Annotated in this window: 56 protein-coding genes, 2 tRNA genes and 1 pseudogene (2 of these 59 only partly in view); 22 read left to right on the top strand and 37 right to left on the bottom strand. The window is 68.6% G+C overall.

Features of this window, described 5'->3' with window-relative positions; genetic code table 11:
• Window positions 1–56, bottom strand: partial view of a TetR/AcrR family transcriptional regulator gene (locus GC106_RS21055; protein ID WP_173133311.1) — the 5' portion only. It extends 526 nt beyond the left edge of the window; only the first 56 of its 582 coding nucleotides appear in the window; it begins with the start codon at window positions 54–56; its stop codon lies off the left edge, out of view.
• Window positions 57–150: 94 nt separating this feature from the next.
• Here GC106_RS21055 and GC106_RS21050 point away from each other — a divergent pair, with 94 nt between their 5' ends.
• A complete protein-coding gene (locus GC106_RS21050; protein ID WP_173133309.1) occupies window positions 151–2253 on the top strand; it encodes a RecQ family ATP-dependent DNA helicase in 2103 nt (700 codons plus the stop codon).
• Between the two features lie 2 nt (window positions 2254–2255).
• Here GC106_RS21050 and GC106_RS21045 read toward each other — a convergent pair whose 3' ends face one another.
• Window positions 2256–2732, bottom strand: a complete 477-nt coding sequence (locus GC106_RS21045) for a hypothetical protein (RefSeq protein ID WP_173133307.1) — start codon at window positions 2730–2732, stop codon at window positions 2256–2258.
• A gap of 129 nt (window positions 2733–2861) precedes the next feature.
• Here GC106_RS21045 and GC106_RS21040 point away from each other — a divergent pair, with 129 nt between their 5' ends.
• Window positions 2862–4142 carry an MFS transporter gene (locus tag GC106_RS21040; protein WP_173133305.1) on the top strand — a complete coding sequence of 427 codons (1281 nt, stop codon included), beginning with the start codon at window positions 2862–2864 and terminating at the stop codon, window positions 4140–4142.
• A gap of 17 nt (window positions 4143–4159) precedes the next feature.
• On the opposite strand, the gene proB is transcribed toward GC106_RS21040, so the two are convergent.
• The 6 genes from proB to GC106_RS21010 form a co-directional block, all read right to left on the bottom strand.
• A complete protein-coding gene (proB, locus tag GC106_RS21035; RefSeq protein ID WP_173133303.1) occupies window positions 4160–5290 on the bottom strand; it encodes a glutamate 5-kinase in 1131 nt (376 codons plus the stop codon).
• On the bottom strand, window positions 5287–6726 hold the full coding sequence (gene obgE, locus GC106_RS21030) for a GTPase ObgE (protein WP_173133301.1): 1440 nt from the start codon (window positions 6724–6726) through the stop codon (window positions 5287–5289). Before obgE ends, proB begins: the two co-directional genes overlap by 4 nt.
• Window positions 6727–6798: 72 nt before the next feature.
• Window positions 6799–7062 (bottom strand): 50S ribosomal protein L27, encoded by a 264-nt coding sequence (gene rpmA, locus GC106_RS21025; RefSeq protein ID WP_033382647.1) that lies wholly within the window; start codon window positions 7060–7062, stop codon window positions 6799–6801.
• A gap of 14 nt (window positions 7063–7076) precedes the next feature.
• Entirely contained in the window at window positions 7077–7391 is a 315-nt protein-coding gene (gene rplU / locus GC106_RS21020; RefSeq protein ID WP_033382646.1) for a 50S ribosomal protein L21, read from the bottom strand.
• Between the two features lie 148 nt (window positions 7392–7539).
• Window positions 7540–10326, bottom strand: a complete 2787-nt coding sequence (locus GC106_RS21015; RefSeq protein WP_173133299.1) for a translation initiation factor IF-2 N-terminal domain-containing protein — start codon at window positions 10324–10326, stop codon at window positions 7540–7542.
• Between the two features lie 205 nt (window positions 10327–10531).
• Window positions 10532–11260, bottom strand: coding sequence for a TIGR03936 family radical SAM-associated protein (locus tag GC106_RS21010; protein WP_173133297.1), 729 nt, complete (start codon window positions 11258–11260; stop codon window positions 10532–10534).
• A gap of 221 nt (window positions 11261–11481) precedes the next feature.
• On the opposite strand from GC106_RS21010, the gene GC106_RS21005 reads away from it, so the two are divergent.
• Window positions 11482–12867 carry a S8 family peptidase gene (locus GC106_RS21005; RefSeq protein ID WP_173133295.1) on the top strand — a complete coding sequence of 462 codons (1386 nt, stop codon included), beginning with the start codon at window positions 11482–11484 and terminating at the stop codon, window positions 12865–12867.
• A gap of 165 nt (window positions 12868–13032) precedes the next feature.
• Here the strand turns inward: GC106_RS21005 and GC106_RS21000 are convergent, their stop codons facing one another.
• Genes GC106_RS21000 through GC106_RS20990 form a run of 3 tightly spaced genes read right to left on the bottom strand, consistent with a single transcriptional unit; the run spans window position 13033 to window position 16357 of the window.
• Window positions 13033–14955 (bottom strand): TIGR03960 family B12-binding radical SAM protein, encoded by a 1923-nt coding sequence (locus tag GC106_RS21000; RefSeq protein WP_173133293.1) that lies wholly within the window; start codon window positions 14953–14955, stop codon window positions 13033–13035.
• Between the two features lie 20 nt (window positions 14956–14975).
• Window positions 14976–15968: a DUF1648 domain-containing protein gene (locus GC106_RS49360; protein WP_173133290.1), complete on the bottom strand. Its 993-nt coding sequence runs from the start codon at window positions 15966–15968 to the stop codon at window positions 14976–14978.
• Window positions 15965–16357, bottom strand: a complete 393-nt coding sequence (locus GC106_RS20990) for a GntR family transcriptional regulator (RefSeq protein WP_173133287.1) — start codon at window positions 16355–16357, stop codon at window positions 15965–15967. Before GC106_RS20990 ends, GC106_RS49360 begins: the two co-directional genes overlap by 4 nt.
• A 53-nt stretch (window positions 16358–16410) precedes the next feature.
• On the opposite strand from GC106_RS20990, the pseudogene GC106_RS20985 reads away from it, so the two are divergent.
• Window positions 16411–17064, top strand: a pseudogene (locus GC106_RS20985) (ABC transporter ATP-binding protein); the annotation flags it as partial.
• Between the two features lie 53 nt (window positions 17065–17117).
• Window positions 17118–17909, top strand: coding sequence for an ABC transporter permease subunit (locus GC106_RS20980; RefSeq protein ID WP_173133281.1), 792 nt, complete (start codon window positions 17118–17120; stop codon window positions 17907–17909).
• Window positions 17910–17922: 13 nt separating this feature from the next.
• Here the strand turns inward: GC106_RS20980 and GC106_RS20975 are convergent, their stop codons facing one another.
• The 10 genes from GC106_RS20975 to GC106_RS20930 all read right to left on the bottom strand — a co-directional run bounded on the left by GC106_RS20975 (window position 17923) and on the right by GC106_RS20930 (window position 27049).
• The gene (locus GC106_RS20975) at window positions 17923–18729 is read right to left on the bottom strand and encodes an ABC transporter permease (RefSeq protein WP_173133278.1); all 807 of its coding nucleotides are present in this window, start codon (window positions 18727–18729) and stop codon (window positions 17923–17925) included.
• Window positions 18730–18731: 2 nt separating this feature from the next.
• Window positions 18732–19526, bottom strand: coding sequence for an ABC transporter permease (locus GC106_RS20970; protein WP_173133275.1), 795 nt, complete (start codon window positions 19524–19526; stop codon window positions 18732–18734).
• A complete protein-coding gene (locus GC106_RS20965) occupies window positions 19526–20449 on the bottom strand; it encodes an ABC transporter ATP-binding protein (protein WP_173133272.1) in 924 nt (307 codons plus the stop codon). Before GC106_RS20965 ends, GC106_RS20970 begins: the two co-directional genes overlap by 1 nt.
• A gap of 307 nt (window positions 20450–20756) precedes the next feature.
• Window positions 20757–21167, bottom strand: a complete 411-nt coding sequence (gene ndk / locus GC106_RS20960) for a nucleoside-diphosphate kinase (protein ID WP_037269234.1) — start codon at window positions 21165–21167, stop codon at window positions 20757–20759.
• A gap of 45 nt (window positions 21168–21212) precedes the next feature.
• Complete coding sequence (locus GC106_RS20955) at window positions 21213–22736, bottom strand: alkaline phosphatase D family protein (RefSeq protein WP_173133269.1); 1524 nt, start codon at window positions 22734–22736, stop codon at window positions 21213–21215.
• A gap of 35 nt (window positions 22737–22771) precedes the next feature.
• A complete protein-coding gene (locus GC106_RS20950) occupies window positions 22772–23143 on the bottom strand; it encodes a DUF4233 domain-containing protein (RefSeq protein ID WP_173133266.1) in 372 nt (123 codons plus the stop codon).
• Window positions 23140–24501, bottom strand: a complete 1362-nt coding sequence (gene folC / locus GC106_RS20945) for a bifunctional tetrahydrofolate synthase/dihydrofolate synthase (RefSeq protein ID WP_173133263.1) — start codon at window positions 24499–24501, stop codon at window positions 23140–23142. Before folC ends, GC106_RS20950 begins: the two co-directional genes overlap by 4 nt.
• A 24-nt stretch (window positions 24502–24525) precedes the next feature.
• Window positions 24526–25263 carry an FAD:protein FMN transferase gene (locus GC106_RS20940; RefSeq protein WP_217280754.1) on the bottom strand — a complete coding sequence of 246 codons (738 nt, stop codon included), beginning with the start codon at window positions 25261–25263 and terminating at the stop codon, window positions 24526–24528.
• Window positions 25263–25700: an FMN-binding protein gene (locus GC106_RS20935; protein WP_173133260.1), complete on the bottom strand. Its 438-nt coding sequence runs from the start codon at window positions 25698–25700 to the stop codon at window positions 25263–25265. Before GC106_RS20935 ends, GC106_RS20940 begins: the two co-directional genes overlap by 1 nt.
• A 14-nt stretch (window positions 25701–25714) precedes the next feature.
• Window positions 25715–27049 (bottom strand): ferredoxin reductase family protein, encoded by a 1335-nt coding sequence (locus GC106_RS20930; RefSeq protein ID WP_173133257.1) that lies wholly within the window; start codon window positions 27047–27049, stop codon window positions 25715–25717.
• Between the two features lie 111 nt (window positions 27050–27160).
• Here GC106_RS20930 and GC106_RS20925 point away from each other — a divergent pair, with 111 nt between their 5' ends.
• Together GC106_RS20925 and GC106_RS20920 are read left to right on the top strand one after the other, a co-directional pair.
• Window positions 27161–27859, top strand: coding sequence for a response regulator transcription factor (locus tag GC106_RS20925; protein ID WP_173133255.1), 699 nt, complete (start codon window positions 27161–27163; stop codon window positions 27857–27859).
• Window positions 27856–29352 (top strand): sensor histidine kinase, encoded by a 1497-nt coding sequence (locus tag GC106_RS20920; RefSeq protein WP_173133252.1) that lies wholly within the window; start codon window positions 27856–27858, stop codon window positions 29350–29352. Before GC106_RS20925 ends, GC106_RS20920 begins: the two co-directional genes overlap by 4 nt.
• 103 nt (window positions 29353–29455) lie before the next feature.
• On the opposite strand, the gene GC106_RS20915 is transcribed toward GC106_RS20920, so the two are convergent.
• Window positions 29456–32089 carry a valine--tRNA ligase gene (locus GC106_RS20915; RefSeq protein WP_173133249.1) on the bottom strand — a complete coding sequence of 878 codons (2634 nt, stop codon included), beginning with the start codon at window positions 32087–32089 and terminating at the stop codon, window positions 29456–29458.
• Between the two features lie 243 nt (window positions 32090–32332).
• Here GC106_RS20915 and GC106_RS20910 point away from each other — a divergent pair, with 243 nt between their 5' ends.
• The 3 genes from GC106_RS20910 (at window position 32333) to GC106_RS20900 (ending at window position 36605) form a co-directional block, all read left to right on the top strand.
• A complete protein-coding gene (locus GC106_RS20910; RefSeq protein ID WP_173133246.1) occupies window positions 32333–33220 on the top strand; it encodes a hypothetical protein in 888 nt (295 codons plus the stop codon).
• Window positions 33221–33354: 134 nt separating this feature from the next.
• Complete coding sequence (locus GC106_RS20905) at window positions 33355–34146, top strand: ABC transporter ATP-binding protein (protein ID WP_173133243.1); 792 nt, start codon at window positions 33355–33357, stop codon at window positions 34144–34146.
• The gene (locus GC106_RS20900; protein ID WP_173133241.1) at window positions 34146–36605 is read left to right on the top strand and encodes an ABC transporter permease; all 2460 of its coding nucleotides are present in this window, start codon (window positions 34146–34148) and stop codon (window positions 36603–36605) included. The genes GC106_RS20905 and GC106_RS20900 overlap by 1 nt, the downstream gene beginning before the upstream one ends.
• Here the strand turns inward: GC106_RS20900 and GC106_RS20895 are convergent.
• On the bottom strand, window positions 36602–37216 hold the full coding sequence (locus GC106_RS20895; protein ID WP_173133239.1) for a TetR/AcrR family transcriptional regulator: 615 nt from the start codon (window positions 37214–37216) through the stop codon (window positions 36602–36604). The two genes, GC106_RS20900 and GC106_RS20895, sit on opposite strands and share 4 nt — an antisense overlap.
• A gap of 83 nt (window positions 37217–37299) precedes the next feature.
• On the opposite strand from GC106_RS20895, the gene GC106_RS20890 reads away from it, so the two are divergent.
• Together GC106_RS20890 and GC106_RS48870 are read left to right on the top strand one after the other, a co-directional pair.
• The gene (locus GC106_RS20890; RefSeq protein WP_312872762.1) at window positions 37300–38559 is read left to right on the top strand and encodes a carboxylesterase/lipase family protein; all 1260 of its coding nucleotides are present in this window, start codon (window positions 37300–37302) and stop codon (window positions 38557–38559) included.
• Window positions 38514–38822, top strand: a complete 309-nt coding sequence (locus tag GC106_RS48870) for a carboxylesterase family protein (RefSeq protein ID WP_173133235.1) — start codon at window positions 38514–38516, stop codon at window positions 38820–38822. Before GC106_RS20890 ends, GC106_RS48870 begins: the two co-directional genes overlap by 46 nt.
• Here the strand turns inward: GC106_RS48870 and GC106_RS20880 are convergent.
• Both GC106_RS20880 and GC106_RS20875 read right to left on the bottom strand, forming a co-directional pair.
• A complete protein-coding gene (locus tag GC106_RS20880) occupies window positions 38807–39487 on the bottom strand; it encodes an SDR family NAD(P)-dependent oxidoreductase (RefSeq protein ID WP_173133233.1) in 681 nt (226 codons plus the stop codon). The two genes, GC106_RS48870 and GC106_RS20880, sit on opposite strands and share 16 nt — an antisense overlap.
• Window positions 39484–39903: a VOC family protein gene (locus GC106_RS20875; protein WP_173133231.1), complete on the bottom strand. Its 420-nt coding sequence runs from the start codon at window positions 39901–39903 to the stop codon at window positions 39484–39486. The genes GC106_RS20880 and GC106_RS20875 overlap by 4 nt, the downstream gene beginning before the upstream one ends.
• 44 nt (window positions 39904–39947) lie before the next feature.
• Between GC106_RS20875 and GC106_RS20870 the strand changes: the two genes are divergently transcribed.
• Window positions 39948–40601 carry a GntR family transcriptional regulator gene (locus GC106_RS20870; protein ID WP_173133228.1) on the top strand — a complete coding sequence of 218 codons (654 nt, stop codon included), beginning with the start codon at window positions 39948–39950 and terminating at the stop codon, window positions 40599–40601.
• Here the strand turns inward: GC106_RS20870 and GC106_RS48865 are convergent.
• Window positions 40591–40719: an MFS transporter small subunit gene (locus GC106_RS48865; protein WP_281368576.1), complete on the bottom strand. Its 129-nt coding sequence runs from the start codon at window positions 40717–40719 to the stop codon at window positions 40591–40593. The genes GC106_RS20870 and GC106_RS48865 overlap by 11 nt on opposite strands.
• On the bottom strand, window positions 40716–42095 hold the full coding sequence (locus GC106_RS20865) for an OFA family MFS transporter (RefSeq protein ID WP_173133225.1): 1380 nt from the start codon (window positions 42093–42095) through the stop codon (window positions 40716–40718). The genes GC106_RS48865 and GC106_RS20865 overlap by 4 nt, the downstream gene beginning before the upstream one ends.
• Before the next feature lie 74 nt (window positions 42096–42169).
• Between GC106_RS20865 and fdhD the strand changes: the two genes are divergently transcribed.
• A complete protein-coding gene (gene fdhD, locus GC106_RS20860; RefSeq protein WP_173133223.1) occupies window positions 42170–43003 on the top strand; it encodes a formate dehydrogenase accessory sulfurtransferase FdhD in 834 nt (277 codons plus the stop codon).
• 178 nt (window positions 43004–43181) lie between these two features.
• Window positions 43182–44063: an alpha/beta hydrolase gene (locus GC106_RS20855; RefSeq protein ID WP_246366477.1), complete on the top strand. Its 882-nt coding sequence runs from the start codon at window positions 43182–43184 to the stop codon at window positions 44061–44063.
• Window positions 44064–44121: 58 nt separating this feature from the next.
• On the opposite strand, the gene clpX is transcribed toward GC106_RS20855, so the two are convergent.
• The 4 genes from clpX to tig form a co-directional block, all read right to left on the bottom strand.
• On the bottom strand, window positions 44122–45411 hold the full coding sequence (gene clpX / locus GC106_RS20850; RefSeq protein WP_037269195.1) for an ATP-dependent Clp protease ATP-binding subunit ClpX: 1290 nt from the start codon (window positions 45409–45411) through the stop codon (window positions 44122–44124).
• 285 nt (window positions 45412–45696) lie between these two features.
• Window positions 45697–46326 carry an ATP-dependent Clp protease proteolytic subunit gene (locus tag GC106_RS20845; RefSeq protein WP_173133218.1) on the bottom strand — a complete coding sequence of 210 codons (630 nt, stop codon included), beginning with the start codon at window positions 46324–46326 and terminating at the stop codon, window positions 45697–45699.
• 31 nt (window positions 46327–46357) lie between these two features.
• On the bottom strand, window positions 46358–46963 hold the full coding sequence (locus GC106_RS20840; RefSeq protein ID WP_312872761.1) for an ATP-dependent Clp protease proteolytic subunit: 606 nt from the start codon (window positions 46961–46963) through the stop codon (window positions 46358–46360).
• 109 nt (window positions 46964–47072) lie between these two features.
• Complete coding sequence (gene tig, locus GC106_RS20835; RefSeq protein WP_173133212.1) at window positions 47073–48461, bottom strand: trigger factor; 1389 nt, start codon at window positions 48459–48461, stop codon at window positions 47073–47075.
• 121 nt (window positions 48462–48582) lie between these two features.
• Here tig and GC106_RS20830 point away from each other — a divergent pair, with 121 nt between their 5' ends.
• Entirely contained in the window at window positions 48583–49038 is a 456-nt protein-coding gene (locus tag GC106_RS20830; RefSeq protein ID WP_173133209.1) for an ATP-binding protein, read from the top strand.
• A gap of 50 nt (window positions 49039–49088) precedes the next feature.
• On the opposite strand, the gene GC106_RS20825 is transcribed toward GC106_RS20830, so the two are convergent.
• A tRNA-Pro gene (locus GC106_RS20825) sits at window positions 49089–49162 on the bottom strand.
• An 89-nt stretch (window positions 49163–49251) separates the two neighbouring features.
• Here GC106_RS20825 and GC106_RS20820 point away from each other — a divergent pair.
• The 3 genes from GC106_RS20820 to GC106_RS20810 all read left to right on the top strand — a co-directional run bounded on the left by GC106_RS20820 (window position 49252) and on the right by GC106_RS20810 (window position 50581).
• A tRNA-Gly gene (locus tag GC106_RS20820) sits at window positions 49252–49322 on the top strand.
• A gap of 134 nt (window positions 49323–49456) precedes the next feature.
• Window positions 49457–49615 (top strand): hypothetical protein, encoded by a 159-nt coding sequence (locus GC106_RS20815; RefSeq protein WP_217280753.1) that lies wholly within the window; start codon window positions 49457–49459, stop codon window positions 49613–49615.
• An 81-nt stretch (window positions 49616–49696) separates the two neighbouring features.
• Window positions 49697–50581, top strand: a complete 885-nt coding sequence (locus GC106_RS20810) for a cyclase family protein (protein ID WP_173133206.1) — start codon at window positions 49697–49699, stop codon at window positions 50579–50581.
• Here GC106_RS20810 and GC106_RS20805 read toward each other — a convergent pair.
• The gene (locus tag GC106_RS20805) at window positions 50574–50948 is read right to left on the bottom strand and encodes a DUF6176 family protein (RefSeq protein WP_173133203.1); all 375 of its coding nucleotides are present in this window, start codon (window positions 50946–50948) and stop codon (window positions 50574–50576) included. The genes GC106_RS20810 and GC106_RS20805 overlap by 8 nt on opposite strands.
• 39 nt (window positions 50949–50987) lie before the next feature.
• On the opposite strand from GC106_RS20805, the gene GC106_RS20800 reads away from it, so the two are divergent.
• Window positions 50988–51383 carry an acyl-CoA thioesterase gene (locus GC106_RS20800; RefSeq protein WP_173133200.1) on the top strand — a complete coding sequence of 132 codons (396 nt, stop codon included), beginning with the start codon at window positions 50988–50990 and terminating at the stop codon, window positions 51381–51383.
• Between the two features lie 8 nt (window positions 51384–51391).
• On the opposite strand, the gene GC106_RS20795 is transcribed toward GC106_RS20800, so the two are convergent.
• Window positions 51392–51925, bottom strand: coding sequence for a GNAT family N-acetyltransferase (locus tag GC106_RS20795; RefSeq protein ID WP_173133197.1), 534 nt, complete (start codon window positions 51923–51925; stop codon window positions 51392–51394).
• A gap of 391 nt (window positions 51926–52316) precedes the next feature.
• On the opposite strand from GC106_RS20795, the gene GC106_RS20790 reads away from it, so the two are divergent.
• A complete protein-coding gene (locus GC106_RS20790; protein ID WP_246366469.1) occupies window positions 52317–53036 on the top strand; it encodes a hypothetical protein in 720 nt (239 codons plus the stop codon).
• Between the two features lie 729 nt (window positions 53037–53765).
• Here the strand turns inward: GC106_RS20790 and GC106_RS20785 are convergent.
• From GC106_RS20785 to GC106_RS20775, 3 genes are read right to left on the bottom strand one after another with little or no spacing between them, the layout of a single operon-like run.
• The gene (locus GC106_RS20785) at window positions 53766–54422 is read right to left on the bottom strand and encodes an HNH endonuclease family protein (protein WP_173133191.1); all 657 of its coding nucleotides are present in this window, start codon (window positions 54420–54422) and stop codon (window positions 53766–53768) included.
• Between the two features lie 55 nt (window positions 54423–54477).
• Window positions 54478–55287: an Fpg/Nei family DNA glycosylase gene (locus GC106_RS20780; protein WP_173133188.1), complete on the bottom strand. Its 810-nt coding sequence runs from the start codon at window positions 55285–55287 to the stop codon at window positions 54478–54480.
• Window positions 55288–55299: 12 nt separating this feature from the next.
• Window positions 55300–55767 carry a ribose-5-phosphate isomerase gene (locus GC106_RS20775; RefSeq protein WP_173133186.1) on the bottom strand — a complete coding sequence of 156 codons (468 nt, stop codon included), beginning with the start codon at window positions 55765–55767 and terminating at the stop codon, window positions 55300–55302.
• A 41-nt stretch (window positions 55768–55808) separates the two neighbouring features.
• On the opposite strand from GC106_RS20775, the gene GC106_RS20770 reads away from it, so the two are divergent.
• On the top strand, window positions 55809–56485 hold the 5' portion of the coding sequence (locus GC106_RS20770) for a 2-phosphosulfolactate phosphatase (RefSeq protein WP_246366394.1). The gene runs 13 nt beyond the window's last position; the window shows 677 of its 690 coding nt (coding positions 1–677); it begins with the start codon at window positions 55809–55811; its stop codon lies off the right edge, out of view.

The following is a 56485-nucleotide window of genomic DNA, read 5'->3' as shown; positions in this document are numbered from 1 at the left end:
GCGTCGAGCAAAGCCTCCTTGCTCGCGGTCGAGCCACGCTTGCGCTGTTCGGTCAAGTCCGCTCCTGCAATCCGTACGAACGGTCCGTTCGCACTGACTCGTCGCCGCTTACTACGGTGCACCTGCGGCCAATACGGTAGAGGTGGAATCGTGAACGAACTACGCCAAGACGCCGAGCGTCACCTCAGGGCGCTCGCCGGCGACCATGCCCGGCTGCGGGATGATCAGTGGACCGCCATCGAGGCACTCGTCGCCGGGCGCAGACGCGCGCTCGTCGTCCAGCGTACGGGGTGGGGTAAATCAGCCGTCTACTTCGTGGCGACGGCGTTGCTCCGGGCGCGCGGCGCCGGGCCGACTGTGATCGTCTCACCGCTGTTGGCCTTGATGCGTAACCAGGTCGAGGCGGCCGCACGGGCGGGCGTGCACGCGGCGACGATCAACTCGGCCAACTCCGACCAGTGGCGCGAGGTGCAGGACTCGGTCAACGCGGGTGACGTCGACGTGCTGCTGGTCAGTCCGGAACGGTTGAACAACCCGGATTTCCGCGACAATGTGCTGCCTTCACTCACGGCGTCGGCAGGGCTGCTCGTCGTGGACGAGGCACACTGCATTTCGGACTGGGGGCATGACTTCCGGCCCGACTACCGGCGGCTGCGCACGTTGCTGACCGAGCTGCCGCAAGGCGTCCCGGTGCTGGCGACCACGGCGACGGCCAACGACCGCGTCGTGCGGGATGTGGCGCAGCAGCTGGGACTTGGACCCTCCGCAATGGACACTCTGGTCCTGCGTGGCGCGCTCGACCGGGAGAGTCTAAGATTGGCGGTGGTGCGGTTGCCGGACGCCGCGACGCGACTGGCATGGCTGGCGGAACAACTCCCGAAGTTGCCTGGCTCCGGGATCATCTACACACTGACTGTCGCGGCGGCCGAAGAAGTGGCGTCCTTCTTGCGCGAGCGGGGGTTCGAAGCAAGGGCGTACTCGGGGAAGACGGAACAAGCGGAACGGTTGCGGGCCGAGGAAGACCTGTTGGCCAACCGGGTGAAGGCGTTGGTGGCGACGTCCGCGCTCGGGATGGGGTTCGACAAGCCGGATCTCGGGTTCGTGGTGCACCTGGGCGCACCACAGTCGCCGATCGCGTACTACCAGCAGATCGGCCGGGCGGGCCGTGGGGTGGACAAGGCCGAGGTGCTCCTGTTGCCTGGCGCGGAGGACAGGGACATCTGGGCGTACTTCGCCTCGCTGGCCTTTCCACCGGAGCCGGTGGTGCGGCAGGTGCTCGACGCGTTGGCGGGCGCGGACGGGCCGATGTCGTTGCCTGCTCTGGAACCCCGGGTGGACCTGTCGCGCTCACGCCTCGAAGTCGTGCTCAAAGTGCTCGATGTGGACGGTGTGGTGCGGCGGGAACGCGGCGGCTGGGTGCTTCTGGACAGCTCCTGGACGTACGACTCCGAACGGTACGCGCATGTGGCCGAGGCGCGGGTGGCCGAGCAGCAGGCGATGCTCGACTACCAGGCCACCACTGGCTGCCGGATGGAGTTCCTGCTGCGCCAGCTGGACGATCCGCACGCGGCACCGTGTGGACGGTGTGACAACTGCACAGGAAATACCTGGGACACAACGGTTTCCCAGGGCGGCGCGGCCGAGGCGCGGGATCGGCTGCGGCGCCCGGGAGTGGAGGTGATGCCGCGACGGCAGTGGCCGCCAGGGATGGGCGCCCTGGGCGTGCCGTTGTCGGGCAAGATCGCGAAGAACGAGCAGGCGAGCCCCGGACGTGCGCTCGGCAGGCTGACCGACATCGGCTGGGGCAACAGGCTGAGAACAATGCTGAGCGCGACAGCACCCGACGAACCCGTGCCGGACGACGTGTTCGACGCGTGCGTGAAGGTGTTGGCCACGTGGAAATGGGACGACCGGCCGGTCGCGGTCGCCACCATCTCCTCGGGGTCCCGGCCGAAGCTCATCCGCAGCCTGGGTGAGCGGCTCGCCGGGATCGGACGGCTGGAGTTCCTCGGCGAGGTGCGGATCGCCGCGGGAGCCGACCGCCGGGGCAACAGCGCGCAACGCCTGGCCGGTCTGTGGCACGCGATGCAGGTACCGGCATCGCTGGCCGAAGGCGTGCGCCGGGTCGGCGGGCCGATCCTGGTGGTGGACGACCAGATCGACACCGGCTGGACCATGGCCGTGGCCGCCAAGCTGCTGGCGGACGCGGGAGCGCGAGCGGTACTGCCGTTCGCGCTGGCGACGACAACCTGACTTCAGGACAAGGAGGTGATGCGCCTGGCTTCGGCGATCACTTGGGCGTCGACATCGGCAACGGCGAGATGCATGCAGTCGAGTGTGCCGTAGACGTCGTCGAGTTCGACGAGGGTTTCGGCGAGGTCGGAAGTCCCGTGGCAGAAGGCCGAGTGCGCCCAGAAGGCCAGATCGGCGGGCTTCATGCCGCCTGACAGCACCCGGCGGGCCAGCGCCACGAGGGCGGCTTCCTTGGCAGCACTGGTGTCTCGCGGGTGCCAGGCCAGGCCGATCTCGGACATGGCGGCCTCGATCAGCTCGTTCACCTCGTAGTCCGCGTCCTTGATCGACAGTGCCGCGAGCGTCCGCAGCGTCGGTGTGTCGACGTCGGCGGTGAGCAGGCCGCAGGCCGCGTAGATGACGTCGGCGGCGCTCGACTGGCCCACCTGCCATAGGGCGACGGCGTCGCGCATCGCCGACAGGGCGGCTTCGGCGGACATGGGCACATAGTGGACCGGACGGCAAGGAGGTGTCATCGAGTTTTACGCAGAGTCTCGAAAAGTGGTCGCACAGCGTGAATGCGGTGGGAGATCTACTCATCCGGCGTCCTGTGTGGTTGAGTCCATCGCATGTCGGAGCAGGTGGCACAGCCGGTTGAGCACAAACTGCCGGTTCGCAAGCTGGTCGCGGCGAGCATCGGCAATGCGATCGAGTGGTACGACTGGACCGTCTACGCGACGTTCAGCACGTACATCGCCAGTGCGATGTTCGCACCGGACAGCAAGGCGCTGATCACGACGTTCGCCACGTACGCGCTGGCGTTCTTCTTCCGGCCGCTCGGCGGTTTCCTGCTGGGCAGATTCGCGGACGTGCGCGGGCGCAAACCGGCGATGATCCTGACCATCGTGCTGATGGCGGGCGGGTCGCTGGCGATCGGCATCCTGCCGACGTTCGCGGCGGTCGGCTGGCTGGCGCCGATCCTGTTGCTGCTCGCCCGCATCGCGCAGGGCATCTCGCTGGGCGGTGAGGTGTCGAACGCGTCGGCGTACCTCGGTGAGATCGCGCCGTCGCCCCGCCGTGGGCGGTACTCGGCGTTCTTCTACATCTCGACCGGGTCGGCGGTGCTGATCGCGTCGCTGCTCGGCTACTTCCTGGTCCGCATCCTGAGCAAGGACGACATGGCCAGCTACGGCTGGCGGATCCCGTTCATCGTGGGCGGCGTGCTGGGCATCGTCGGGTTGTGGCTGCGCCGCGCCATCGACGAGACCGAGCACTTCGAGAAGAGCAAGGACAAGGCACGGCACGTCAAGAACCCGTTGCTGGTGACGCTGAAGCACCACCCGAAGGCGGTGGGCCAGCTCATCGGCTACACGATGCTGTCCACGCTCTGCTACTACACGTTCTTCAGCACGCTGACGCCGTTCGCGATCAACGCCAAGGAGGCATCCGCGGACGACGTCTTCCTGGCGCTGTCGATCGGGACCGCGTTGTTCATCGCCTTGCAGTACCCGATGGGCGTGTTGTCCGATCGCCACGGCCGCAAACCGCAGCTGTTGATCTGGGCCGCGGCGACGGCGGTACTCATCGTTCCACTGTCCACTCTGATCACCCCGAGTCTCGGCAACCTGATCGTGGTGTTCTGTGTGGGCCTCGGCCTGTACACGGCGATGACGTCGATCGCGCCGGCGATCATGAGCGAGATGTTCCCGACTGAGGTGCGCGCTCTGGGCATCGGCGCTTGGTACAACGTCACGGTCGCGACGTTCGGCGGCACCGCGCCGTTGGTGAACACCGCCTTGACGGACGCTGGCCTGTCCAACGTGTTCTTCTGGTACGTCGCGGTGGGCGCGGCCATCGCGTTCTTCGTCATCCGGACGTTGCCGGAGACCAAGGGCATCGACCTGAAGTGACGACGCCGGTGGCTGACCTAGAAGGTCCGGACGGGGACCAGGTCGTCGGCGTGCACGACCTCGCGGCGCTGTTCGGCGGGCAGTTCGTGGCTTGACCGGCCGATCAGCGCAGGAAGTTCGGCGGCGTCGAACGCGACCACGCCGCGGGCGACCACAGTGCCGGACAGGTTGACGAGCTCGACGACATCGCCTGCGTCGAATTCGCCGTCGACGGCGGTGATGCCGGCGCTGAGCAGCGACCGGCGGCGGTGGACCACGGCGGTCACGGCGCCGTCGTCGAGCCAGAGGCGACCGGTCGCACCGGCGGCGTGGCCGAGCCAGAACCGCCGGGCCGAGAGCCTGGTGCCGGTGGCGGCGAAAGCCGTGCCCACGTCGGCGGTGGTCAGGGCGCGGGTGACGTCCGCCGCGGCGGCGAGCAGGACCGGGATACCGGAGGACGAAGCCAGCCGGGCCGCGGCCAGCTTGGACGCCATGCCGCCGGTGCCCAGGCCGGAAGCCCCCTGGGTACCGGCTTTCACACCGTCCACATCGGAATCGCCGATCACCTCGTCGATCTTGTTGGCGGCGCCGCGGCGCGGATCGCCGTCGTACAGGGCGTCCACATCGGACAGCAGGAAAAGACCGTCGGCGCCGACCAGGTGAGCGACGAGGGCGGCGAGCCGGTCGTTGTCACCGAACCGGATCTCCTCGGTGGCAACGGTGTCGTTCTCGTTCACCACCGGCACGGTGTCCAAGGCGAGCAGCTTGGAGAACGTGCGCTGGGCGTTGCGGTAGTGCGAGCGCCGCACAACGTCATCGGCCGTGAGCAGGACCTGACCGACCGTCACCGAGTACCGCGCGAACGACGACGCGTACGCGTGTGCGAGCGCCAACTGACCGACCGATGCGGCGGCCTGTTGGGTGGCGAGGTCACGCGGACGACGCGGAATGCCGAGCGGCGCGAGACCCGCCGCGATGGCACCCGACGACACCAGCACGACCTGACTCCCGGCCGCGCGGCGCGCGGCCAGCGCGTCCACCAGGGAGTCCAGCCGTGCCGGGTCCAAGCCGCCTTCCGCTGTGGTCAGCGAGGACGAACCGACCTTCACCACAATCCGGTTCGCGTCGGCCAGGGCCTTGCGCGTCTGCGGTGTCGCCGGAGCTGTCACTCGGTTTCATCCTCGACCGGCAGACCACGGCGCAACCGCCGGGCGATCTTGCGTTCCGCGGCGCTCACGCGATCTGTCTGCTCAAGCCGCACGTCGGTACCGCGCCCGGTCAGCACGGCGGCGACGCCAGGAGTGGACGGCTCCCAGTCGAAGGTCCACGATCCGATCGTGACGGCACACCCGGGCTGTGCGCCCTTGGCCGCCAACTCGTCCTCGACGCCCAGCCTGTTGAGGCGGTCGGCGAGGTAGCCGACGGCTTCGTCGTTGGTGAAGTCCGTCTGCAGCACCCACCGCTCCGGGCGTTCGCCCGTGACGATGAACCCGGTCTCGTCGTCCGGGTCGGGGATGACCTCGAAGCCCTTGTCGTCCACGGCTTTCGGCCGCAGCACGACCCGGGTCGACTCGGCGACCGGCTGCGCCGCGCGGTACCGCTCGACCACTTCGGCCAGCGCGAAGGTCAGTTCCCGCAGGCCTTCGCGGGTCGCCGTGGACACCTCGAACACCGGCCAGCCGCGCTGCTCGAAGTCCGGCCGGACGATCTCGGCCAGGTCCCGCGCGTCCGGTATGTCGATCTTGTTCAGCACCACGACCCGGGGCCGCTCCGCCAGGTCCCCGCCGAGCGCGGGGGTGTAGCGGGCCAGCTCGGCCTCCAGCGCGTCGACGTCGGACATCGGGTCGCGGCCTGGCTCGTACGTCGCGCAGTCGACGACGTGCACCAGCACCGCGCAGCGTTCGATGTGCCGCAGGAAGTCCAGGCCGAGGCCCTTGCCCTGGCTGGCGCCCGGGATCAGGCCGGGCACGTCGGCCATGGTGAACACGTGGTCGCCGCTGGTGATCACACCGAGGTTCGGCACGAGCGTGGTGAACGGGTAGTCGGCGATCTTCGGCCGTGCCGCGGACAACACCGCGATCAGCGACGACTTGCCCGCGGACGGGAAGCCGACCAGGCCGACATCGGCGACCGAGCGCAGCTCGAGCACGAGGTCACGCCGCTCCCCCGGCTCGCCGAGCAGGGCGAACCCGGGCGCCTTACGCGCCTTGGACGCCAGCGCCGCGTTGCCCAGCCCGCCACGGCCACCGGAGGCGGCCACGAACTGAGTTCCGGCACCGACGAGGTCGGCGAGCACTTCGCCGTCTTCGGTCATCACAACAGTGCCGTCAGGGACCTTCAGCTCGAGTGGCGCACCGTTGGCGCCGTCCCGGTTGCTGCCCTGGCCTGGCTTGCCGTTGCCGGCGCTCGCGTGCGGGCGGAAGTGGAAGTCGAGCAGCGTGTGCACACCGGGGTCGACAACGAGCACGACGTCACCGCCGTTGCCACCGTTGCCGCCGTCGGGGCCGCCGAGCGGCTTGAACTTCTCCCGGTGCACGGAGGCAACGCCGTTACCCCCGTCACCCGCGGCGACGTGAATCACCACGCGGTCGACGAATCGGGACACAGCGGGTTCCTCTCTTCAAACGCACCAAGGGGCGGGCCTACTACAGGCCCGCCCCTGGAAATGCTAGGTCGATTAGGCCGAAGCCTCGACCGGAACGATGTTCACGGTCTTACGGCCGCGCTTCGCACCGAACTGGACCGCACCGGCGGCCAGAGCGAACAGCGTGTCGTCCTTGCCGCGGCCGACGTTCACGCCCGGGTGGAACTTGGTGCCGCGCTGGCGGATCAGGATCTCACCGGCCTTCACCACCTGGCCGCCGAACCGCTTGACTCCCAGGTACTGCGGGTTGGAGTCACGGCCGTTGCGGGAGCTGGACGCGCCCTTTTTGTGTGCCATGGCTGGTCAGGTCCTTACTTGGTGATGCCGGTGACCTCGACGCGGGTCAGCTTCTGGCGGTGACCCTGGCGCTTGTGGTATCCGGTCTTGTTCTTGAACTTGTGGATGCGGATCTTGGGGCCCTTGGTCTGCGCGACGACCTTGCCGGTCACCGACACCTTGGCCAGCGCGTCGGCGTCGGTGGTGACGTCGCTGCCATCGACAACGAGCACTGCCGGGAAGGTGAGCTCGGTGCCCGGCTCGCCCTCGAGCTTCTCGACCTCGACGACGTCGCCCACGGCGACCTTGTACTGCTTGCCGCCGGTCTTGACGATCGCGTACGCGGACACGGAAGTCTCCTGCTTGCTACTCGTTGATGATGGGTGGGCCACGCGCGCCCTGGCCGTTTCGGACCGGGCTGCACACGACGTGACCCGCTGGAAGGCGGGCCACGTACTAGGTTACAACATGCTCCTGGCGCCCCCGGCGGGGGCCTTGTTACCTGTCCTGGGCCGCGTTGACCGGCGGTCCGGCCGGCCGGGACGCGGCGCGCCTGCGCTGCCGCCGGGGCGGTGGCGCGAGCACCAGGTCGTCGTCGACACCCTGCGGCACCTCGGAGGACGGCACGTGCCCGTTGGTCGCGGACGCCTGCTCGATCTCCGCCGCCTTCTCGGCCTTCTCAGGCTTCTCGGCCGCGGCCTCGTCCATGGCCGCGGCGACGGGCCGCAGCTCAGGCTCCGGCTCAGCGGCCGGCGCGGGCTCGACGGCCTCGGTCTCGACGGCTTCGACCTCGGCGACGGCCTGGCCGGCGGCTTCCTCGGCGACCTCGACGGCCTGCACAGCCTCAGCCGCGGCTTCGGCGGCGACCTCGGCGGCCGCTTCGGCCTGTGTCTCGGCCGACTCGGCCGCTTCAGCGGCCTCCGCCGCCTCCGCGGCCTCGGCACGCGCCCGCTCGGCCTTGGCCCGGCGCTCCGCCCGGGTCGGCCGCTCCCGCGTGCGCTCCGCCGCCTTCTCCTCCGGCTTGCCCGGCTTCGACGGCTGGTGCTGATGCTGGTGGCCGTTGCCGCCGCCGTTCGCGCCGTTCGACTTGACGATCGGCTCGGTGGACACGACCACGCCACGGCCCCGGCAGTGCTCACACGTGCTGCTGAACGCCTCGAGCAGGCCCGTGCCGACCCGCTTGCGGGTCATCTGCACCAGGCCCAGCGAGGTGACCTCGGCGACCTGGTGCCGCGTGCGGTCGCGGCCGAGGCACTCGGTCAGCCTGCGCAGCACCAGGTCCCGGTTGGACTCCAGCACCATGTCGATGAAGTCGATCACGATGATCCCGCCGATGTCGCGCAGCCGCAGCTGGCGGACGATCTCCTCGGCCGACTCCAGGTTGTTGCGGGTGACCGTCTCCTCGAGGTTGCCGCCTGATCCGGTGAACTTGCCGGTGTTCACGTCGATCACGGTCATCGCCTCGGTGCGGTCGATGACCAGGTAGCCGCCGGACGGCAGCCAGACCTTGCGGTCCAGCGCCTTGAGCAGCTGCTCGTCGATGCGGTACTCGGTGAACACGTCCGTCGGGCCGACGTGCCGCTGCAGGCGTTCCTGCAGGTCAGGCGCGACGTGCCGGACGTAGGCGTCGATCGTGTCCCACGCGTCGTCGCCCTGCACGACCAGCGCGGAGAAGTCCTCGGTGAACAGGTCGCGCACGACCTTGACCAGCAGGTCCGGCTCCTCGTAGAGCAGCGTCGGCGCGGTGGCCTTCTTGACCTCGTCGGTGCCCTCGGCCTTGTCCTTGATGACCTGCCACTGCGCCTGCAGCCTGCGCACGTCGCGGGCCAGTTCCTCCTCGCTGATGCCCTCGGAGGCGGTCCGGATGATCACACCGGCGTCCTCGGGGACGATCCGCTTGAGGATGTCCTTGAGCCTGCGCCGCTCGTTCTCCGGCAGCTTGCGGCTGATCCCGGTGGCGCCGCCGCCGGGCACGTAGACCAGGAAACGGCCGGGCAGGCTGATCTGGGTGGTCAGCCGGGCGCCCTTGTGCCCGACCGGGTCCTTGGTGACCTGCACGAGCACGCTGTCGCCGGTCGCCAGCGCCTGCTCGATCCGGCGGGCCTTGCCCTCCAGGCCGGCGGCGTCCCAGTCGACCTCACCGGCGTACAGCACGGCGTTGCGGCCGCGGCCGATGTCGACGAACGCGGCCTCCATGCTCGGCAGCACGTTCTGCACACGGCCGAGGTAGACGTTGCCGACGAGCGAGCCCGAGCCGGACGCGGTGACGAAGTGCTCGACGAGCACGCCGTCCTCCAGCACGCCGATCTGGGTGCGGTCCGCGCGCTCACGCACGATCATCTTGCGGTCGACCGACTCACGCCGGGTGAGGAACTCGGCCTCGGACAGGATCGGCGCGCGGCGGCGGCCTGCCTCGCGGCCGTCCCGGCGGCGCTGGCGCTTGGCCTCCAGCCGGGTCGAGCCCCGGACGCTGCGCACCTCGTCGCGTTCCGGTTTGTCCGCTTTGGACTTTTCGTCCCGCGCTTCCCGCACGTGCACAACGGTGTTCGGCGGGTCGTCCTCGCTGGCCGCGACCTCGTCGTCAGCCGTGCCCTTGCGGCGACGGCGACGACGGCGGCGACGGCTCACGCCATCCTCGGCGGCGTCCTCGGCCTCGTCCGCGTCGCTCTCGCCGGCCTCCGGCTCCTCCTCGGACGCGGCCGGGGTCTCCTCGTCGTCCTGCTCGTCACCGGCCTCGTCGGCCTGGCCGCCCTTGCCGCGACCGCGCCCACGACGGCCGCGACGACGGCGGCGACGCGTGCTGCCGTCCTCCTCGGTGCCCTCCGCGTCCTCAGCGTCCTCGGCCTGGTCAGCGGGCTCGGCGGGCTCCTCGACCGGCTGCTGCGGCGGCCGGGCCGGGCGAGCCTGCGCGTCCGGCGGCAGGAACAGCGGGGACGCCGACGCGAACAGCGGCTGCCGCGGCGGCACGCGCACGTCGGCGGCCGGCTCCTCGGCCTGCTGCTCCTCGGTCTGTTGTACCTCGGGGGCGGGCTCGGGCTCCGCCTCCTCGGCCACCGGCTCGTCCTCCTGGGGAGCCAGCGCGTCCACGACGCGCCGCGCCACCTCACGGCTGACGCTGGACTGCGCGCTGCGGACCTCCTCATCCAGGTCCGCGAGGGCCGCCATCACCTCGCGGCTGCTCGCGCCGAGCAGCTTCGCGAGGGCGTGCACCCGGATCTTCGGCGGCAGGTCGATCAGGTCCCGCTCGGCGTTGTCTTCACCGGCGGGCGTCGTCGTGTCCGACATGTAGCTCCTCCGCCCCCGGGCGCGTCCATACTCGGACGCGGCCGCACAGGGGCCTCTCGTGTTCGGTCCGCCGCGCAGGGCAGCGGACGTTGTGTACCGGTCTCTTCGCCGCCTTCCCCTGGCGAGAGCCGGTTCGTTCTTCTTGCCTGGTCCGCCGCGCGAACGGCGGGAATCCTCGCCTCACGCCACCCTTGGGTGGCACAGGTCAGCTGTGGACGTCGTCCCGTGACGGCTCCGGGCCCCGGTCAGGGGCCAGCGGGTCGGCGATACCGCCGCCATCGTCGAGCCGCCCCTGGGCCATCCGGGTCGCCTTCGCGGGCACCGGCGGTTCCAGAGCGGCGACGACACGGAGCGCGCTCAGCACGTCGTCCGGCCGCACGGCAGGTGTTGTCTGCCGTACAACTACGTCAAGTATCCCATATGGTTGCGAGTCCGCCGACACTTCACGGGTCCGCGCACGTACAACCGCAGGTCGGACGTTGATTGTCCGCATGCCGCCCTTGGTCAGACGCTCTACTTCGGCCACTTCGACGGCCAGGAACGCCTCGACCGCCGCGACCAGCTCGGCGTGCGGGACCCCGGGCACCTCGATCTGCCAGCGGCTGGCATCGATGCGGTCGGCCAGCGACCCCGATGTGGCCTGGACCACCTCGAGCAGGTCCAGGCCCGGTGGCATGGCCTTGTCCAGCTCCGGCAGCAGGCTCGCCGGCTCGACCACCTCGACCAGCTGGATCTCCACGTATTCGGCCTCACTGGCCGCGCCGGTCGGGGCCGCGCCGATCCAGGAGATCTTCGGGTGCGGGTTGAAGCCCTGGGAGAACGCCATGGGCACGTGCGCGCGCCGCAGGGCGCGTTCGAACGCCCTGGCGATGTCACGGTGTGACGTGAAACGCAGTCGCCCACGTTTGGCGTAACGCAACCTGAGCTTCTGCACCCCAGGTGGCGACGGATTGGGCTGGTCTTGACGGCTCAGCGTTACTCCTTCTGGTGGTCTGTGGCTGCTCGGCTGGTGCGCACCCGTGTCCGGCTGGCACCGTACCGGCTGACGCAATTGCGCGGATGAACTTGTCTGGCCGACGCGGCGTGGCTACCGTCCCGCAACGTGGACAGCCGGTACCCCCGAGCCGGCCGACCCAGTGATGGAGGTCTGTTGTCGTGCCTCTGCTCCGCCGCGTAAAGGCGGCAGCGGTGCTCACGGCGGTGCTCGCCACAACGTGCACACTGCCCGCTGTAGCCGACGCCACCGACGCCGGGTGCGTCTCCGCGAGCAGTGCCCGGTCGCGGTACATCGTGCTGTTCGATCCTGGCACGAGCACGGCCGAGGCGCAGGCGGAGATCACCGCCGCGTGTGGCGTGACCACTGTTTACTACCCGCAGATCGCCGTGGCGGTCGCGACCTCCGCCGACCCCGCGTTCACCGACCAGATCGGCGCCAACCGCGCCTTCAGCGCACAGCGCTCGACGGCACGCACGCGCAAGTCAGAGGAGACGAGCGCGACCGTACGGCGCTCGACGAGCGTGTCGTCCGCGGACCGCAGTGCCGAGCAGTGGGACATGGCGATGATCAACGCCGACGCCGCCCACAAGGTCACGACCGGCAGCCGCGACGTCGTGGTCGGCGTGCTCGACTCCGGCGTCGACGCCACGCACCCGGACCTGAAGGCCGCCGTCGACCCCGCGCTGTCCGCGGGCTGCCTCACCGGACGCCCCGACACCACGCCCGCCGCCTGGGCGCCCAAGAACTCACCGCACGGCACACACGTGGCCGGCACCATCGCCGCCGCTGACGACGGCAAGGGCATCACCGGTGTCGCACCCGGCGTACGCATCGCGTCAGTGCGCGTGGTCGACGACGGCGGCCGCATCTACCCCGAGTACGCGATCTGCGGCTTCATGTGGGCCGCGGAAAAGCACATGACCATCACCAACAGCAGCTACTTCGTGGACCCGTGGCTGTTCACGTGCTCCAAGGGCGGGCAACGCGTTGTGCGTGAGGCGTTGACGCGTGCCGTCGCGTACGCCTACTCGCAACGCGTGGTGAACGTCGCCGCGGCGACGAACGAGAACGTCGACATGGCGAATCCTCCGGACCCGAGCTGCCGGGTACTGCCCGCGGGGCTGCGAGACGTGCTCGCGGTGTCGTCGGTGGGCATGGACAAACTGAAGGCCGGGTACAGCGCATACGGGCTCGGCGTGATCGACGTGACCGCGCCGGGCGGGGAACGGTTGCGCGACACGGAAGACCCGGAGCGCGGCTGCGTTCTTTCCACCGTGCCAGGCGGATACGCGCGCTACTGCGGTACTTCCATGGCGGCACCGCATGTTTCGGGCGTGCTGGCATTGCTGGCCTCGACCCGTCCGGGGGCTTCGCCTTCGACGTTGACGCGGTTGCTGAACAACCAGTCGCAGACCGTCCCGTGCCCGGCGGACTACGACCTCAACGGGTCAGGGACGCAGGACGCGTTCTGCGCGGGATACGCGCCGTACAACGGTTTCTACGGGCACGGCTTGGTCGACGCGCTCGCCGCCGTGACCAACTAGCCGAAACTGTCGTACCCCTGCGGTAACGTTGAAATTAGGGGTTCCCCCAAGGGAATTGTCATCGCGATGACGCGTGCCCCGGATCAAGTTCCAGCGCTTGGTCGCTGTCGCCGGACAGCGAAAAGGGCGGACCCGGTGGGATCCGCCCTGCGCTGAGGACTCTGCTCAGACGGGGGTCAGCGGCAGGAGTTTCTTGCCGGTCGGGCCGACCTCGATGGTGGTGCCCATGGTGGGGCAGACACCGCAGTCGAAGCACGGCGTCCACCGGCAGTCGTCCAGTTCCCGCTCGTCCAGCGCGTCCTGCCAGTCGTCCCAGAGCCACTGCCGGTCCAGACCGGAATCCAGGTGGTCCCACGGCAGGACCTCGGTCTCGCCGCGTTCCCGCGTGGTGAACCAGTCCAGGCTCACGCCCAGCGGCTCCAGTTCGGCCCGGCAGGCGTCGACCCAGCGGTCGAACGAGAAGTGCTCGCCCCAGCCGTCGAACCGGCCGCCTTCGCGCCAGACCCGCTCGATGACCCGGCCGACCCGGCGGTCACCGCGGGAGAGCAGGCCTTCGACCAGGCTCGGTTTGCCGTCGTGGTACCGCATTCCGATGTTGCGGGCCAGGCCGCGGTCGGCGTTGATCTCCGCGCGCAGCTTGCGCAGCCGGCTGTCCACAGTGTCCGGATCGCACTGCGCGGCCCACTGGAACGGGGTGTGCGGCTTGGGCACGAACCCGCCGATCGAGATCGTGCAGCGGATGTCGTTGCGGCCGGCGGCTTTCCGGCCCGCCCGGATGACCTCCTTGGCCATGTGGGCGATCTGCAGGACGTCCTCGTCGGTCTCGGTCGGCAGGCCGCACATGAAGTACAGCTTGACCTGGCGCCAGCCGTTGGCGAACGCGGCGGACACCGTGCGGATGAGGTCCTCCTCGGACACCATCTTGTTGATCACACGCCGGATCCGCTCACTGCCGCCCTCCGGCGCGAACGTCAGGCCGGAGCGCCTTCCGTTGCGGGACAGCTCGTTCGCCAGATCCACGTTGAACGCGTCGACCCGGGTGCTCGGCAGTGACAGACCGGTGTTGGTGCCCTCGTAGCGGTCCGCGAGGCCCTTGGTGATCTGCGCGATCTCGGAGTGGTCGGCACTGGAGAGCGACAGCAGGCCGACCTCCTCGAACCCGCTCGCCGCCAGTCCCTGGTGGACCATCTCACCGATGCCCTCGATCGAGCGCTCCCGGACCGGCCGGGTGATCATGCCTGCCTGGCAGAACCGGCAGCCACGCGTGCACCCGCGGAAGATCTCCACGCTCATCCGCTCGTGCACGCTCTCGGCGAGCGGCACCAACGGCTGCTTGGGGTACGGCCACGCGTCGAGGTCCATCGTCGTGCGCTTGGACACCCGCTCGGGCACACGGTCCCGGTTGGGCCGGGTGTACGCGAGCTCACCCTCCGGCGTGTAGCCCACGTCGTAGAACCGCGGGATGTAGACGTTGCCGCGCTCGGCCAGCCTGGTCAGCAGCTCGATCCGGCCGCCGGGCCGTCCTTCGGCCTTCCACCGGCGGATCACGTCGGTGATGTCCAGCACCGCTTCCTCACCGTCGCCGAGGACCACGGCGTCGAGGAAGTCGGCCATCGGCTCCGGGTTGAACGCCGAGTGCCCACCGGCGAGCACCACCGGGTGCTCCTCGGTGCGGTCGGCCGCGCGCAGCGGGATACCGGCCAGGTCCAGCGCGGTCAGCAGGTTGGTGTAGCCCAGCTCGGTCGCGAAGCTCACCCCGAGCATGTCGAACGCGCCGACCGGGCGGTGCCCGTCGACTGTGAACTGCGGCACACTGTGTTCCCGCATCAGCTTCTCGAGGTCCGGCCAGACCGCGTACGTGCGCTCGGCCAGCACGTCGGGCTGCTCGTTGAGGATCTCGTAGAGGATCATCAGGCCCTGGTTGGGCAGGCCGACCTCGTAGGCGTCCGGGTACATCAACGCCCAGCGGACCGTGGCGGAATCCCACTCCTTCACCGTCGCGTTGAGCTCACCGCCGACGTACTGCACCGGCTTGGCGACCTTGGGCAGCAGCGACTCCAGCTTCGGGAAAACGGACTCAACACTCACAGCGAACCAGGGTAGCGGGATCAGCGGAGGTTACCCCGATCAGGCAGGTCGACCACGCCGAAACCGGCCAGTGCGGCCACCACCGCGAGCGCGGCGAGCAGCACCCAGGTGACCGGGTGGCCCAGGTTCATCGTCCACACCATCCCCACCCGCTGGTGCACGAGCACGGCGGGGTCCTGCCGGTTGACGTAGACCGTCCCGGCCAGGTGCCAGTACCGGTCGTCATCGCGCTGGGTCAGCCCAGTGTCCTCGTCCTCCTCACCGGGCAGTGAGGGCAGGCGGTGCCCTGCCTGGCCGACTCGGATCGTCCACACGACGATCGCCAGGCACGCCGCGCCGAGCAGCACGTTCGCGACTACCTCCCAGCCAGGGAAGGTGAAGAGCAACACCGGCAGGTTCACCGCCGCGACCCCCAGCAACAGCAACCGGGCGGTGCCCTCCAGGTATGCGCGGTACTTGCGCGCGGACGCGACGGGACGGGCGGCATCCAGGTCAGGCCTGGCGCGGACCAGCGCACGCACGCAGATCGGCGCCAGCACCGTCATCACCGCGATCGGGACCACGATCTCCCAGCGCCCGAGAAGCATGCTCGCCACGAGCACGGCGACGGAGGGCAGTAGCCAGAGAATCGGCACGCGAACGGGGTCAGTTCGGAACGTGGTGTCTGTGGTCACGCCGTACCGGTGCTCCGCCTGCCACCATTCCCTGCGTTTGACCGTGCGTATCCGCTGGTGAGCCAGGCCGTACAGCGCCATGTGGACGACAAGCAGGCCGTTGGCGATGACGCCGGAGACGATGAGATCGTCGACCGCGAGGCAGACCACCACCGCGACGAGAGCCACGGCCACCACCCAGCGGCTGTAGCGCTGTCGCGTGCGCACGATGGCCGGGTCGTCGGCCCGCGCGGCGGCCACCTGCACGCCGAACGGCAACGTGGGGCGTGCGAACCTCGGCGCCGCCCAGGCCAGGCACGTCAGCAGGACGATGAGCGAGGAGGCGACCCAGGTCGTCACGGATGCACCGCTTCGTACTGGTCGAGCAGCATCTTGCAGCGGTTGACCAGGTCACGGCGGGAAAAGCCCTGCACGGCCGCTTCGGCCAGCATGACCCGCATCCGGTCGTCCCAGTCCTCGATGAACCCCGGCTCCGGCGGGCCGGTGTTCGGATCACGCCGGATCACCGCGCCGCTCTTACGGTTTATCCGGATCACCCCCTGCTTGCGCAACAGGTCGTAGGCCTTGCCGACGGTCAGGAAGTTGATCCCGAAGTCCATCGCGAGCTGGCGGGTCGACGGCAGCGGATCACCTTCCTTGGCCTCTCCCCGGGCGATCGCCTCCAGGATCCGGTCGCGGATCTGCTGGTAGATCGGCACCTCACTGTCGAGGTCTACATCGATGTGCATAGCTACGAACTCTATCTGATATACATGAAGTATAACAGATAGATCGACGATCTATGGGGGTGCGCATGATCCGGGTACAACGGCTAGGCAAGCGGTTCGGTGAGGTCAGAGCGGTCGACGGGCTCAGCTTCGACGTGCCGCCCGGCGCGGTGACGGGGTTCCTCGGGCCGAACGGCGCGGGCAAGACGACCACGCTGCGGATGATCCTGGGCTTGGTCGCGCCCACCGAAGGCGCCGCGACGATCAACGGCTCGCGGTACGCCGACCTGCCGAACCCCTCGCGCACAGTCGGCGCCGTGCTGGACAGGTCGGGCTTCCACCCCGCCCGCACGTGCCGCGACCATCTGCGGCTGTACGCCCGCATGGGCGGCTACCCCGACGCACGCGTCGCGGAGGTCCTCGATCTGGTCGGCGCCACGTCGTACGCACACCGCCGGGCGCGCGGCCTGTCCACCGGGATGCGGCAGCGGCTGAACCTGGCCACCGCCCTGCTCGGCGATCCGCAAGTGCTCCTGTTGGACGAGCCCAGCAACGGGCTCGACCCCGAAGGCATCGCGTGGCTGCGCCGGTTCGTCCGTGCTCTCGCGGGGGAGGGCCGCACGCTCCTGGTCTCCAGTCACGTGCTGAGCGAAGCCGAGCAGATGGTGGACCGCGTGGTGATCATCCGCGAGGGCCGCCTGGTGACGTCGGGCGCCATCGCCGAGCTGACCGAACACGGCAGCCTCGAACAGACCTACCTCACGCTCACCGGAGGTGCCGCGTGATCACGTTGCTCAGCGCCGAGGCACGGCGTCTGCTCAGCACTCGGCTGTGGGTGTGGGCACTGGCAGCGGCGGTGTTCACCGGCGTGCTGGTGTCCGTGATGGCCTTGGCCGGTCCGGAGAACTTCGACCCGCCGATGCCGGCTTTGTCCACGGCGCAGGGCACGCGACTGGTCCTCGGCATGGCCGGGTTGCTGGCGTTCGTCCCGGCGCTGCTCGGCACCACCGCCGTGACCGCCGAGTACCGGCATCAGACGATCACGTTCACGTACCTGTTCGTTCCCCGTCGCGGAACGGTCCTGGCCGCCAAGCTCGGCATCTACGGCGTCGCCGGGCTGGCGTACGGGCTCGTCGTCGCCGTGCTCGCGGGAGCGGGTCTTGCCGTGGCGGCGGCGGTTCACGGCATCACCCTGGGACTACCGACCGGCGAACTCGTCGGCTTGTTGTTGCGCATCGCGGTCATGATGGCGGTGTACACGTTGCTCGGCGTCGCGTTCGGTGCGCTGCTGCGCAACCAAGTGACCGCGCTCGCGGTGCTCGGCGGCTACTTCTACATGGGCGAAACGCTTCTGCTGCTGATCCCTGGCGTCAACACGATGTACCCGTTCCTTCCGGGTGGAGCCAGCTCGGCACTGACCGGCTTCACGTTCCTCGCCGACGCCGTGGCGCAGACAGGCATCTCCGCGCCGCACCTGCTGTCGGCGCCACTCGGCGCCCTCGTGTTGCTCGGTTACGCGGTCGTCGCCGCGGTTCTGGCGTTCGCCACGTCGTTGCGGCGGGACGTCGCTTGACTCAACAGCACGCCTAACTCAACAGCAGCTTGCCGAGGCGACGGCCGGCCACGATCAGACCGACGACCGCCATCACCACGAAGTACGACAAGTGCCCGAGCATTGCCCATTCGATGACGCCTGCGGTGAGTCCACGCATCAGCTCGACCGCGTGGTACAGCGGGGAGAGCCGCACGACCCACTGCAGGCCGTCCGGGTACACGCTCAGCGGATAGAACGTCGCGGAGAACAAGAACATCGGCAGCAGCGCCAACTGGACGAGGTCGAAATCCTGCCATGAGCGCATGAACGTCGTACACGCCATGCCGACGGCGGCGAACGCCAGCGACACCAGCAGGACGACCGGGAGCGCGAGGATCGTCCACGGCGACGAGACCAGCCCGAGGACCGAGATCACGGTGAGGAACCCGGTCGCGTAGACCGCGCCACGGATCAACGCCCACGAGATCTCCCCGATGGCGACGTCGAACGGGCCGAGCGGCGTGGCGAGCATGCCGTCGTACACCTTGGCGTACTTCAGTTTGAAGAACAGGTTGAACGTGGCGTCGTACACGGCGCCGTTCATCGCGGACGCCGCGAGCAACGCGGGCGCGACGTACGCGGCGTAGCTCATCGGTTGCCCGCCCGGCCCGATGACCTCGCCGACCAGCCGGCCGAAACCGACGCCCATGGCGAACAGGTAGAAGAACGACTCGAAGAAGCCGGAGAAGATGGTCATCCACGCCCGCCGGTTGACCAGGAACGACCGCTCCACGACGGTCCGCGCGCGACGCGCGTACAACCCTGGCGGAACCACCCGCCAGACCAGTCCGACACTCACCGCTAGACCCCCAACCTGCGCCGGAAGTTCCGGACCGCCAACGCCGCGCCGATCCCGGTCAGCGCCAGCAGGTACGCCATGTGCCCGGCCACTGGCCAGAACTCGAGATTCCAGAACGCCGCGGCGCGCGCCAGTTCGGTGCCGTGCCACAGCGGCGTGATCCACGCGATCGGGCGCACGAGCGCGGGCAGCTCCGTCACCGGGAAGAACGTTCCGGCCAGCAGCGTCATCGGCAGCACGATGAACCGGAACACCGGGTTGAACGCGGTGCCTTCGCCTTCGATCGTCGCGGCGAACGCGACCAGTGGCGCGGCGAACGCCATCCCGGCCAGTACCGCGAACACGAGCGACAGGATGATCCCGGCCCCGGTGACCACGCCGAGCGCCGCGCCGACGATCACGAACACGATCCCGGAGAACACCAGCCGGAACAGGATCCACAACAGCTGGCCGGTGGCGACCTGGGCAGGCGTGATCGGCGTCGCGGTCATGCCCCAGTACACGCGGCTCCACTTGAAGCCCGACAGGATCGGGAACGTCGACTCACCGGCCGCGTTCTGCACCGCGCCGGCCGCCAGCATCGCGGGCATCAGGTACACCGCGTAGCCGTACCCGCCGGTGGCCGCGCCGGGCTGGATCTGCGAGCCGAGCCCGAAACCCATCGCGACCAGGAAGAACACCGGGTTCAGCACGGTCGACACGACGGTCGCGCGCCAGTTGCGGCGATACCAGATCCACATCGACTCGACCACGAGGAAACGGGCCTGCCACGGGTGTGGCGCTGTCGGACCGGGCATCAGTCCACCAACGTCCGGCCGGTGAGCCTGAGGAACACGTCCTCCAGGGTGGAGCGCCGGACCAGGCTGGACACCGGCGTCACTCCCCTGGTGTGCGCGGCGGCCAGCGACGCCTCACCGTCGGTCGTGTAGACCAGGATGCGGTCGGGCAGCACCTCGACGCGTTCGCCGAGGTCCTGAACCGGCGCGGGATCCTGCTGCCCCGGCGGGAACCGCAGTTCGAGGACCTCCTTGGTGGAGTACCGGTCGATCAGCTGCGCCGGGCTGCCCTCGGCGGCGATCTTGCCCTTGTCCATCACCACGAGGCGGTCGCACAGCTGCTCGGCCTCGTCCATATAGTGCGTGGTGACGATCAGCGTGACGCCTTGTTGCTTGAGCCGGAACAGCCTGTCCCACAACAGGTGCCGGGCCTGCGGGTCCAGTCCGGTGGTCGGCTCGTCGAGCAGCAGCAGCTCAGGGTCGTTGACCAGCGACCGGGCGATGGTCAGGCGGCGCTTCATCCCGCCGGACAACGGATCCACCTCGTCGTCGGCCCGGTCGGACAGTTGCGCGAACTCCAGCAGCTCGGTCGCCTTGTCCCGGACGTGCTTGCGGGACAACCCGAAATACCGGCCGTACACCTGGAGGTTCTGCCGCACGGTCAGCTCGTTGTCGAGGTTGTCCTGCTGCGGCACCACACCGAGGCGGGCACGGATCTTCGGGCCGTCGGTGTCCGGGTCCATGCCCAGCACGCTGAGCGTGCCGCCGGAGCGCGGCGACACGCACGCGACCATGCGCATGGTGGACGACTTGCCGGCACCGTTGGGCCCGAGGAAGCCGAACGCCTCACCCCGCCGCACCTCGATGTCGATCCCGGCGACCGCCTCGAACTCCCCGAACCGTTTGGTCAGCCCCTCAGCCAGGACCAGCGGATCATCAGCCACTCAGGCACCATAACGGCACACACCGACAATCATCGGATGGTTTTCGCGTACTCCCGGAAATCCCTCGGCTCGCGGCCAAGCGCTTGCCGGACACCGTCGGACAGCCTTGTTCCCGGCGAATCCGCCACCCCATAACACGCGCCGAGCAGCCAAAACCCTTATGCCACAACGAAAACCGCCCAGGGCAGCCCCCACCACTCCCGGGGGGCGACCCCGAAGCCAGTCTACCGGCGACCGGGGCGGGGAGGGGTGCCCGAAAGGGTGGAGTGCGTGCGAACGGTCCGTTCGCACGCACTCGTGGCGGGCCTCAGAGGTTCGGGAACCAGAGGTCGATCTCGCGCTTGGCCGAGTCGGCCGAGTCCGAGCCGTGCACGAGGTTGTACTGCACCTCGGTGCCGAAGTCACCGCGGATGCTGCCGGGCACGGCCTTCTCCACCGGGTCGGTGCCGCCGGCCAGCTGGCGGAACGCGGCGATCGCGCGAACACCCTCGACGACGATCGCGACGACCGGGCCGCCGGTGATGAACTCGACGAGCGAGCCGAAGAACGGCCGCTCCTTGTGCTCGGCGTAGTGCTGCTCGGCCAGCTCCTTGCTGACGTGCTTGAGCTCGAGCGCGACCAGGCTCAGGCCCTTGCGCTCGATCCGGGAGATGACCTCTCCGACCAGGCCGCGGCTCACACCGTCGGGCTTGACCAGAACAAGGGTGCGCTCGCTCACAGCGGTCCGTACTCCTTCGTGCGGGTTTGTAGAGACGCCAGCAGACTAACGGGCGCGTTCCGGGGTCAATGTCCTGGTCCAGAGCGAGGTGCCGCGCCCGTCACGCAGCCACACGGTCAGCTCGCCGCTGCGCCCGTCCACCGAGACCTCGCCGAAGTGCTGGTAGCCCAGCAACGGCGACGTGTTCGCGGCCGGCGGGGCGTGCACGAACTCGGCGACCGGCCCGAAGGTCGGGTCGAGGGTGTTGGGGCCGAACGCGCCCGCGTGCAGCGGCCCGGACACGAACTCCCAGAACGGGTCGAAGTCGCCGACCGCGGCACGGTCCGGCGAGTAGTGGTGTGCGGCCGTGTAGTGCACGTCGGCGGTCAGCCACACGACGTTGCGGACCCGCCGCTGGGCCAGGGTCCGCAGCACCCACGCCAGTTCGTGCTCACGTCCGCCCGGCTTGCCCGGCAGGCCGTTGGCGACGCCCTCGATGTCCGCGCCGTCCGGCACGGTCAGTCCGATCGGCAGGTCCGCGGCGATGATCTTCCAGGTGGCGCGGCTGCGCGTCAGCGAGTCGACCAGCCACCGCGCCTGCCTGGCGCCCAGCACGTGCCCGGCACCGTCGCGGGGAGAGTTGTTGGCGTCCTTGTACGAGCGCATGTCCAGAACGAACAGTTCGACCCGGCGGCCGAAGCTGAAGCTGCGGTACACGCGGCCGTCGACGGCACGGGCCGGGTCGACCGGCTGCCACTCGTGGAACGCCTGGAAAGCGCGCTGCGCCAGCACGTCGACGCGCTTCTCGGTGTACTGCGGCAGGTCCAGGATCTCGCCCGGGTACCAGTTGTTGACCACCTCATGGTCGTCCCACTGCACGATCGACGGCACCGAGGCGGCCAACTCCCGGACGTTGGTGTCGAGCAGGTTGTACGCGAACTGCCCGCGGTACTCCGCGAGCGTCTCGGCGACCTTGCTCTTCTCCGGCGTGACGATGTTGCGCCACACCTGGCCGTCGGGCAGCGTGACCTTCTCGGCCAGCGGGTTGTCCGAGTACACGGTGTCGCCGCTGTTGAGGAAGAAGTCGGGTTTGCGCGCGGCGATCGCGGCGAATCCGGTCATCCCGCCGATGTCGGGGTTGATGCCCCAGCCCTGGCCCGCGACGTCACCGGACCACGCGAACCGTACGTCCGCGTTGCCCACCGGCGCGGTGCGGAAACTGCCCGTCAGTGGCTCGCTGACCGTCCGGCCGTCGAGATCCTCGGCGCGCACGCGGTAGTACGCCTCGCATCCGGGTGGCAGGCCGCGCAGGCGCAGCTTGCCCGTGCCGTCGGACGCGGGCGTCAGCAGTGGGCCACGCATCTGACGGGCGTGACGGAACGACGGGTCGTTGGACACCTCGACCAGCATCCGTGACGGCCGGTCAGCCCTGGTCCACACAAGAGCACCGTCAGTGGTCACATCGCCGGTCTGCACACCGTGCGTGAGCACCGGACGGTCGCGGCGTAGCACCGCACCAGCCGGAAGCGCTCCGGCGACAAGGACTCCGGCGCTGAGCGCGCCCGCCCGTAGAACTGTTCGTCTGTCCATACGGGGCGTTCTATCCCGGGGAAACGAACGCGGGGTTAACGTTCCTGCTGACTTGGCAGACGTCCTTCTGCCATCCGCCTGGCGACGTCCCGGCGCAGCCAGAACAGGTATGTCCACACCAGACCGAAAATCACGCCCAGCACGCCGAGTTCCACCACGGCGAAGAAGCTGCCGAGCATCACCAGCTGCAACGCGATCACCACGTACATCGCCCAGGAGAACCGCAGCAGCCCGCAGGTCAGCACCAAACCGAGCACGATCCCGCCGACCAGCAGGCCCTTCCACGAGGCCAGCCCGCCGCCGGTGCGGTGCACCACCAGCAGCGCCAGCGCGACCACGATCGCCTCGATGATCAGGGCACCGGCCATCACGCCGCGGAAGCCCTTCATGGGGTCGGGGGTGCTCATGCCGGGTCCTTCCCGAACAGCGTCCTGGCCTCGCCTGCGGTGACCACCGATCCGGTGACCACGATGCCGCCGCCCGCCAGCGGTTCGTTCGGCTCGCCGACCTCCTCGACGAGCTGCACCGCGGTCTCCAGCGCGGCGTCCAGCCGGGGTTGGACGACGATCCGCTCGTCCCCGAAGATGTCCTGCGCGATGGTGGCCAGCTCGTCGACGTCCATGGCCCGCGGCGAGGTGTTGCGAGTCAGGATGATCTCCGTCACGACCGGTTCGAGCGCTTCGAGAATGCCCTTGGCGTCCTTGTCGCCCATCATGCCGACGACCGCGATCAGCCGCCGGAACGCGAACTCGTCCTCCAGGGCCGCGGCCAGTGCGCTCGCGCCGTGCGGGTTGTGCGCGGCGTCGATGAAAACGCTTGGCGCGGAACGCATCCGCTCCAGCCGCCCCGGCACCACGACCGACGCGAAGCCTTCCCGGACCGCCTCGACGTCGAGCTGCCGGTCCGCTCCGGCACCGAAGAACGCCTCGACCGCCGCGAGCGCGCGGACGGCGTTGTCGGCCTGATGCGCGCCGTGCAGCGGCAGGAAGATGTCGTCGTACACCCCGCCGAGGCCTTGCAGCGTCAGCAGCTGACCACCCACCGCGACGTCCCGGTTGAGCACGGTGAACTCCGAGCCCTGCCGGGCCACCACGGCGTCCACTTCGGCCACTCGCTCCAGCACGACCTGCATCACCTCGGGCCGCTGCTCGGCGACCAGCGCGATGGACTCCGGCTTGATGATGCCGGCCTTCTCGCGCGCGATGCCGGTGATGTCCGGTCCCAGGTAGTCGACGTGGTCGACGGCCACCGGGCCGATCACGGCGATCTGGGCGTCCACCACGTTGGTGGCGTCCCAGCCGCCGCCCAGCCCGACCTCCACCACCGCGGCCTCGACCGGCGCCTCGGCGAACGCCGCGTACGCCATCCCGGCGAGCACCTCGAACTTGCTCATCCGGACGTCGCTCGCGTCGTCCACCATGGACACGTACGGCTCGATCTCGCGGTAGGCCGCGACGTACCGCTCGGGGCTGATCGGGGCGCCGTCCAGCGCGATCCGCTCGGTCACCAGCTGCAGGTGCGGGCTGGTGAACCGGCCGACCCGCAGACCGATCCTGGTCAGCAGGGCGTCGATCATGCGGGTGGTGGACGTCTTGCCGTTCGTCCCGGTCACGTGCAGCACCGGGTAGGAGCGGTGCGGGTTGCCCAGCACGTCCATCAGGGCCTTGACGCGCTCGAGCGACGGCGCGATCCTGGTTTCCGGCCAGCGGGTGTCCAGCTCCGCCTCGACCTCACGGAGAACCTGCAGCGCGTCGGGATCGGTCACGTCAACTGAGTCTAGTTCCCGTGATTACGACAGAACCGGCAGCTCCGGGGACCGGAAGACGCGGTGGTTCGAGTCGACCGCGTGCACGAGGCAACCCGGCTGCTGAGCGGCCCATTCCGGGCCGTCGATGCCCATCGCGAAAGCCGCCGTCGCGGTCGCGTCGGCCGTGGTCAGGTCCGGCGCGTACACGGTCATGCTGAGCAGGCCGAACGCCGGGAGGCCGGTGCGCCCGTCGATGATGTGGTTGCCTCGCTCATAGGCCGCGGAGGTGGCGACGGCGCCGTCACGGATGCCGACGACGGCACAGACCCGCTGGCTGTCGTCCGGGTGCCGGATACCGACGCGCCACGGCTCGCCGTCGGTCGGTTCACCGGCCGTGACCACGTCACCACCGGCGTTGATGCAGAACCGGCGCAGCCCGGCCGCCCGCAGCAGGTCGGCGGCGCGCTGCACCGCCCAGCCCTTCACGACGGCGTTCGGGTCAAGCTGTCGCCCCGGCAGCTTTGCCTTGAACGCGCCGCCGGACCGCAGCTCGTAGGTCTCGCACAGCGCGAGGACGTGCAGGAGATCGGCGCTGATCTCCTCGGCACCGATCCTGCCCTCGTCCAGCCTGGTGACCTCGCTGTCCAGCCGGAACGGGCTGAACCGCAGGTCCACCTCGTGCAGCCAGTCGAAGACCATGTCTGCCTCACGTTGCGTGCCGTCGCGCAGGTCGACGGAAATAGGCAGGCCCATCAGCTGACGAACAGCGGTGATCGCCATCACGCCCCCTTGGCGTCGATCGCGGACTGCAGCGACTTGATGTACGACTCACTTGTCTGGGTGGCGCCGGACACGGTCTCGACGTCCGCGCTCTGCGCCTGCAACGTCTCCTGCACCAGCCGCGGTCCGGCCATTCTGGACGGCCCGGAGTTCGGCAACTGCAGGAACGTCACGTCGGTGATCTTCTGGCCGGTGAAGGTGACCTGCACCTGCACGACGCCGTGCCGGTTGCGTTCGGCCGATCCGTCGACGGTCCGGGCCTGGCCGGGCGAATCGGTGCCCGGCATGGGTTGCTGCGTCGCGGAACCTGGTGGCAACGCGGGCACGGTGTTCGGGGAAGGGAGCGCCACCTGCTCCGTGGACATGGTCGGTTCGTACTGCCAGACGAGCACGAATCCGACCGCGGTCGCCACGATGGCGGGAATCGCTCTGCGCATGGTTCTCGGTCCTCTCAACTGGCCAGGCTGAAACGTTCGGCGTGGACTTGCTCACGGGGCACGCCCAGCTCACGCAGGGAGCGCAGGACCGCGGCGGTCATCGGAGGCGGGCCGCAGACGAACACGTCGCGATCCGAGACATCGGGGACGAGCCCGCTCAGGTTCTGCGGGCTGAGCAGCACGTTGCCGTGGGCGTCGAGCGCGGTCACCGGACCGGTCAACAGGTGCAGCACCGCACCGCGCGACCGTGCCAAATCGGACAGCTCACGCAGGAGGACGGCGTCATCTTGTTTGTTCACACGGTAAAGCACCACCACGTGGCCACGAATCTCCTCCAGCAAGGCGCGAATCGGCGTGACGCCCACGCCTCCGGCGACGAGCAGGGCGTTCTGCTTGGTCTGGTGCATGGTGGTGAACGCGCCGTACGGGCCTTCGGCGAACACACGCGTGCCTGGCTTGATGTGGCGCAACGACGCGCTGCCGTCACCCAGGGCTTTCGCGGTGAGCCGCAAGGATTTCCCGTCGGGCGCCGCGGACAGCGAGAACGGGTTGGCCGCCCACCACCGGCCCTTGGCCAGGAACCGCCAGATGAAGAACTGCCCTGCCTTGGCGGGCAACCGGTCGAGGTTGCGGCCGGTGACGTACACCGACACGACCTGATCGGACTCGGGCACGACCGCGGACACCCGCAGCCGGTGCCGGAAGTTGCGCCACAGCGGCAGAACCACGCGACCGAGCAGCACGGCACCGAGCGCGCCTCCCCACAGCGCCCACCAGTAGGCACGGGCGAACGGCGACTCGACGAACGACGAGCCGACCGCGATCTGGTGCGAGAACGCGAGGACAACGGCGATGTAGGTGTACAGGTGGATGAAGTGCCAGGTCTCGTAGGCCAGCCTGCGCCGGGCGACCCGCGCGGAGACGACACCCACCATGAGGATCAGTGCGAAAGCGACGATCGCCTGCAGGACTCCCTCGGTGGTCTCGGCCAGCGTGACCAGTTCGCCGACCGGGCCGACGCCGGACAGACCGGCGTACCCGAAGGCGATGAACACCATGTGCCCGAGCAGAAGCCAGAGCACGCCGAAGCCGGTCCAGCGGTGCAGGCTGGTCAGCCGGTCCATGCCGAGCCGGCGGTCCAGCCAGGGCAGCCGGGCCACGAGCACGAGCTGGAAGGCCATCAGCAAGGCGCCGTACAGGCCGAACAGCCGCCCGACGGAGATCAACGGGTGGGCCGACGGGCCTGCTTCGGCGAACAGCACCGTGACCAGCGCTCCATTGGCGCCGAGCACGGCACAAAGCCCGGTACGGGCCAGCACGCGCGGCCGGGTCAGTGACAGGGTCGTCATGGAACCGAGCTTGGGGTCCGTTCCTGTGTCCGTCCTGTTATCTACCTGTCGACTTGCTATCGGGGGCCCGGCCGTCTCGCTCCCCGTGCGCCGGTGCCGCACCATGAGGATGTGAACAAGAAGAGCCCGGTGCGTCTGCTCGTCGTCGACGACGAGCCGCACATCGCCGACCTGGTCGCGACCGTCGCCCGCTACGAGGGCTGGAACGCGGTCACCGCCGGGACAGGCGAGGAGGCGCTGCGCCAGGCGGCCGGCTTCAGCCCGGACATCGTGGTGCTGGACCTGATGCTGCCCGACGTGGACGGGTTCACCGTGCTCGACGGCCTGCGCGCGAGCGGCGCGATGGTGCCCGTGGTGTTCCTCACGGCCAAGGACGCGACCGCGGACCGGATCGCCGGGCTCACCCGCGGCGGCGACGACTACCTGGTCAAGCCCTTCTCGGTGGAGGAGCTGATGGCCAGGCTGCGCGCGGTGTTACGGCGCAGCAACGGGCCCGCGTGGAAGCGGTCCGTGCTCGAGGTCGGCGACCTGACGATGGACGAGGACACCCGTGAGGTGAAACGCGCGGGCGTGCCGGTCTCGTTGACGCCGACGGAGTTCGAGCTGTTGCGGTACCTGATGCGCCGCTCCCCCGCGGTGCTGACCAAGGCGCAGATCCTCGACCACGTCTGGGAGTACGACTTCGGCGGCAGGTCCAATGTGGTCGAACTGGTCGTGTCACATCTGCGCCGGAAGATCGACGACGGGCATGAACCGTTGATACATACCGTCCGCGGCGTGGGGTACGTCGTGCGGCGGGCGACGGGATGAACCGCTGGCAGCGAACCCCGCTCGGTACTCGGCTGGCCTTGGCGCTGGGCGTGTTGTCATTGGTGGTCTTCGGGATCGTCGGCACGGTGCTGGTGACGAGCACGAGTGACTTCCTGGCCCGCCAGCTGGACGACCAGATCGCCAAGACCCAGCAGGAACAGGTCCCTGCCGTGCGGACCAAGTGGAAACCGCCGTACACCTGGTACCAGATCAGGTACAACCCGTCGACGGGCGGCGCTGAGGAAGTCGCCGGCGGCGGCCTGCCGCCGGCCCAGGACCTGGACCAGTTCGTCGAACTGGGCGACGACATCGCCAAAGGCCACGAGACCGACGACTACCGGACGATCTTCATCCACGGCCAGGGCAGTTACCGTGCCCGCGCCTGCAAGCTGTATGACGGAGCGGTCCTGGTGAGCGCGGCTCCGATCAACGACCTGAGCCGCACGGTGCGGTGGCTGGTCCTCCTGTCGGTGGGCGCCTTCGGCGCCGCGTTGGTGGTTCTCGTCGTCGCGGGCAGGCTCGTCCTGCGCCGAGGCTTGCGGCCACTGAGCGACATGGCGTCGACAGCGCACGACATCACGTCCCACGATCTCACGGACTCCGGTCATCTCCCGGTGCGCGCCCAGGGCAAGGGCGGCGGCCCGGAGGTGGAGGAGCTGCGAACGTCGTTGAACGTGATGCTCGACCACATCGACCACTCGCTGGCCGCACGCACGGCCGCGGAGCAACGACTGCGCCGGTTCATCGCCGACGCGTCGCACGAACTGCGTACTCCCCTGACGTCCATCCGGGGATACGCCGACCTGTTCCGGTACGCGGCGGCCAACGAGCCTGCCGAACGCGAAGCGCACCTGGCGAAGATCCGCGAAGAGACCGAACGGATGAGCGTGCTGGTCGACGACCTGCTGCTGCTCGCCCGCCTGGACTCGGAAACCCCGCTGCGCCGGGAACAGACCGACCTGGTCGAGATCGCATCGGCCGCGGCGCAGGCCTTCGTCGCGGCCCATCCGGACTACCCGCTGAACTTCGACGCGCCCAGCCGGGTGCTGATCGTGGGCGACGCCATGCGCCTGCGGCAGGTGCTGGACAACCTGTTGACGAACATCGCCCGGCACACCCCGTCCGGCACCGAGGTCGAGCTGACGGTGAGCGCGGACGCCGTGGTGATCGTGACCGACACCGGGCCGGGGATCCCGCCGGAGCACCAAGCCCGGATCTTCGACCGGTTCTACCGGATCGACGACTCCCGCAGCAGGCACATCGGTGGCACGGGCCTGGGGCTTTCGATCGTGCACTCGATCGTCAGCGCCCACGGCGGAACGGTGAACCTGTCCAGCGAACCCGGCCGGACGACGTTCATCATCACGCTCACGCCGCTGGCGACCGCGAAGGAGAACCGGCCGCCGGTGGACGATTCCGACGAGCACAAGTCGCCGTGGAGTCCCGACGCTGCCGTGGAACCCCGGCCCTCGTCCCCTACCACAGGGGTCTGACATTCCGCCTTGAGCGCCCCCGGACAACCACGTTACCCAAGGGGTGTGACAACACCGGTCTGGTCCGCCGCGCGAGGACGGGCCGGACCGGCGTCGCCAGTGGTCAGGCCGGAGGCAGGGCGCTGAGGCGCGCGTTGATCCGGTCGATGTCGGCCAGGGCGGTGTCGCGCCGGACCTTGATCTTGTCGACCACGTCGGCCGGGGCCTTCTCGGTGAACTTCGGGTTGGTCAGTTTGGCCTCACACTGCGCGAGGTCCTTCTGCGCGACCGCGAGGTCCTTGGTCAGGCGCTTGCGCTCCGCATCGACGTCCACCGCACCGGACAGGTCCAGCTCGACCCCGACCGAGGCCCCGCCGGGCAGGGCGACGTCGAGGGACGCGCTGGCCGAGAACCCGTCGCCTGGCTCGGTGAGCCGGGCCAGGGTGGCCACCGCGGCCTCGTGCGCCGCGAGGCCGGCGGACTCGACGCCGGTCAGCCGGGCACTGACCTTCTGCCCGGGCTTGAGGCCCTGGTCGTTGCGGAACCTGCGGATCTCGGTGATCAGCTTCTGCACGCCCTCGATCCGCTGGGCCGCCGCGGTGTCCGCGGACGCGCCGGTCGCCGACGGCCACTCGGCGACGACGATCGACTCGCCGCCGGTCAGCGCGGTCCACAGCTCCTCGGTGACGAACGGGATGACGGGATGCAGCAGGCGCAGCAGCGCGTCGAGCACATGGCCGAGCACCGCCTGGGTCGGCTCCTGCCGGCCCTCGGCGATCTGGACCTTGGCCAGCTCCAGGTACCAGTCGCAGAACTCGTCCCACGTGAAGTGGTAGAGCGCGTCGCAGAGCTTGGCGAACTGGAAGTCCTCGAACAGGCCGTCCACCTCGGCCACCAGGCTGTCCAGCCGGTCCAGGATCCAGCGGTCGGCGTCGGTCAGCTCGTCGCGGGACGGCACCGGGATGGCGGTGGTGGCGCCGTTCATCAGGGCGAAGCGGCTGGCGTTCCACAGCTTGGTGACGAAGTTGCGCGAGCCGGACGCCCACTCCTCGGCCAGCGCCATGTCGCTGCCGGGGTTGGCGCCGCGGGCCAGGGTGAAGCGCAGCGCGTCGGCGCCGTAGCGGTCGAGCCACTCCAGCGGGTCGATCACGTTCCCGCGCGACTTGGACATCTTCTTGCCGAACTGGTCGCGGATCAGCCCGTGCAGGTACAACTGGTCGAACGGCTGCCTGCCGTCCATCGCGTACAGGCCGAACATCATCATCCGGGCGACCCAGAAGAACAGGATGTCGTAGCCGGTGCACAGCACGCTGGTCGGATAGAACTTCCGCAGGTCCGCGGTGTCGTCCGGCCAGCCGAGCGTGGAGATCGGCCACAGGCCCGACGAGAACCACGTGTCGAGCACGTCCGGGTCCTGCGTCCAGCCCGCACCGCTGGGCGGCTGCTCGTCCGGGCCGACGCACACGACCTCGCCGTCCGGGCCGTACCAGACCGGGATCCGGTGCCCCCACCACAGCTGACGGGAGATGGTCCAGTCGTGCATGTTGTCGACCCAGTCGAAGTAGCGCTTGGCCAGCTCCGGCGGGTGGACCGTGGTCCGGCCGTCACGCACGGCGTCACCAGCCGCGCGGGCCAGCGGCTCGACCTTGACCCACCACTGCATCGACAGGCGCGGCTCGATGACGGTGTCGCACCGCGAGCAGTGCCCGACGGAGTGCAGGTACGGGCGCTTCTCCGCCACGATCCGGCCCTGCTCACGCAGCGCGGCCACCACGGCGGGCCTGGCCTCGAACCGGTCGAGCCCCTCGAACGGTCCCTTCACCGTGACCACGGCACGCTCGTTCATCATCGTGATCGCCGGCAGGTCGTGCCGCTGGCCGATCTCGAAGTCGTTCGGGTCGTGCGCGGGCGTCACCTTCACCGCACCGGTGCCGAACTCGGGGTCCACGTGCTCGTCGGCGACCACCGGGATCCGGCGGTCGGTCAGCGGCAGGTGGATCTCCTTGCCGACCAGGTGCTTGTAGCGCTCGTCGTCCGGGTGCACGGCCACGGCGGTGTCGCCGAGCATCGTCTCGGCACGCGTGGTCGCCACGACGATCGACTCGTCCCCGTCGCCGTACCGGATCGAGACGAGCTCGCCCTCGTCCTCGGAGTGCTCCACCTCGATGTCCGACAGTGCCGTCTGGCACCGCGGGCACCAGTTGATGATCCGTTCCGCGCGGTAGATCAGGCCGTCGTCGTACATCGTCTTGAAGACGGTCTGCACAGCCTTGGACAGGCCCTCGTCCATAGTGAAGCGCTCACGGCTCCAGTCGACGCCGTCGCCGAGCCTGCGCATCTGGCCGAGGATCCGGCCGCCGTACTCGTCCTTCCACTCCCAGACCCGCGCGACGAACTCGTCACGGCCCAGGTCGTGCCGGGACACGCCTTCCTTCTCGGCGAGCGAACGCTCCACCACGTTCTGGGTGGCGATGCCCGCGTGATCCATGCCGGGCAGCCACAGCACTTCGTAGCCCTGCATGCGGCGGCGCCGGGACATGGCGTCCATGAGCGTGTGGTCCAGCGCGTGGCCCATGTGCAGGCTGCCGGTCACGTTCGGTGGCGGCAGCACGATGGTGAAGGGCGGCTTGTCCGAGGACGGGTCCGCCTCGAAGTACCCGGCCGTCACCCACCGTTCATACAGCCGCCCCTCTACCTTCTCGGGCTCGAACGCGGCCGGAAGATCGGTAGTGGACCGGGGGAGGGCTGTCTCTGTCACGGTGAAAGAGTTTACGAACCACGCTGGACCGCCTTCACTCGCATTGCCTACTCATACGAACGGGTGACTTCAGCCGTCAGCCGGCGGCCAACGACCACGGATTGTGACTCAGCGCACTCAGAGCACTACGCGTGACCACTGGTTTTACGCACCGTGGTCACGCTAGGCTCACCCGGTCCGGTGTGGACTACACCACGGGGCTGCCGGGCGACCCTGTACTCCGCGACCACGCGCGAGGGAGAAATGCCCGAGGACCCACAACACGACACCGGCTCAGCACGATCGTTCCTCAAGCGCTACCGCGCCAAGGTCGCCACGCTCAGCGTGGGCGTCGCGGTGGTGGCCGGAATCGTCACGTTCAACGAGGTCCGCGGCACCGCCGAGCCGAGAACAGTCGACGTCACCGCTGCGGCACCACCGATTCAAGTGGACTTCGAACGTCCTTTCACCGGCACGCCCGCGGCGGACTGGCCGGACGGAGAGGCCGGTGTCGTCGCGCCGCCGGCGCAGGCCATCGGCCCGTTCACCGCGCAGCAGGTCGGCGACGCCTACGCGAAGGTCCGCCAGGCAGTGATCACCTCCAGACTGGATCGGGGAGTCCTCGAACAGCACGACGTCGAGCGCTACCTCACGCTGCTGGCCAAGGACTCGCAGAAGAACATGCGACCGGTGTTCGGCAACGAGCCGAACGAGGCGCACGCGTACGCCACCAGGCTCGCCGTCGGGCACAGGCTGCTGCCCGCCGAGCCGAAGGTGCGCGGCCGGATGTGGGCCGAGCAGGGAACCAGGCCCGGTGAGCTCGTCGTGCACACGAACTTCGTGTTCGCGTACGCGTTCCAACCCGCTGAACCGGACAAACTCCGGGACGTCATGGACCTCGTCGCGGTCGATCGATGGGACGTCGACTACTCCGTGCTGACCGGCAAGTACGCCGCCAGCAGCCTGGGGATCTGGCCAGTGCGTTCACAGGGCTTCACCTATTCCATGGGGTGTGAGGCTTTGCGCGCCGGTTATCTCGCTCCCGCCTACAGCGAGCGACGCGCGGACGCGGCGGCGAAAGGCCAGGGCAAGGACCGGACCGCCTACTTCGATCCCGGCACTGATCTGCCTTCACACAGCACCTGCGACTGACCGTTCCGCTCGATCAGACGGCTTGATCCCGTGATCCGGGTGGTGCCGAGCTGCGCCGCACGTTCCACCGTAGGGCGGACCGGCGCGCGGCGCATCCGTCTGGAGACAGAGATCGTGAATCTGTCTGCGGGCAGATGTGCCGCGGTGGCGATTGCGGGACCGTGGTCAGCGTGCAGACATCGACCACACCGGCGGTACACGCCACTCAGCTGTCCAAAGTATATGGATCCGGTTCTTCCAGTGACGTCAAGGTGATCGCGCTCGACGACGTCACTGTGGACTTTCCGCGCGAGCGGTTCACCGCCATCATGGGCCCGTCCGGGTCCGGCAAGTCCACACTGCTGCATTGCCTTGCGGGGCTGGACAAACCGACCAGCGGCCAGGTGTACGTCGGTGGCACCGAGACGTCTTCGTTGTCCGACGCGCGGCTGACCGCGTTACGCCGGGACCGCGTCGGATTCGTGTTCCAGGCGTTCAACCTGCTGCCGACGCTGACCGCGTGGGAGAACATCGTGCTGCCGCTCGACCTGGCCGGGCGGCGGCCGGACCAGGCGTTCGCCGACAGGATCATCGACGGCATCGGCCTGCGGCACCGGCTGGGGCACAAGCCCAGTCAGCTCTCGGGTGGCCAGCAGCAGCGGGTCGCGTGCGCCCGGGCGTTGATCACCAAGCCGGAGGTCGTGTTCGCCGACGAACCGACAGGTGCGCTGGACTCCAAGTCGTCGGCCGACGTGCTGGGTTTCCTGCGGCGCAGCGTGGACGAGTTAGGTCAGACCGTGGTGATGGTGACGCACGAACCGACGGCGGCCGCCTACGCCGACCGTGTTCTGTTCTTCGCTGATGGCCGGGTGGTCGGTGAACTGACCGAGCCGACCGCCGACCGCGTCCTCGACCGGATGAAAGACCTCGAGAAAGTAGATGCCTGATGCTCCGCGCGATGCTGCGTGATCTCCGCGCGCACAAGGGAAGGATCGCGATGACACTCATCGCGATCACCCTCGGAGTTGCTTTTGTCGTGACCACCTGGGTGATCTCGGACTCCGCCGCGGAAACCCTGCGTGGCCGGGACATCCGCGGTGACGTCGCGGTCACCGTGCGGACCGTCGGCGGCGGGCCGGAACTCACGCCCGCGGAGCGCGACCGGCTGGCGCGCATCCCCGGTGTGGCAAGCGCTTCGGGGGTGGCGTTCGGCTACGCCGGCTTGGTCGGCCAGGACGGCAAGCTGACGTCGGCCCGGCCGACGCTCGCCGGCACCGGCTGGGATTCGTCGGACCGGTTCGCCTTGGTGGCGGGCCGGACACCGGCGCCGGGTGAAGTGGCGCTGCACGAGCGGCAAGCCCGCGAGGCAGGCCGCGAAACCGGTGACAGGACACAAATCCTGCTCTCCGACGGACGGTCGGTCGACGCCGTTGTCGCGGGCCTGTTCACGTATCGGCCTTTCGCTGAGACGCCGCCCAGCGTCGCCTTCGGCGATCCCGGCGTGCTCGGTGACCGCTTCACGCGCGTCGAACTGGTCGCCCGGCCCGGGGCGGACATCGACGCCATCGCCGCGGCCGCCCGTGATCTCGTCGACCCGGCCCTGCGCACAGTCGCCACCGGAGCGGACCTCGCGGCGCAGGCACAGGCCAGAGCGGACGATTCGGCTCAGTCGAGCCGGGAGTCGTTACTCGGCTTCGCCGCGGTGGCGTTGCTGGCCGGGATGTTCGTGATAGCCAACACCTTCTCGATGCTCGTGACCCAGCGAACGCGGCAACTGGCTCTGCTGCGGGCGATCGGGGCGACCCGCCGCCAGGTTCGCAACGCGGTGCTGGTCGAGGCCGGTGTGCTCGGCTGGATCGCCTCGACGCTGGGCGTGGCGCTGGGAATCGGCCTGGGACTGCTGGGGCTGGCCACCACCGGGTCCGACGACACGAACATCACACTGTCGGTGTCTCCCACCAGCATCCTGGTCGGATACGCGACAGGGGTTCCGGTCACCATGATCGCCGCGTACGCGTCCGCACGCCGGGCTGCCGGCGTGGCGCCCGTGGCGGCGCTGAGGACAGACGGTTCCTTCGCTCCGCGGTCGCTCGTCGCGCGGTCGATTCTGGGCGGAGTCGCTGTGGCGGCCGGTGTCGTCGCGATCGTCTCGACGTTGCGCAACGACCTGTCGACCACGGAACGGATCGTGGCAATGGGCGGCGGCATCGCGGTGTGGCTGGGCGTGTTGTTCCTCGCGCCGGTGCTGGCCAATGCCGTGCTTCGGCCCGTGGGCAGGGTGATGAGCCGCCGTGGCGGTCCCGCGACACGGCTCGGCGTACGCAACTCAGTGCGCGATTCCCGGCGCACTGCGGCGACGACATCGGCGTTGATGGTCGGCTTGGCGTTGGTGTGCGCGTTCGCCACGTTGGGTTCCTCGATCACGTCAATGCTCAGCTCGTCGATTCAGGCCACGGTCCCCGCCGAGGCGACGGTCGTCGAGTCACCGGTCGACAACGTGGCGCTCGGCACTGATGTGCTGGACAAGGCGCGGTCCGTGCCGGGTGTGACGAACGCGTCGGCCGACCGGTACATGTTCGTCAAGGTCACGCACAACGGGTCGACCTCCCAGACCACGATGTCGGCCATCGAACCGGGCGGCGTCATCCGGCCCGAAGTCGTCGCGGGCACGGGCGATGTGCGGCGCGGCGCGGTCGTCGGGGAGAACCAGGCGGCCATGATCGGTGCCCGATTAGGTGACGAGGTCACTCTCGTCCTCGACCCCACCACGTCGGTGACCACGACGATTGTCGGCTTGCACAAAGGAATGGAAGGCAGACCTCTGTTCTATGTGGACCTGGCGGTGATGCCGGCCAAGCTGAAGGCCACCACGGTGACCAGCGTGTACGCCACCGGGCCGGACGCGGCAGCGGTGCGCGCCGGGATCGAGGCGGCCTTTCTCGACCGGCCTGACGTGGTGGTGACCGACCGCGACGGCGTGATCAAGGAGGCGACCGAAGGTTTCCAGCTGCTGCTGTCGTTGATGTACGCGTTGTTCGGAGCGGCCATCATCATCGCGGCGTTCGGTGTGGTCAACACGCTGGCGCTGTCGGTGATGGAGCGGACCAGGGAGATCGGTGTGCTGCGGGCGGTGGGTGCGAGCCGGCCGTTGATCCGCCGGGCGATCCGCGTGGAGAGCGTGGTGATCTGCGCGTACGGCGGCTTACTCGGCATCCTGGTCGGCATCGGCTTCGGCGCGGTCATGAACCACGCGATGATGGGCCAGTCCCTCTGGGAGTTCTCCGTTCCCTACGAGATCATCGGCGCCGCCCTGATCGGCATGGTCGTCGTCGGCGTCCTCGCGGCCCTGTGGCCGGCCCGCCGGGCGTCACGCACCGACATCCTCGCCGCCATCGGGACGACCTAGGAGGTGAAGACGCGGTCCAGACAGGTGTCGACGACGGCCAGTGCGGTGTCCGGAGTGTGGTGGCCTATCAGGGTGTGGGTACTGAGGCCGTCGATCAGGCTGAGCAGCAGCCGGGCCTCGTGGTCGATGTCCAGGTCAGGACGGGTGTCGCCGGCGTCCCGGGCGGTGGTGAGCAGCAGGACAAGGAGGTTGTGCAGTTCGCCGTAGCCGGCCTTGAGCCGGGCGGCGAAGTCGTCGGCCACCAGGGCACGGGCTGTGAAGGCCATCCCGACCTGCAGGGCATGCCGGTGCAGGTCGTCGATCGGCAGCAGTTCGGTGGCGATGGCGCGGATGACCGTTCTGGGTGAGGAGTCGCCCGCGTCGGCAAGGCGTTGGCCGACCAGCGCGGCGCCCAGGTCGTTCACTCGCTCGAAGGCGGCCCGCAGCATCTGGTCCTTGGTGCGGAAGTAGTGCTGGACCCGGCCCAGTGAGACGCCTGCCTTGGTGGCGACGTCCCGCAGGCTGATCCCGTCCAGGCCTTGCTCGCCGATCAGGGCGAGCACGGCGTCGACGATCTGGTGCTGCCGCTCGTCGTGGGCGGCTCCGACACCGCGGGTCCGCTGGCTGGACACCTTCCCAATATAGCCGTATTGCCCTGGGCAGCCCATTCCGATACGGTTGACTTGATTTGCTGCAGAACAGCAGGGGGTATCTCATGCGATGGGGGAAGAAGCTCGCCGTCTCAGCGGCCGCGCTGACGGCCATGATGGCCGTCCCAGCGGCATCGGAAGCACACCAAGGCCAGGTGCGGATCGAAAGTGGGTGGTTGAGAGGCATTGCGACAGGGGATTACCGGATGTTCCAAGGCATTCCGTATGCGGAGCCACCAGTCGGTGACCTGCGCTGGCGGTCACCGCGGCCACCCGCTGCGTGGACCGGCGTCCGTGACGTCACCACACCCGGGGCCCGGTGCGCGCAAACCCGATCACACCAGGGAAACCCGGGAAGCGAGAACGAAGACTGCCTGTTTCTCGACGTGACGGTGCCGCGTGGTGGCGCGGCCCGCAAACCGGTCTTCGTGTGGTTGCACGGCGGCGGATTCACCGAGGAGGCGGGAAGCGACTACGACGCGCGGCGCATGGCCGTGAGCGGTGACGTCATCGTGGTGACGCCGAACTACCGGCTGGGGATCTTCGGGTTGCTCGCCTACCCAGGACTCGCGGGCTCCGGTGGCTTCGCCCTGGAAGACCAGCAAGCGGCGTTGCGATGGGTCCAGCGCAACATCGGACGGTTCGGCGGTGATCCACGCGCGGTCACGCTGGCCGGGGAGTCGGCGGGCGGCAAGAGCATCTGCGGGCATCTCGCCTCGCCGGCCGCCGCGGGCCTGTTCCAGCGGGTCATCCTGATGAGCGCGCCGTGTACGGGAACCGTGCCCGCCGGTGCCATGTTCCCGGGGCTGGAAGCGTTCCCCCAGTGGACGCACGCCGGGGAGCGGGCGGGCGACGGCGCGAAAGTGGCCACCGACCTCGGCTGCCCGGACATCGCGTGCCTGCGGAGACTGACCACGAAGGACTTGTTGGCCAAGCACCACGAGTTCATCTCACCGACGTACGGCAATGCGGTACTTCCGCGGAATCCGGACGCGGCGATCACAGCGGGGCGCATCCACAAGGTGCCGACGCTGTCGGGCATCACCAAGGACGAGATGACGTATCTGGCAATGCTTTTCTACGACCTTGCCGACCGGCCCATCTCCGGCGACCAGTACAAGGCGTTGTTACACAAGGCGTTCGGCGAGACGCATGCGCCCAGAGTCGAGCAGCGGTACCCGGTGAGCCGATATGCCTCGCCGAGTCAGGCATGGTCAGCGGTGACCACGGACGTCGTGTTCGCCTGCCCTACCGCACGACGCAACAAGGACATGGGTGCGTGGTCGTACGAGTTCGCCGAGCCCAGTCCTCGGTGCCCAAGCTGACGTTCCCGCCGGGTGCGCCGCATGCGTCGGACCTGCCGTACTTGTTCCCGGAGTTCGAGAAGCCGTACGGCAGCCTGTCCGACCGCGTGATCGGCTACTGGACGACGTTCGCCCGCACCGGGCAACCGGCCGAGCAGGACGTATGGCCTCGTTATCCGGTGACCGTCTCGCTCACCAGCGCGCCCGGAGATCCGGCGCGGGTCGACCTCGGGGCCGCCCACCACTGCGGGTTCTGGGCCACGATTCCTCAGGTCCGCAGATAGGAGGCGCCGTTCAGGTCCAGCACAGTTCCCGACGCCCACTCCGCGTCCTGGGACGCCAGGTAGATCACCGCGGCGGCGATCTCCTCCGGGCGGGCGACCCGGCCGAACGGGCTCTGCCGCCGGACGTCCTCGGTCACCATCTCCGCGACACGGTCGGTGGCGACGAACCCCGGAGCGACCGCGGTCACGGCGATCCCCTGCGGTGCAAGGGAGATCGCGAGTGATTGGCCGAGTGCGTGCAACGCCGCCTTGCTCGCGCCGTAGGCGGGCATGTCCGGTTCACCGCGGAAGGCGCCGCGCGAGCCGACGTTGACGATCCGGCCACGGACCCCTCGGTCGATCATGTGCTTGGCGACGCAGTACGACATGTTGGCCGCGCCGAACACGTTGACCGCGAAGGTTCGCTGCCAGAGCGACTGCCACTCCTCATAGGACAGTTCGTGCACCGAGCCCAGCTCGACCAGCCCGGCGTTGTTGACCAGGACGTCAATGCCGCCCAGCGTTTCCGCGGCGGACGTGACGGCGTCCGAGATGGCGGCGGGGTCGGCGAGGTCGGCATCCGCGGACGACAGAGCGACAACGCGGTCGCCCTGCGCCCGGAACGCGTCGGCGATCGCCGCACCGATCCCCCGTGAGCCGCCGGTGACCAGGACTCCCCTGGTCACTTGGCGAACACCTGCGACTCGTCCTTGAACGCCTTGAACTCCAGCGCGTTGCCGGCCGGGTCACGGAAGAACATGGTCCACTGCTCGCCGGGCTCGCCCTCGAACCGCAGATACGGCTCGATCACGAACTCGGTCCCGGCCGCGCGCAGCCGGTCGGCCAGCACGTGGAACTCCGGGATCGGCAGGATCAGCCCGAAGTGCGGCACGGGCACGTCGTGGCCGTCGACCGGGTTACGGCCGGAGTCACCACGCGCTCCCGGCACGACGTGGGTGACCACTTGGTGGCCGTAGAAGTTCCAGTCGACCCACGCGTCAGCGGAACGCCCCTCTTCGAGCTTGAGCACGCCGCCGTAGAACTCACGGGCTTCGGCCAGGTCATCGACGGGAATGGCGAGGTGGAATCCAGGTCGGGTCATGTCTCCACCTTGACCGCCGGACATCCGAATGTCAACATTCGGACATGTTGCAGAAGGCGGGCAGGCGCGGCCTGGCCGAAGAGGCGGCCGACCGGATCCGGGACGCGATCTTCCGTGGCGACTTCCCGCCAGGCGCGGCACTGCGTGAGGTCGAGCTCGCCGCGCAGCTGGACGTCAGCCGCGGATCGGTCCGCGAAGGGCTGGCGATCCTGGAACGGGAAGGCCTCGTGCAGAGCGCCTGGCACCGCGGCACGAAGGTGATCGACCTGACCACTCGGGACGCGCGAGAGGTCTACTCGGTCCGAGCGGCCTTGGAAGGACTGGCCACCCGGGACGCGATCGGCAGGGTGGACCTTGCCGCGCTCACCAGGCTCGTCGACGCGATGGCCAGGGGACTCACCGAAGGCGTCGCCAGCGAAGAGCTACTAGCGCTGGACATCGACTTCCACGACACGATCTACCAGGCCACCGGCAACCGGCGGCTGATCGAGGCGTGGCAGGCCCTGCGGTCTCAGGTGTACCTGTTCCAGCTGACCCGCATCCGCTTGGGGCACAACGAGTACCGAGCGGTCGTCGTCGACGAGCACAGGGAGCTGGTGACGCTGCTGACGCGGGGCCAAGCCGACGCCGTCACCCGCTTCGCCGAGGAGCACGTGCACTCGGCGCTGCGGGCGTTGGCCGGGCAACTCAGCCGGTGAACAACTGGGTCACCTTGCTGATCAACTGGTACAGGCCGTAGAGCAGCGGGATGCCCACCCACAGCCAGGCGAAGACGATCAACGGCGTGCGGTTGACCTTCTGGTCCGGTCGGCTCACTGGGTCACCTTCTCCCCGGTCGGCTCATGGAACTTCGCGTTGACCGGCCGGACGAACTCGTTGGCGACGAAGCCGACGACCAGCAGCCCGATCATGATGTAGATCGACGTGGTGTAGAGCGCGGGCCCGCTCTTGCCCGCCGCCTTCTGCGAGTCGGCGATGGCGTTGATGATCAGCGGGCCGAGCACGCCGGCGACCGACCACGCGGTGAGCAGCCTGCCGTGGATCGCGCCGACCTGGTACGTGCCGAACAAGTCCTTCAGGTACGCCGGAACCGTGGCGAAACCGGCGCCGTAGAAGGAAAGGATCAGCATCGCGCAGACGATGAACAGCACCTTCGACTCGTTGGTGAACAACGCGATCGCCAGGTACAGCACCGCACCGACGCCGAGGTAGCCCCGGTACATGTTCTTGCGGCCGACCAGGTCCGATGTGGACGACCAGACGATCCGGCCGAGCATGTTCGCCAGCGACAGCAGGGCCACGAACCCGGCCGCGGCCGAGGCACTGACCGGGACCGGCGTCTCCCGGAAGAAGTCCGTGATCATCGGCGACGCCTTCTCCAGGATGCCGATGCCCGCGGTCACGTTGAAGCACAACACCACCCACAGGCACCAGAACTGCGGCGTCCTGATGGCGTTGCGCGCCGACACGTTCGCGGTGGTGATCAGCGCGTGCGCCTTGTCGTTGGCCGGGTTCCAGCCCGCCGGTTTCCAGTCGTCCGCGGGAACACGGACAAGCAGGACGCCGACGGACATGAACACCGCGTACGCGAGGCCGTGCACCAGGAACGTCGTGGCGATCGCGCTGTCGGCGACCGAGACCACGCGGCCGACGTTGTCGTACGCGACCCCGAAGGCCTGCAGCATCTCCGTCGACCACGGTGAGGCGATCAGCGCGCCGCCGCCGAAGCCCATGATCGCGATACCGGTGGCCATGCCGGGACGGTCGGGGAACCACTTGATGAGGGTGGACACCGGCGAGATGTAGCCAATGCCCAGACCGATCCCGCCCAGGCCGCCGTAGCCCAGCACGACCAGCCAGTACTGCTTGGTCAGCACACCGAGCGCGGCGACCAGGAAGCCACCGCAGAAGCAGCAGAGCGACACGAACATCGCCCACCGCGGCCCGTTGCGCTCCACCCTGGTGCCGAACAGCGCGGCCGACAGCCCGAGCATGACGATGCCCAGCTGGAACGGCAAAGCACTCTGCGCGCCGCTCAGCGAGAGATACTTCTCCAGCGGAGGCTTGAACACGCTCCAGGCGTACGCCTGCCCGATCGCCAGGTGAACCGACAGGGCGGCGGGCGGGATCAGCCAGCGGCTCCAGCCCGCCGGCGCGACGATACGGGAGCGGTCCAGGAAACCGAGGGCCATTCGTCGACCTCCCACGCTGGTTGTTGAGTAGGCAAACTAATGGTCTGGACGCACCCTCACAAGAAGGAGTCCGGATGGGGCGGGTAATCATTCGCCGACCGGTCGTCAAGTTGTCGCCGAACGGTCGACGCAGCCGGCTGGACGTGCTAGTGGCCGAGGAGCCGTTGGAACTGCGCGTCGACGGCAGATCGCTCGCGGTCACCATGCGCACCCCCGGGCACGATGTCGAGCTCGCCCACGGGTTCCTGTTCACCGAAGGCGTCATCGGCGGCAAGGAGGACGTCTCCACCGCCCGGTACTGCGACGGCGTGGACGACAGCGGCCGCAACACCTACAACGTGCTCGACCTGGCGCTGGCACCAGGCGTACCACCGCCCCACACGGGCGTGGAGAGAAACTTTTACACCACGTCGTCCTGCGGGGTGTGCGGCAAGGCCGCTCTGGACGCCGTACGGGTGAAAACCCGCCACTCCCCGGCCGGGGACCCCGTCACGGTCTCCCCGGAGGTCCTGACCGCCCTGCCGGACGCGCTGCGCGCGGCCCAGCGGGTGTTCGAGTCCACCGGCGGGCTGCACGCGGCCGGACTGTTCGGTTCGGACGGGACGATGCTCGTCGTCCGCGAGGACGTCGGCAGGCACAACGCCGTCGACAAGGTCATGGGCTGGGCGCTGCTCACCGACCGGATTCCACTGGCCGGCACCGTGCTGCTGGTCTCCGGGCGGGCCTCGTTCGAACTCGTGCAGAAGGCGGCCATGGCGGGTGTGCCGATCCTCGCCTCGGTGTCGGCGCCGTCGTCGTTGGCGGCCGAACTGGCCGAGGAGAGCGGGATGACGCTGATCGGGTTCCTGCGGGGCGACTCGATGAACGTGTACACCGGGATCGAGCGACTGGGCGATCACACGGCGTGAGCGGCTTCCCAGGTTCAAGTGGTAATGTCTAGACCCTTTTCCCCGATTGTGGCTACAGAACGCAACTCATCCGCCCTCGGGCACGTCTGAGTGGTAGAGCATGAGAGCAGGGCCGGGGGAAGGAAGACGGGTGGCGGACGAGCCAGCGGGGTCCGGGGAGGACCCCGGGAAGCGGCGGATGAGCCGCCGCTCGCTGCTCATCGCGGGCACGGCCGGGCTGGCCACCACCGGCGTCGTGCTCGGCACCGCGACGGGCACGCTCCCGGTGGCCAACCTGCTCGACCACGCCCTGGACGTCTCGACGCCTCCAGTGGGCCCGAATGAGGTCGTCATCAAGTACGAGCGGGTCCACTCGCAGCGACGCAAGCGTGACGTCGACATGGTCACGATCCTGCCCAACCGGGCCCGCCCGGAGCAGCTGCCCGTCTGCCTGCTGCTGCACGGCCTGCGCGGCAACGCCCGTCGCGCCGCACCGACCGGGCTGGCTCGCAAACTGATCGACCTGTCGGCCGCCGGCGCCATCCCGCCGTTCGCGTTCGTCGCGTTGGACGGTGGCGACAACTACTGGCACGAGAACCAGCGCGGCGACAACTCCATGGCCATGCTGCTCGACGAAGTCCCCCAGTGGATGCGTTCACGTGGCCTCGGCGACGCGGACGGCGTCCCGTTCGCGTGCGCGGGCATCTCGATGGGCGGTTTCGGCGCGCTGCTGTACGCAAGGCGCCGCAACGAGCGGGGCAACCCGGCTCAGGCGATCGCCGCCATCTCCCCCGGGCTGCTCACGTCCTGGCGTGAGATGAGCACCCGCCGGGCGTTCAAGGACACCGTTGAGTGGGCCTCGCTCGACCCGCTGCGCAACGTGGACAAGCTCGGGTCGGTCCCGGTCGGGATCTGGTGCGGCACCGAGGACCACTTCATCGAAGGCACCCGCAAGTTCATCAAACTGGCCAAACCGCAGGTGGCGTACACCGGGCCGGGCGGGCACGGCGACCCGTTCTACCGCCGCATCGTCCCCGATGTGCTGACGTTCCTGGGCAAACACGTCCCCCAGAACCACTGAACGCCCCCGCCCGTGCGGGCGGAGGCGTCCCTGTGCCGATCTGTCGGAAACCGGCCGCTCAGGCCGATTTCTCGCGCCGCTCGCGGCGGGTGGGCTGCCGGGCCACGATCGTCGGGTTCACGTTCTCCCGGACCGTCTGCTCGGTGATCACGACCTTGGCGACGTCCGTACGGCTCGGGATGTCGTACATCACCGGCTGCAGGACCTCTTCCATGATCGCGCGCAGGCCACGGGCACCGGTGCCGCGCAGGATCGCCTGGTCGGCGACGGCCTCCAGGGCGGTGTCGGTGAACTCCAGCTCGACGCCGTCCATCTCGAAGAGCTTCTGGTACTGCTTCACCAGCGCGTTGCGGGGCGTGGTGAGGATGGTGACCAGGGAGCGCTTGTCGAGGTTCGTCACGCTCGCGACGATCGGCAGACGGCCGATGAACTCGGGGATCAGGCCGAACTTGATCAGGTCCTCCGGCATGGTGTCGGAGAACACGTCGCTCTTGTCGATCTCGGCCGCGGTGCGGATCTCCGCGCCGAAGCCCAGGCCGCGCTTGCCGACCCGGTCCTGGATGATCTTCTCCAGCCCGGCGAACGCGCCGGCCACGATGAACAGCACGTTCGTCGTGTCGATCTGGATGAACTCCTGGTGCGGGTGCTTGCGGCCGCCCTGCGGCGGCACGCTGGCGGTGGTGCCCTCGAGGATCTTCAGCAGCGCCTGCTGCACGCCCTCGCCGGAGACGTCCCTGGTGATCGAGGGGTTCTCGGACTTGCGGGCGATCTTGTCGACCTCGTCGATGTAGATGATGCCGGTCTCGGCGCGCTTGACGTCGTAGTCCGCCGCCTGGATCAGCTTCAACAGGATGTTCTCGACGTCCTCACCGACATAGCCCGCCTCGGTCAACGCCGTGGCGTCCGCGATCGCGAACGGGACGTTGAGCAACTTGGCCAGTGTCTGGGCCAGGTAGGTCTTCCCGCAGCCGGTCGGCCCGAGCATCAGGATGTTCGACTTCGCCAGCTCGACGGTCTCCTCGCGGGACTCCCGTCCTTCCCGGGCCCGGTCGCCTGACTGGATGCGCTTGTAGTGGTTGTACACCGCTACGGCGAGGCTGCGTTTCGCGTCGTCCTGGCCGATCACGTACTGGTCGAGGAAGTCGTGGATCTCGGCGGGCTTGGGCAGCTCGTCGAGCTTGACGTCACCGGCCTCGGCCAGTTCCTCTTCGATGATCTCGTTGCACAGGTCGATGCACTCGTCGCAGATGTACACGCCGGGGCCGGCGATGAGCTTCTTCACCTGCTTCTGGCTCTTTCCGCAGAAGGAGCACTTGAGCAGGTCTCCGCCGTCACCGATACGTGCCATGACCGCTGACCTTGTCCCCTCCGGCGTACCGGCGGTACGCCTGGCTGTGTCTCGAGCTTTCGCCCGTTCGGGTGTTTCGACTTCAACACCAGTCGGGGTGTCTCCTCAGGCGGCGGGTTCGGCCGCGCACCCCTCGACTGTACGTGCCAAGTGCCGCAAAGCGGGAGAACCTGACCCGTCCGTTGCCGAATACCGGTGACAACCCTCGTCACCGACCGTATGCCATTACGGCCCCGCGTGTCGGATGAAGCGCGGAATTGGCTGGGACGGGTCAGGATTCCCGGGCTAACTCACCGCGGAAAGCTTGCGGTACGGCAGAACTTCGTCAATGATCCCGTAGTTCTTGGCGTCCTCGGCGGTAAGGATCTTGTCGCGCTCGATGTCGGCCCGGATGTCGTCGGCCGACTTGCGGGTGTGGTGCGCCAGCGTGATCTCCATCTGGCGCCGCAGCCGCTGGATCTCGTTGGCCTGGATCTCCAGGTCGGAGACCTGGCCGTAGACGCCTTCGAGCGACGGCTGGTGGATCAGGATCCGCGCGTTGGGCAGCGCCATCCGCTTGCCGGGCGTGCCGGCCGCGAGCAGCACGGCCGCGGCCGACGCGGCCTGGCCGAGGCAGGTCGTGCGCACGTCCGGGCGCACGTACTGCATCGTGTCGTAAATCGCCATGAGCGACGTGAATGAACCGCCCGGCGAGTTGATGTACATCTCGATGTCGCGGTCGGGGTCGACCGACTCGAGGTACAGCAGCTGTGCCATCACGTCGTTGGCCGACGCGTCGTCGATCTGCACGCCGAGGAAGATGATCCGCTCTTCGAAGAGCTTGTTGTACGGGTTGGACTCCTTGACCCCGTAGCTGGTGCGCTCCACGAAGGAGGGCAGCACGTACCGGGACTGCGGGAGCTGCAAGTCGCTCACTGTTACTCCTGGTTTGTTCTCAGTCGCCGGTTCAGGTGCGCGAGCTGGACGATCCGCGGGCGGCGACGTGATCGACGAAGCCGTACTCGCGGGCCTCCTCGGCGGTGAACCAGCGGTCCCGGTCGGCGTCCGCGGTGATCTTCTCGACGCTCTGGCCGGTCTGGTCGGCCGTGATCTGGGCCATCTCCCGCTTCCACTTGCCGAACACCTCGGCGCGGATGGCGATGTCAGAGGCGGTGCCACCGACACCGGCGGACGGCTGGTGCATCATGATCCGCGCGTGCGGCAGCGCGTAGCGCTTGCCCGGGGTGCCGGAGGACAGCAGGAACTGGCCCATGGAGGCGGCCAGGCCCATCGCCCACGTCTGCACGTCCGGCTCGATCAGCTGCATGGTGTCGTAGATCGCCATGCCCGCGGTGACCGAGCCACCCGGGGAGTTGATGTAGAAGACGATGTCGCGCTTCGGGTCCTCGGCCTCCAGCAACAGCAGCTGCGCCGTGATCCGGTTGGCGATCTCGTCATCGACCTCGGAACCGAGGAAGACGATCCGCTCGCGGAGCAGCCGCTCGTACACCGAGTCGTTCAAGGTCAGCCCTGCGGTACCGGACCGCATGTGGGGCATGTGGTGTTGCGTCACGTCTGCCTGCCTTCTCCTGAAAGAACTCGAGCTCATCTCTCGCAAACGACATTAACGAAGGCGGGCGGCGCCGACGTCCCGACACCGCCCGCGTTCGCTCAGAGCGTCACTACTTGGCCTCGGCCGGCTCCGCCTCGGCGGTCCCGGCGGCCTCCGCCGAGTCGTCGGCGGCGGGCGTGACCGGCCCGAACAGCTCGTCGAAGTCGATCGCGTTGCCGCTGGCGTCGGTCACCGTGGCCTGGCGCACGATCGAGGCCAGCGCCTTGCCGCGGCGCACGTCGGCGAAGATCGCGCCGAGCTGGCCGGACTGCTGGGCGCGCTGGACGTACTCGTCCGGGCTGACGCCGAAGCGCTGGGCCTGGTAGATGATGCGTTCGGTGAGCTCCTGGTCGGACACGGACAGGTTCTCCGCGTCGGCGACCGAGTCGAGCACCAGCTGCGTCTTGACGGCCTTCTCGGCCTCGGTGCGCACGTCGGCGTCGAACTGCTCGCGGGTCTGGCCCTGCGACTCGAGGAACTCGTTGAACTTGGCGTCGTCGTGGTCGAACGCGTGCACGGCGTCGTGCGCACGCATCTCGACCTCGGCGTCGACCACGCTCTCGGGCAGCGGGACCTCGGTGGTCTCCAGCAGCGCCTCGAGGACCTTGTCGCGCGCCTGCACGCCCTGCTGCATCTTCTTGGCCATCGCGACCCGCTCACGCAGGTTGCCGCGCAGCTCGTCGATGGTGTCGAACTCGCTGGCCATCTGCGCGAACTCGTCGTCGGCCTCGGGCAGCTCCCGGACCTTGACCGACTGGACGGTCACGGTGATCTCGGCGTCCTTGCCCGCGTACTCGCCCGCGACCAGCTTGGACACGAAGGTCTTGGTCTCGCCTGCGTTGGCGCCGATGATCGCCTCGTCGATGCCTTCGATCAGCTCACCGGAGCCGATCTGGTACGACAGGCCGGTGGTCGCGGCGTCCGGGACCTCCTCGCCGTCGACGGTGGCCGACAGGTCGATGGAGACGAAGTCGCCGTCCTCGGCCGGCCGGTTGGCGCCGGTCAGGGTGCCGAACCGGGCGCGCAGCTCGTCGAGCTGGCGGTCGACCTCCTCGTCGTCGATCTCAATGTCGTCGACGGTGACCGACAGCTCGCCGAACGCCGGGACGGTGATCTCCGGGCGGACGTCGACCTCGACGGTGAAAGCGAGGTGGTCGCCGTCCTCGATCTTGGTCACCTCGATGTCGGGGCGGCCGAGGGTGCGGACCTCACCGGCGTTGACGGCTTCCATGTACTTGGCCGGGATGGCTTCGTTGACGACCTCGTCCAGCACGACACCGCGACCGAGCCGGTTCTCCAGCACCCGGGCGGGCGCCTTGCCCGGACGGAAACCAGGGATGCGCACCTGCTGGGCCAGCTTGCGGTATGCGCGGTCGAAGTTCGGCTTGAGCTCGTCGAACGGCACCTCGACGTTGATCCGGACCCTTGTCGGGCTCAGGTGCTCGACGGTGCTCTTCAACGTAAGACTCCTCGTGCGAAATGGCATGTGGGAACACCCGGGCCGGTAACCAGACGCGGGGTTACCAGGGAAGTCTAGGCGAGGTGCACAGGTAGAACCGGCCGGGGTGGATACTGGCCGGATGGAGGTGGCGATCCTGATCGGCCTGCAAGCCTCCGGCAAGACGACGTTCTACCGCCGTCACCTCGCCGCGACCCACGACCACGTGAGCAAGGACAACTTCCCGAACGCCCGCAAGCCGCAGAAACGCCAACTGCGGATGATCAGCGCGGCGTTGTCCGAAGGCCGGAACGTGGCGGTGGACAACACGAACCCCGCACCCGCGCAATGGGCCCCGCTGATTCAGGTGGCCCGGGATTTCGGCGCGTCGGTCGTCGGCTACTGGTTCCCGATCGACGTGGCGGCCAGCATCGCCCGCAACGCCGCCCGTCCCGAGCCCGTGCCGGACGTCGGTCTGTTCGCGACCCTCGGGCTCCTGCGCCGGCCGACGCTGTCCGACGGCTTCGACAGGCTGTACTCGGTGAGAATTTCCGACACGGACGACTTCACTGTGACCGAAACCACAACTTGTCAGTGACAGAACGAGACGACCAGGCCAAACATGACCATGGTCGTCTCGGAGTCGGGTCGGGATGACAGGATTTGAACCTGCGACCCTCCGCTCCCAAAGCGGATGCGCTACCAAGCTGCGCTACATCCCGGCTGTCACGGCCCATCATCGGCAGGCCCTGCGTGTGTAGCTTAGCGGGACCCGCTAGTCTTATTCCGCACCCACCCCTGGTGGGTGCACGCGGGTGTAGCTCAATGGCAGAGCCCCAGCCTTCCAAGCTGGTCATGCGGGTTCGATTCCCGTCACCCGCTCTCACAACGAAACCCCAGGTCACAGTGCATCCACTGCGGACCTGGGGTTTCGTCGTCTCAGCCCTCGGAGGCCGTTCGTGCCAGATTGACCCGGGCCGTGCACCTGTCGGCCCGGCATAGGTCCGCTGTTCGCGATGCATCGCGCCACCCCGAACCAGGGGTGCGTGGTGGGCTACGGCATCCGGCCTACGATGCAGGGCATCTACGGCGGAATCGAGGAGACGTTGAAAGCCGAGTTGGCCCGCGTCACGAGGGAGGACGTGCTCCGGGCCGTCCTCGCGGCACCGCGCTAGGCAGCAGGAAACACATCACAAGCCCTGACACACCCTGCCCGGACTCGGCACCACCCGCGCGCTCGCCCGACAATGTCACTCATGAGCGAGTGGCGGGTGCAGTTCGACGCGAACGTGACCTTCAGCAACGGCGGGGCTTTGCAGGCCCAGGAGTTCCGGCTCGACATTCCCGGGGAGGACATCGACGACGAGGCGCTGGGCGAGCTGTTCGTCCGGCACCTGGGGTTGCTGATGGCCGGCGAGGTCACGATCTCCAACAAGACCCTCATCCAGGAACCGCACAAGGGGTCACGGGGTGTCGAGACGGCCGCGCCCGAGCGAAGGCTGATCGATCTCAGCCACGTCATCGAGCACGGCATGGTCACGCACACCGGGCTGCCCGGCCCGGAGATCGGCGACTGGTTGTCCTTTGCGGACTCGCACCGCAACTACGCGCCGGGCACGGAGTTCCAGATCGGGAAGATCAGCATGGTCGGCAACACCGGCACCTATGTGGACAGTCCCGCGCATCGGTTCCACGGCAGCGCCGACCTTTCGCGACTGGACCTGGCGAGTCTGGTGGACGTCGAGGGCATCACCGTCCGGGTGGATCAGCGGGTGATCGATCGGAACCTGTTGCTGGCCTACGAAGTCGCGGGCAAGGCCGTGCTCCTCAACACCGGGTGGGACCGCCATTGGGGTACCGACGCGTACGTCAGCGGGCAGCATCCGTTCATCACCAAGGATGCCGCGGAGTGGCTTGCCGAACAGCGGGCCGCGGTCGTGGGGATCGACTCCATGAACATCGACGACACCTCTGACGGCGCACGGCCCGCGCACACCGCGTTGCTCCAGGCCGGTATTCCGGTCGTCGAGCACATGACTCGGCTGGACCTCCTGCCGCCACACGGTTTCCGGTTCCACGCCGCTCCACTGGCCATCAAGGGCATGGGGACGTTCCCGGTCCGGGCCTACGCCCTCACCTGAGCGCCCAGTCCAGCACCGCCTTCCTGACCGGCTCCGGCAGCATCAGCACCTGGGGCTCGGCTTCCACCCAGCCGGGCTCCTTGGTGCGCCGGCCCTGCGCGATGTGGTCCCGGTCGATCGGCAGGGACTCGTCCAGTCCCGCACCGTTCTTCCCGCGCACCTGTACCCAGTACAGGTAGTCGTCCTCGCCTTCCCGCAGCCGGAAGACGATCTCGATCGCCATCCGCTCACGGTCCAGGGTCGCCACGCACTCGTCGATCCGGTCGTTGAGCATCTTCATCCACTTGTCCGCCTCGCCCGACGCCCCCGGCTTCACCTTCGCCCGGGACAACTCCACGATCAGGCCTTCCGGGATGCTGCTGCTCACAGGACCTCCACCTGGTGCGTTCATACGCAACAATGTGTCATGTTCGTCCACCGGATAAGGGTCCGCTACAGCGAGTGCGACCAGCAGGGCGTGATGTTCGTCGGGCACTACATGTTCTATTACGACGTCGCGCTGACCGAGCTGTGGCGCGCGAAAGTGTGCAGCTACCAGGAGATGGTCGAGAAGGGCGACGACATGATGGTCGCCGAGTCCCGGCTGCGTTACGTGCGCAGCGCGCGGTTCGACGACCAGGTCGACATCGAGATGCCCGTGCACCACCTGGGCACCACGAGCATGATCATCCGGCCGGTGTTCCGGGTCGGCGGTGAAGTGATCACCGAGGGCGAGGTCCGGCACGTGTTCATCGACCCGGCCGCGAACACCAAGAAACCGATTCCGGACTACGTCAGGTCGGCTCTCTCTACTGTGGACTGAGGACGGAATCAGTGACGCAGGTGCCTGATGCTGCGGACGTACTCCAGTTCCAGCACAGGCCTGCCGTCGCCGTAGTCCCATTCCCTGCGGCGGCCCGACTCCCGGAAACCTTCCTTGCGGTAGAAGTGCCGCGCGCGATTCGCACCCGACAGCGTCCACGCCCGGATGTCACGGAAGCGCATTTCGGCGAGAGCTTCCTGGACCCGTTGCAACAATGTGGACGCCACCCCGCTCGCCCACGCGCTCGGCCGGGCGTAACAGGCGAAGATCTCACCTTTGCCGTCGCCTTCCTCGGCCGGCCCGAAGTGGCTGAACGCCACGACCTGGTGGCCACGTTCGGCGAGCAGCACCGTGCCGTGCGGCTGAAGGTCGGCGAGCTTGCCCACCCACTGCCCCCGACGGATTTCCACCTGCGCGGCCAGGAACTTCGACTCGAACAGGTCGCGATACGCCACGCGCCACGCCTCGGCGTGCACCTCACCGATGCTCGCCGCGTCGTCAGCGCGTGCCTCACGCACCAGAGTCAGGGTGTCCAGCCGCATGGATCCCTACCCAGTCAGTCCGTCATTCACCCAGTTCGGCAGAAAGTGCGCACACCATACGTCCATCGGAAACTCGGTGGCAACGTCATGCCTGTTCGGTTAGGAATACGCGCGTGTCTGCGCGTGGCACCAACGCCGCGACGGTGGAGCGGACGCCGCCCCGCGCTGGACCTCGGCGGCGGCCAAGCTCCCGACGCTGATTCCCGGCAAGTCGGGCATTTCCGATGCCCCGCCGTTTCACCCGGAGGTGTTCTGACACACAGGCCGGGAACTGGGACGCCCGTGTTCGGCGTTGTCCACTTCGAGGACTTTCGAACGCTCATATGGAGGCGTCGTGGACACGGCCATCGTGGTGGTTGTACTGATCGTCGTGGTGGGCGGATTGATCTTCATGGCCGCCAGCAAACGGGCGACAGCTCGGCGTAACGAGCTGGAGAACGCGAAGGCCGACGCGCGGCGCTGGGTCGAGCGGCTCGGCGGCCAGGTGATGAACCTGACCGGCACCGACGAGGCCTCCAAGCAGGCTTTGGCCGACGCGTCCGAGCGCTACACCGCAGCCGGGTCGCAGATGGACCAGGTGCAGACGGTCGAACAGGCCAAGCTGGTGACCAAGACCGCGCTGGAGGGCCTGTACTACGTACGCGCCGCGCGCGAGGCGATGGGCTTGGACCCCGGTCCCGCGCTGCCCGAGGACCGCGAGCAGATCAACGCCGGCCGGGTGACCGACGACCGCCGGGTCAACGTCGAGGGCCACCAGTACGCGGCGTCGGCGCGCCCGGGTTCGGAGACGCCGTACTACTACCCCGGTGGCCGCGTCGCGGGCCGTCCGGTGCCGCAGGGCTGGTACAGCGAGCCGTGGTGGAAGCCCGCACTCGTCGCCGGTGCTTGGGGCGTCGGCACGTTCCTGCTCTTCGACGCGATGTTCTCCGGCATGGCCGGGATTCCGGACGCCGCGGCCTGGGAAGCCGGTTACGACGCCGGGCAGGCTGATGCCATGGCCGACACGGGCGGCGACGGCGGTGACATGGGCGGCGATGCCGGTGGCGACATGGGTGGCGACGCCGGCGGGTGGGGCGACTTCGGCGGCGGCGATTTCGGCGGCGACTTCTGATTGCGCCGATTGAGGTGAGGCGGGCGGTCCGAGTGATGGGCCGCCCGTTTTCGTGGGTCGGCGCCTGAACCCTGAATGCTGAACCCTGAATGCTGAATGCAGGACTGCGGCGGCTCAGGGCGGCTCGGTGATCTTTCAAGGCCACGAGGATGAGCCGAGGCTGGGCGACCGCTGGGTGACCGCTGCGGTGAGGGCTACGGCGCGGCCTACGGTGACGGCTGGGGCCCGCGCCGGAGCATCCTGAAGATTGAGCGCTGCACTCTGAATTCAGAATTCAGCATGCTGAGTGCAGAGTGCTGAATGTTGAGTGCAGAGTGACGAATGCTGTGCTCGGGGTGGACTGAGTTCTGAATGCGGTTTCAGGCGCAGCAGCGGAGAATTCTCGGTGCCGCAAAGTGCATTTCATGGTGCCGGAAAGTGCATTTCGTGGTGCCGGAGAGTGCACTTCGCGGTGCCGGAGTGGCGGACACGCGGTGTTGGAGTGCGCGTTTCGCGGAGCGGTGGCAGGGGCAGGCGTGGGGTGGCGCATTGGACAGCGGGCGGGAGCGGGGCGACGCACCAGGCGGGCTGGAGCGGGTGGTGTGCCAGGTGCCGGAGCGGGCGAGACACCAGGTGGGCCGGAGCCGGGCGGGGTGTCGGAGCCCGGGCGGGGTGCCAGGTGCTGGAGTGGGGTGGGGTGCCAATGGGGTGGGGCGAGGTGGCGAGGTGGTGGTGGTGGTGGGTGAGGGGTCAGGGGCAGGCGGCGAGGGCTCGGTCGAGGGCGGCGCGTTCGGTGGTTGTGGTCGTGAGGGCGTAAGCCGCTTTCACGCCGACGTAGATCCGGGCGTAGGGGCACGCGTACCCGGTGTTGGGCGGCATCCACTGGTCGGGCGTCTGGTCGCCCTTGGCCTGGTTGGTTTTGCCTTGTACGGCCACAAGATTGCGTAGGTCGTTGGCGGCGAGAGCGCGGCGGTCCAGGGTCCAGGTCGAAGCGCCGGAGCGCCACATCTCGGCGAGGGGCACCACGTGGTCGATCTGGATCTTGGAGACGCTCGTGACGGTGTCCCCGGTGTACGGGTCCTGAAGGGTCCCGGAAGTCACCGCGCAGCGGCCTTCCTTGCGGGACACGCCACTCAAGTCGCGGGCGAGTACCTGACTGCGTTGGTCGCACCCGTCGCCGTCGACATCGATCCACGGGCGGCCGAAGACGCAGGCGGCTCCCGACTCGCAGGACCGTACGTAGCCAGCGAGAGACGCGGGCGCCTGGACGACCAAGGCGGCGAGTTGGGTGCGGGCGGTCGCGGCGTCGGGGGTGCCTGGGGGTACGTGGGTGATGGGCACGTTCGGGCCCGTCGGGAGTGCGGCACAGCCTGATAAGAGCAGGACAAGCAGGACCACGCGGATCATGCTCGCCGGTTACCCTGCCAGGCCAACCGGCAACGCGCTGATCAGCCGAAGGGCGTTACTCCGGTTGGCAGGTCGGGCACCAGAACAGGTTGCGGCCCACCAGTTCCGCCTTTTCCACCGTCGTCCCGCAGAGGTAGCAGGGCAGTCCGGCCCGCCGGTAGACGTACACCTCACCGCCGTGTGCGTCCTTGCGGGGTTCGCGGTCCATCACCTCGGGCATGTGCTCGGGCCGGACCGTGTCGATCGAGCCTGCCTTCACGCCGTGGTTCATCAGGTCGACCAGGTCGTCCCACATCTCCTTGAAGACGGTCGGGTCGACCTCCTTGCCCGGGATCATCGGCGGGACACCGTGCCGGAACAGGATTTCCGCCCGGTAGACGTTGCCCACCCCGGAGATCACCGCCTGGTCCATCAGCAACGCCGCCAGCGGCACCCGCGAACGGGAGATCCTGTTCCAGGCCTTGTCCGGGTCCGCGTCGCGGCGCAGCGGGTCGGGACCCAGTCGCGCGCGTAAGGCCGAGACCTGGTCTTCGGTCCAGAGTTCGCACGCGTTCGGGCCACGCAGGTCTGTCCAATGTGCACGTCCCACGACGCGCATTCGGACCTGGCCGACCGGTTCGAGCTCCGGCAGTTTGTGCTCGTCGAAGAATCCGCGCAGCCCGAGGTGGATGTGCACGATCGCGTCCGGCCCGTACACGTGGAACAGGTGCTTTCCGTGTGCCTCCGCACGGACCAGCTTGCGGCCGTCCAGAATGGACGCTTGGGCGGCGAATCGGCCCTGTGGGCTGGAGACCGCGACCGGGTGACCCGCGTAACGGCGGTGGTGCATCCGGGCATGCCGGTGCAGCGTATGACCTTCAGGCATTTGCCGACCAGTTTACTCCGGCAGCGCGGGTGGGACGCCCGTGCGCTCGTAGTCCAGGACCAGGTCGATCCGCCGCTGGTGCCTGCCGCCCTCGAACTCCGTCTTGAGGAACACGTCGACGATCTGCGCGGCGTCCTCGGGCGAATGCATCCGCGCGCCGATCGCGACCACCTGGGCGTTGTTGTGCTTACGGGCCAGCTGCGCGGTTTCGACGTTGTACGCCAGCGCCGCCCGGCAGCCCTCGACCTTGTTCGCCGCGATCTGCTCGCCGTTGCCGGACCCGCCGATCACGACGCCGAGGCTGCCTTCGTCGCCGACCACGCGCTGAGCGGCCGCGATGCAGAACGGCGGGTAGTCGTCCTGCGCGTCGTAGACACGCGGACCCACGTCGACGACCTCGTGGCCGGCCTGCCTGAGGTGGTCGGCCAGATACGTCTTCAGCTCGTAACCGGCATGGTCACTTCCGAGATACACACGCACGCGCCGAAGTGTGCCATGGAACGGGCTGGCAGGCTGGAGGCATGTTCACTCAGGACGGCTTCGGCGTACGGCTGGAATGGGGCATGGACGGCGTCGAGGCGCTGGCCCCGCACTGCACGGTACTGATCATCGTCGATGTGTTGAGCTTCACCACGTCGGTCGATCTGATCGTCGGCCAGGGCGCGCGGCTCGCGCTGCGGGCGCCGTCGGAGCAGACCACCGGGCTGAAACGGCCCAGTGAGCTCAAGTCCGTCGAAGCGGGCACGGAGATCACGTTCACCTCCCCGAACGGCGGCAGGCTGTGCCAGCGCGCCGCGCTGCAGACCACCGTGATGGCGGGCTGCCTGCGCAACGCGGCCGCGGTCGCCGACAAGGCGATCGATCTGGCCGACCGTGGCCCGATCGGTGTGATCGCCGCTGGTGAGCAGTGGGGCGTGACCATGTACGAGAACCAGAAGACCGGTTCGCTGCGGGTCGCCATGGAGGACTACATCGGCGCGGGCGCGATCGTGTCCGCGCTGCTCGCCGAGGGCTACAGCCCGGCCTCGCCCGAGGCCGCGTTCGCCGCGACGTCGTTCCGCACGGCCGAGCCGTACCTGGCGGAGTTGCTGGGCGGCTGCGGCTCCGGTCTCGAACTGGGCGTGAAGGGCTTGACCGAGGACATCGCGCTGGCCGGTCAGGTCAACGTGAGCAAGGCGACGCCGACCCTGGTGAACGG

Source organism: Kibdelosporangium persicum, assembly GCF_013280595.1.
In the GTDB taxonomy this organism is placed as follows: domain Bacteria; phylum Actinomycetota; class Actinomycetes; order Mycobacteriales; family Pseudonocardiaceae; genus Kibdelosporangium; species Kibdelosporangium persicum.
Note: the sequence above shows the minus strand (reverse complement) of the source record. Positions and strands in the feature narration are given on the sequence as shown.

Bases quoted from the DNA above. Each gene is read 5' to 3' on its own strand.
- GC106_RS21045 (WP_173133307.1), bottom strand. From the start codon at position 2,732: ATGTCCGCCGAAGCCGCCCTGTCGGCGATGCGCGACGCCGTCGCCCTA.
- GC106_RS21040 (WP_173133305.1), top strand. From the start codon at position 2,862: ATGTCGGAGCAGGTGGCACAGCCGGTTGAGCACAAACTGCCGGTTCGC.
- rpmA (WP_033382647.1), bottom strand. From the start codon at position 7,062: ATGGCACACAAAAAGGGCGCGTCCAGCTCCCGCAACGGCCGTGACTCC.
- GC106_RS21015 (WP_173133299.1), bottom strand. From the start codon at position 10,326: ATGTCGGACACGACGACGCCCGCCGGTGAAGACAACGCCGAGCGGGAC.
- GC106_RS20990 (WP_173133287.1), bottom strand. From the start codon at position 16,357: ATGCACATCGATGTAGACCTCGACAGTGAGGTGCCGATCTACCAGCAG.
- GC106_RS20970 (WP_173133275.1), bottom strand. From the start codon at position 19,526: ATGCCCGGTCCGACAGCGCCACACCCGTGGCAGGCCCGTTTCCTCGTG.
- GC106_RS20955 (WP_173133269.1), bottom strand. From the start codon at position 22,736: ATGGACAGACGAACAGTTCTACGGGCGGGCGCGCTCAGCGCCGGAGTC.
- GC106_RS20950 (WP_173133266.1), bottom strand. From the start codon at position 23,143: ATGAGCACCCCCGACCCCATGAAGGGCTTCCGCGGCGTGATGGCCGGT.
- GC106_RS20940 (WP_217280754.1), bottom strand. From the start codon at position 25,263: ATGGCGATCACCGCTGTTCGTCAGCTGATGGGCCTGCCTATTTCCGTC.
- GC106_RS20935 (WP_173133260.1), bottom strand. From the start codon at position 25,700: ATGCGCAGAGCGATTCCCGCCATCGTGGCGACCGCGGTCGGATTCGTG.
- GC106_RS20930 (WP_173133257.1), bottom strand. From the start codon at position 27,049: ATGACGACCCTGTCACTGACCCGGCCGCGCGTGCTGGCCCGTACCGGG.
- GC106_RS20920 (WP_173133252.1), top strand. From the start codon at position 27,856: ATGAACCGCTGGCAGCGAACCCCGCTCGGTACTCGGCTGGCCTTGGCG.
- GC106_RS20910 (WP_173133246.1), top strand. From the start codon at position 32,333: ATGCCCGAGGACCCACAACACGACACCGGCTCAGCACGATCGTTCCTC.
- GC106_RS20905 (WP_173133243.1), top strand. From the start codon at position 33,355: ATGTGCCGCGGTGGCGATTGCGGGACCGTGGTCAGCGTGCAGACATCG.
- GC106_RS20900 (WP_173133241.1), top strand. From the start codon at position 34,146: ATGCTCCGCGCGATGCTGCGTGATCTCCGCGCGCACAAGGGAAGGATC.
- GC106_RS20890 (WP_312872762.1), top strand. From the start codon at position 37,300: ATGCGATGGGGGAAGAAGCTCGCCGTCTCAGCGGCCGCGCTGACGGCC.
- GC106_RS20875 (WP_173133231.1), bottom strand. From the start codon at position 39,903: ATGACCCGACCTGGATTCCACCTCGCCATTCCCGTCGATGACCTGGCC.
- GC106_RS20870 (WP_173133228.1), top strand. From the start codon at position 39,948: ATGTTGCAGAAGGCGGGCAGGCGCGGCCTGGCCGAAGAGGCGGCCGAC.
- GC106_RS20865 (WP_173133225.1), bottom strand. From the start codon at position 42,095: ATGGCCCTCGGTTTCCTGGACCGCTCCCGTATCGTCGCGCCGGCGGGC.
- fdhD (WP_173133223.1), top strand. From the start codon at position 42,170: ATGGGGCGGGTAATCATTCGCCGACCGGTCGTCAAGTTGTCGCCGAAC.
- GC106_RS20855 (WP_246366477.1), top strand. From the start codon at position 43,182: ATGAGCCGCCGCTCGCTGCTCATCGCGGGCACGGCCGGGCTGGCCACC.
- clpX (WP_037269195.1), bottom strand. From the start codon at position 45,411: ATGGCACGTATCGGTGACGGCGGAGACCTGCTCAAGTGCTCCTTCTGC.
- GC106_RS20830 (WP_173133209.1), top strand. From the start codon at position 48,583: ATGGAGGTGGCGATCCTGATCGGCCTGCAAGCCTCCGGCAAGACGACG.
- GC106_RS20815 (WP_217280753.1), top strand. From the start codon at position 49,457: ATGCATCGCGCCACCCCGAACCAGGGGTGCGTGGTGGGCTACGGCATC.
- GC106_RS20810 (WP_173133206.1), top strand. From the start codon at position 49,697: ATGAGCGAGTGGCGGGTGCAGTTCGACGCGAACGTGACCTTCAGCAAC.
- GC106_RS20800 (WP_173133200.1), top strand. From the start codon at position 50,988: ATGTTCGTCCACCGGATAAGGGTCCGCTACAGCGAGTGCGACCAGCAG.
- GC106_RS20795 (WP_173133197.1), bottom strand. From the start codon at position 51,925: ATGCGGCTGGACACCCTGACTCTGGTGCGTGAGGCACGCGCTGACGAC.
- GC106_RS20790 (WP_246366469.1), top strand. From the start codon at position 52,317: ATGGCCGCCAGCAAACGGGCGACAGCTCGGCGTAACGAGCTGGAGAAC.
- GC106_RS20785 (WP_173133191.1), bottom strand. From the start codon at position 54,422: ATGATCCGCGTGGTCCTGCTTGTCCTGCTCTTATCAGGCTGTGCCGCA.
- GC106_RS20780 (WP_173133188.1), bottom strand. From the start codon at position 55,287: ATGCCTGAAGGTCATACGCTGCACCGGCATGCCCGGATGCACCACCGC.